Here is a 57671-nt window from a genome sequence, read left to right as displayed (position 1 = left end):
GCACGCCGGACACCACCAGGGTTTGCGCGGCGTGGTCGCGGCCAAAGCGGGCCATCTCCAGCGAATCGCTGACCAGACCGCCGGTTTCTTCGGCCAGATCTTGCAGGTCGGGGTGCACGTAGTAGTGCGACACCATCACCGCGTTGCGCTCTTTGAGCAGGCGGCGGATGCGGTCTTTTAGCGCCAGGCGTTCGCTCGGGCTGGGCTCTACCGGCACACGGGCCCAGATGTGGCGGGGGGCGCAGGTGGCACCTTCTATCGGCTGCTCGTATTCAACTTCCATCATGGTGGTGGTCATGGCTTTACAAATCCTGGAAACGCATGGAGTAATCGGTGGCTTTCACGTCCTTGGTCAGGCCGCCGATGGAGATGCGGTCCACGCCGGTGTCCGCCAGCGCACGCAGGCCTTGCAGCGTCACGCCGCCCGAGATTTCGAGAATGGCTTTCTTGTCACCCCGGGCGGTGTTGCGGCGCACGGCTTCATGCAGCGTGGGCAGGTCCATGTTGTCCAGCAGCACCATGCGGGCACCGGCATCCAGCGCCTCGTCCAGCTGGGCCAGGGTTTCGACTTCGATCTCGATAAAACTGGCTTGTTGGGCCAGGGCTTGGGCGCGTTGCAGCACTGCGGTCACGCCCCCGGCGGCGGCGATGTGGTTCTCTTTGATCAGCACCGCGTCATACAGGCCGATGCGGTGATTCGTGCCACCGCCCACGCGCACAGCATATTTCTGCGCCAAGCGCAGGCCGGGCAGGGTTTTGCGGGTGTCGACGATGTGGGTGCCGGTGCCTGCCACCGCCTGCACGTGCAGTGCCGTGCGGCTGGCCACGGCGCTGAGTAGTTGCAAAAAATTGAGGGCGGTGCGCTCGGCCGTCAGCAGGGCTTGGGCCGGGCCTTCTAGCTCCAGCACCACCTGGTCGGCGGCGCAGGTTGCGCCTTCAGCCACCAGCCACTGCCAGGTGGCGGTCGGCGCTATTTGGCGCAGTGTCGCTTCCACCCAGGGCGTGCCGCACAGCACGGCCGCTTCGCGGGCCAGAATGCGGGCCCGCGTGTGGCGGGCGGGGTCGATCAGCGCGGCGGTCAGGTCGCCGGGGCCGACATCCTCGGCCAGGGCACGGGCCACATCGGCGGCGGCCAGCGCGGTGATGCTGGCGGGGGAAAAGTCAAAAAACGGGGTCGTCATTTCTGGTCTCTCAGGCGGGGGCATGAAGTGTGTCACATCTGTGGCAACGTATTTTCCCAGCAGCCGGGGTGTGCTGGCACTATGCAGGGCTATGCAAGCCTCCGAATCCGACCTCCCCCGCCTGCTGGCCCTGCAACGCCAAGCCCACGCCGCCGACCCCGCGCCCAGCGAGGCCATCCGCCGGGACCGCCTGCGCCGCCTGGGCGCGTTGCTCGACCAGCACGCGCAAGCCTTCATCGCCCAGATCGCCCAAGACTTCGGCACCCGCGCAGCCACCGAGATCACCCTGACCGAAATCGTGCCCTTGCGCCACGCCCTGCGCCACGCGCGCCAGCACCTGCGGGCGTGGATGCGGCCCCGGCGTGCCGCTACCGGGTGGTTGTTTTGGCCTGGCCGCAGCTTGCTGCTGCGCCAGCCGCTGGGCGTGGTGGGCATCGTCAGCCCCTGGAACTACCCGCTGCTTCTGGCCTTGTCGCCGCTGGTGGATGTGTTGGCGGCGGGCAACCGGGCGCTGCTGAAGCCGTCGGAACTCACCCCGCGCTTTTCGCAGGGGCTGCGGCTGGCGGTGGCCGAATTCTTCCAGCCCGACGAAGTGGCGGTGCTCACCGGCGATGCCGCCCTGGGCCAGGCGTTTTGCGCCCAGCCGTTCGACCACCTGGTGTTCACCGGCTCCACCGCCGTGGGCCGCCTGGTGGCGCAGGCAGCTGCCAAGAACCTGACCCCGGTGACGCTGGAGCTGGGCGGCAAATCGCCCGTGGTGGTGGACACCTCGTGCGATCTGGGTAAAACGCTGGACCGCCTCGCCTGGGGCAAGCTGATCAACGCGGGCCAGACCTGCATTGCCCCCGATTACGCCCTGGTGCCGCGCCCCCTGGTCGATGCTTTCGCGCAAGCCCTGCGTGCCAGCATGCTGCGGCTGTACCCCCGCTTCCAGGGCAACCCCGACTACACCAGCATCGCCAGCGACCGGCACTGGCAGCGTCTACAGGCCCTGGTGGCAGATGCGCGGGCGCAGGGCGCGACGGTTGTGGAACTGGAGCCCTCAGCGGGGGGCCGCCAGATGCCCCCCGTGCTGCTGCTGAACACACACAGCGGCATGCGCGTGATGCAAGAAGAAATCTTCGGCCCGGTGCTGCCCATCGTGCCCTACGACACGCTGGAAGAAGCCATTGCCTACATCAACGCCCGCGACAAGCCGCTGGCCCTGTACTGGTTTGGCCGCCACACCGCCCACCGCGACCAGGTGCTGGCCCACACCCAGTCCGGTGGGGTCAGCATCAACGACACCCTGGTGCATCTGGCGCAAGACGGCCTGCCGTTTGGCGGCGTGGGGCCGTCGGGCCAAGGGCATTACCACGGCGAATGGGGCTTTCGCCGGTTCAGCCATGAGAAGCCGGTGTTCGTGCAGTCGCGCTGGTCGGGCGGCGGGTTGGTGTATCCGCCGTACACGCCGCGCATCCAGCGGCTGCTGGGGTGGCTGGAGCGGCGGTGATGAGTGCTATTTAAATGATAGCTTTTTGTGCGGGTTATATATGCGCTAGAGGCCGATTTGGCTAATTTTTTAGTCCCCCATCTGCTGCATGGACAATGCCTGCATGCGTTTCTTCAAAGACATCAATCTCTCCGCCGTCACCGCCGGTTTCGTGGCCGTTTTAGTCGGCTTCACCAGCTCGGTGGCCATCGTTTTCCAGGCCGCGCAGGCCTTGCACGCCACGCCGGAGCAGCTCACCTCGTGGATGTGGGCGCTGGGCCTGGGCATGGGGCTGTGCACGCTGCTGCCTTCGCTGTGGTTGCGCCAGCCGGTGATGGTGGCCTGGTCCACGCCCGGCGCGGCGGTGGTGGCCACAGCGGCGCTGGCGGGCGGGTTCGGCATGGCCGAGGCGGTGGGCGCGTTCATGGTCAGCGCGGCCTTGATCGTGCTGTGTGGCGTGACCGGGCTGTTTGAAAAAGTGATGGACCGCATCCCGGTAGCGGTGGCCGCTGCGCTGCTGGCCGGGGTGCTGGCACGCTTTGGGCTGAATGGCTTTGCGGCGGCGCAAACCGCGCTGCCCCTGGTGCTGCTGATGCTGGGCAGCTACCTGCTAGCCCGGCGTTGGCTACCGCGCTTTGCGGTGGTGCTGACCTTACTGGTTGCTATTGTTTACGTAGCTTCCCGTGGAGAGCTGGTAAGCGCTGGCATCGTATTTTCTTTGGCTAAACCGGTGCTGGTGGTGCCCACGTTCAGCTGGGCCGCCACGGTCAGCATGGCGCTGCCGCTGTTTGTGGTGACCATGGCCTCGCAAAACCTGCCCGGCGTGGCCGCCATCCGCGCGGCGGGCTATGCCATGCCGATCTCCAAGCTCATCACCATCACCGGGCTGGCCACGCTGGTGCTGGCCCCGTTCGGCGCGTTTGCGCTGTGCCTGAGCTCGATCACCGCCGCCATTTGCCTGGGCCCCGAGGCGCATGCGGACAAGGCCAAGCGCTACACGGCGGCAGCGGCCTGCGGCATCTTTTATGTGCTGATCGGCCTGTTTGGCGCGGCCATCACCGGCGTGCTGACCGCCTTTCCGAGCGAGCTGATCGCGGCGATTGCCGGGCTGGCGCTGCTAGGCACGATTGGCGGCGCGCTGTCTACTGCCCTGCACGACCCACAGCACCGCGAGGCCGCTACCATCACTTTCCTGGTCACGCTCAGCGGCGTGGTGATAGCCGGAGTGGGTTCGGCGTTTTGGGGTGTGGTGGCGGGTGCCATCGCCCTGTGTGTGCAACAGTACCGCCGTCCTTCTGTTTGAAAGCCCCCATGAACATCCTCTTCGTCGCCGATCCGCTTGAGTCTTTCAAAATCCACAAAGACACCACCTTTGTGATGATGCGCGAGGCCCAGCGGCGCGGCCACACCATTTCGGCCTGCGAGCCGCAGGACTTGCAGTGGCAAACCGGCGGGCTGGTCACGGCGCAGGTGCGGGACATCGTTCTGACCGGTGACAAGGCCGCCTGGTTCAGCGTGGCCCAGCCGTTGTTTGCCGGTAGCCCGCGTGCCGTGCGCGACTTTGGCGCGGTCATCATGCGCAAAGACCCGCCGTTTGACTCCGAATTCTTCTACGCCACCCACCTGCTGGAGCAGGCCGAGCGCGAGGGTGCGCGGGTGTTCAACAAGCCGCGTGCCCTGCGCGACCACCCGGAAAAGCTGGCCATCATGGAGTTCCCGCAGTTCAGCGGCCCCACGCTGGTGACGCGCAGCGCGGCGGCCATCAAGGCCTTCCACGCCGAGCACCGCGACATCATCTTGAAGCCGCTGGACGGCATGGGCGGCATGGGCATCTTCCGGGTGAAAGACGACGGCTTGAACCTGGGCGGCATCATCGAGACGCTCAATAAGGACGGCGCCCAGAGCGTGATGGTGCAAAAGTTTCTGCCCGAGATCGCCCTGGGCGACAAGCGCGTGCTGGTGATCGGCGGCAAGCCGGTGCCGTTTTGCCTGGCCCGCATTCCGCAGGGCGGCGAGGTGCGCGGCAACCTGGCGGTGGGCGGCAAGGGCGTGGCGCAGCCGCTGTCGGCCCGTGACCGCGAGATCGGCGAAACCCTGGGGCCCATCCTGGCCGCGCGCGGCCTGCTGCTGGTGGGTGTGGACGTGATCGGCGACTGTGTGACCGAGATCAACGTGACCAGCCCCACCTGCTTCCAGGAAATCTTCGACCAGACCGGCTGCGACGTGGCGGCGCTGTTTATCGACGCGCTGGAAGCGGCGCTGGAGATTTAAGCCAAATCGGTCTCTAGCGCATATTTTACCTGCGCTGGTAGCTATTTAATTTATAGCATTTGGTTTCACGCTGGACAGTTGTCCGACATGTATGTCGCCTATCTGGGATAATAAGAATAATTCTTATTACTATCCATGCCGTGCTTGAGCGTTACCACCGCGAACTGCTGAACTTCCTGACCCGCCAGGTCCGCGACCGCGACGCTGCGGCCGACCTGGCGCAGGAGAGCTATGTGCGGGTGTTGTCCGCCCAGTCGGCGGGCCAGTTGGTGCGCGACATGCGGGCCTTGCTGTACCGCACCGCGCGCAACCTGGTGATTGACCAGCACCGCCGCACGGCGGTACGTCGGCACGATGACCTGGACAGCCTGCCGAATGACCAGCACCCCGTGGCCCCGCACTACCTGCAACCCGAAGAAGCCTTGGCATCGCAGCAGGTGGTGCGGGCCTACATGGCCGCCATCGAAGCGCTGCCGCCGCGCTGCCGGGAGGCTTTTGTGCTGAACGTCTTCGACGAACGCAGCCACGCCCAGATCGCCCAGCACATGGGCATCTCGGTCAGCATGGTGGAAAAGCACGTGGTGCGGGGCATGCTGGCCTGCAAGCTGTGCGAGCGCAGGCTGCGGGCCGGGTAATCCCTACTGGATTCCGCCAGGGCAGGGGTGAGGAATTGCCCACCCTGGCACGTCTACACACATAAGAGCACTCTTTTGCCGCCCCGCATGCCCATGAATTCGCCCCCGCCACACCGGCTGTACACGCCCGCCGCCCACGAGGACGAGGCAGAGTTCGAGGACTTTGCCCTGGCACATAACCCGCTGGACATAGAAGCCGCCACCTGGTCCGTCCGCCGTCGCAACGGACTGGATGCCGCCGGGGCCGCTGGGCTGCAGGCCTGGCTGGACCTGGACCCGCGCCACGCTGCGGCGTTGGACGACATGGATGCCACGGTAGGCGAGGTGCAGCAACTGCCCGACGGCGCAGTGGACGCATTGAAGGCCGGTCTGGCGCAAGCCTCTCAACCAGCACCCGTTGCGGCCTGGCCCGCCAACCCAGGCCGCCGCCAGTGGCTGCGGGATTGGGGGCCGTTATTTCCGCAGGCCGCTGCCGCCGCCACCGCCTTTTCGGTCGTCGGCGGGGGCTGGATGGGGTGGGACTACTGGCAGCAGCAGCCCACTTTTGAACAAGCCTTTGCCACAGTGCGGGGCCAGCGGCGCATGGTCCATTTGCCCGATGCCCCAGGCATCGGCAGCCGCTTGCAGCTGGACACGGCCACCCGGTTAGAGGCCCGCCTGTACCGCGACCGCCGCGAGGTGCGGCTGCAAGACGGGCAGGCCATGTTCACGGTGCAGCCCGATAGCGACCGGCCCTTCCATGTCTGGGTGGGCGCGCTGCGCATTACCGTGGTGGGCACCCGGTTCTCGGTGCGGCACACGGCATCCGGCCTGGATGCGGGCCAGACCGTTATCTCGGTAGAAGAGGGCCATGTTCGGGTGGCCCGCAGTGATGCCATCGTGGGCGCGGTAGACCTTACCGCCGGTGACATGGTGGTGGCCAACGGCGTGGGCCACCTCAGCCCGGTGGCCCACGTGCCCGCTGCGGCCATCGCCCCGTGGCGCAGTGGCCGCATCAGCTTTGACCAAACCCCACTGGCCCAGGCGATTGCAGAGTTCGAGCGCTACGGCCCCACCGGCCTGGTGGTACGCGACCCTACCGTGGCCGCTCTGCCCGTGGGCGGCAGCTACAGCGTGCAGCAGTGGCAGCGCTTTGCCGCCACGTTGCCCCAGGTGCTGCCCGTGCGCCTGGAGCCACGCGGCGACACCACGCTGATCGTGGCGCGGTAGCGGTAAAAAAAGTTTGAAGAATTCTCATTTAGATAGTGAGGATTTGTAAAAGTGGTGCGTCTCCATCGGTGGGAGTGGGCTGCGCGCTGGTGTGCAGCCCCGGCAATCCATCACCTACCGAGGAGTTTTTACCCATGCGATCCACACCGCTGCACAAGCGCCCGCCCCTGAGTCCCCTGGCCCTGGCGGTTGCCATGACCATCGCATTAGCGGCCGGCCATGCCCCCCTGGCGCAGGCCCAAAACAGCGCCTCCGCCACGGCCGCGCCCGTGGCCGTCAACATCCCGGCCCAGCCGCTGGGCGCGGCACTGAACGCGCTGGCGCAGCAGGCGGGTCTGCAAATGGGCTTTCCTGCCGCGTTGGTGGCGGGCAAGTCGGCACCCGCCGTGAACGGGCAAATGACGGCGCGCCAGGCGCTGGACCGCCTGCTGGTGGGCAGCGATCTGGAGGCCAGTGTGGACGGCAGCGCCGTATTGGTGAAAAAAGCCGCGCCCGCGCCCGAAGCCTCGGCCAGCGAGAAAACCTTGTCGGCCGTGGTGGTGAGCAGCCTGCGCGCCAACCGCGTGTCCAGCGGGGCCACCGGCCTGGCGATGGACATCAAGGAAACCCCGCAAAGCATCAGCACGCTGGACACCCAGGCGCTGCGCGATTTCGGCGTGGTCGATGGCAACCGCGCCCTGGAGCTGGTGACCGGCCTGAACGTCGACCAGTACGAAACCAACCGCGCCACCTACAACGCGCGCGGTTTCGAGATCCAGTCCACCCAGATCGACGGCCTGGGCATGACCAACAGCTGGGGCACGGTGACGGGCCAGCAAGACACCTTTTTGTTCGACAAGATCGAGGTGATTCGCGGCGCCAACGGCTTGCTCACCGGGGTGGGCAACGCATCCGGCACCATCAACTACGTGCGCAAGCGCCCCACCAACAAGGACGAGGGCGAGATCAACCTGAAGGTCGGCGCCCACGGCATGAAGCGTGTGGCGCTGGACTACAACAAGCTGCTGACCGAAGACGGCACGCTGGCCGGGCGGGTAGTGCTGGTCCACCAGGACAAAGACTCCCACACCCGGAGCCTGAACGACCAAAACACCAGCCTCTACGGCGTGATCGACAGCCAGATCGGCAGCAACGGCGTGCTGACCCTGGGCATCACGCACCTGGACAACAAGCAGAAGTCCCCCATGTGGGGTTCGCTGGTCCTCAATTACCTGAGCGGCGGCCAGGCCGAGTTCGATACCTCTTCTTCCACCTCGCAAGACTGGACCTACTGGAACACCAAATCCACCACGGTATTTGCGGAATACAGCCACTACATCAACGACGACTGGACGGCCAAGCTCACCCTGAATAACCGCCACGCAGTAGAGCAAACTCGATTGCTGTATGGCTACGCGCTTGCTGGTGGCCTGAATGACGACAACACCGGCCTGTACGGCTGGCCTTACCGCAGCCACCTCACCACCGACAACCACATGGTGGATGCCAACCTCAGCGGAAAATTTGACCTGCTGGGGCGCAAGCATGAGCTGATCGCGGGCTTCAGCCACTCGGTGGAAAAGACCGCCACCGATACCTACAGCTTCGATGATGCATTCCTGCTCCAGCCGCTGCCCGCCTTTCCGTATGGGGGTAATGTTTATACAGAGCCGGTCTGGGGTGAGCGCACCCCCACCTCCAGCGGCAGCCAGACCCTGACCCGGTTCTATGCCGCAACCCGCCTGTCGCTCACCGACAAGCTGCGTGCCATCTTCGGCCTGAACGCCGTCAAGCTGGCGCGTGAAGGCAGCTCGATCTACGGCTCGGTAAGCACCCCCACCGACTACCCGGACACCAGCAAGGTCAGCCCCTACGGCGGGCTCACCTACGACTTCACGCCCAACGTGCTGGGCTATGTGTCCTACTCGACAATCTTCCAGAACCAGGACCAAAAAGACTTCTTTGATAAGTACCTGGACCCCATGAAGGGCGTGAACCATGAGGTGGGCGTCAAGGCCGACTGGCTGGACAAGCGCCTGTTGACCACCTTTGCGGTGTTCGGTGCCATGCAAAAGGGCCTGGCCACCTATGCGGGCATGAACGGAGGTCTGTATGTCTATGAGCCCAAAGACGTGAAGTCCCGAGGCTTCGAGTTCGAAGCCACCGGCAAGGTGAGTGACGACACCCGCATGGTGCTGGGCCTGACCAAGCTCAAGCTGACCGGCCCGGACGGCCTGGACATTTACGAATGGGTGCCCCGCACCACCGTCAAGCTGCGCCTGGACACCCGCGTACCGGCACTGCCCGATCTGCGCCTGGGCGTGACCACGCGCTGGCAGTCCGATGTGTACAAAGTTAGCGGAGCCCGCCAGGACTCGTACATGGTGTCGGATGCATTCGCCAGCTACCAGATCAACAAAGATCTGTCCGCGCGGCTCAATGTCAACAACCTGTTCAACAAGAAGTATGTGAACGGCATCAACTACGGCGCGATCTACGGCGAGCCCCGCAGCGCCTTCATCTCGCTGGAACACAAGCTGTAAATCCCGTTGATGTTGTCTCCGGGCCCGCCACGGGCCCGGAATTCCCCCCCCCCCATAAAAAGATGAAATGACATGGCAAGCTCTCTTTCTACCGGCCCCAGAGCCGGTCTCATGCTCCGCACACTGCTGAGAATCACCGCCGCCATTCTGGGCGGCTGGCTGTTCACCTGGGGCTTTGTGGCTGCTGGCACCGCCGCTCTGGTAGGCCTGGGCGTGGCGTTCCACGATGCCGAACAGTCCCTGCTGATGCTGGGCCTGTTGCTGTTTCTGGGTGTTTTTATGTGGGCCTTTGCGGCGCGCAGCGTGGGGCGCGTGTGCGCTGTCTTGGTGGGCGGCGCGGTTGTCTTCAACACCGCTGCTTGGCTGCTGCAACGCGCCATCCTGTCCTGAAAGGCCCGTCCATGTTTCCTAACTTTCGCCAATCTATGGCCTGGCTGCACACCTGGTTCGGCCTGGTGCTGGGCTATGTGCTGATGGTGTGTTTCTTTTTCGGTTCGGTGTCGGTGTTCGACCGCGAGATTGACCGCTGGGCGCTGCCCACCACCCGGTTTGCGCCGCAGCCCATGCCCTCGTTTGACACCGTGTTGGCCCCCGCCTTTGCCCGCATCGCGCCCGACCCGGCCGACTATGCCGCCAACATGCCCGTGCTGCACGACCCGGCCAAGGGCCCGCAGACCCCGCGCCTGGCGCTGGCTGCCGACGAATACTGGGCCTACACCACCCACCGCGACCCGGTGCTGGCCACTGGTGTCGGCTTTCGCGTGCCGCTGCCCCAGGACCCGACGGCCGAAAACCACATCGAAGGCAGCGCCACCATCGACCCGCGTACGGGAGCCGCTGTGCCTTCAGACCAGCTCAAAATTGGCAGCCAATGGTTCTACCCCATGCACTACAGCCTGAACTGGGACTGGAAGAATTTAGGCATCTTTAGCGTCGGCCTGGCGGGGCTGGTGATGCTGTCGGCGCTGGTCACGGGGGTGGTCATGCACCGCAAGTTTTTCCGCGAATTTTTTACCTTCCGGCCCAAGAAGTCCACCCAGCGCAGCCTGCTGGATATGCACAACCTCACCGGTGTGGTGGCCTTGCCGTTCCACTTTTTCTTTGCGTTTACCGGGCTGCTGATCTTTGCGGGCTCGTACTACTTTCCGGTCTCACAGTTTCAGCTCAAGGGCTTGCACGACCAGCACGAGGTGGTGGACGCCCGAGAAACCGGCCTGCCGCAGGGGCGTGCGGGCGTTCCGGCACCGCTGGCCTCGGTGGATGCGATGGTGGCCGAGGCCCAACGCCGCTGGGCTGCGCGCGACATGGCGGGCCAGGTGGGCCTTCTCATGGTGCGCCACCTGGGGGATGCCAACAGCTATGTGAGCATTTACCGCGCGGGCAGCGACCGTGTGGCCCTGGTAGGCGAGGGCATCCACTTCCAGGCCAGCACCGGCACCGTGCTGCACGAAGACCCGGCGCGCACGCCCGTGTCGGCGGTGAATGAATTCCTCACCGGCCTGCACCTCCAGCATTTTGAGCATTGGTTGCTGCGCTGGCTGTACGTGCTGGGCGGCCTGCTGGGCTGCGTGTGCATTGCCACCGGCTTCATCTTTTATGTGGAAAAGCGCAAACACAAGCATGCCCAAGCCGCCAGCCAGGGCAGCCGCGTGGTGGATGGGCTGGCGGTTTCCGCCGTCACCGGCATGGTGCTGGCGGCCATCGGCATGCTGGTGGTCAACCGGCTGTTGCCCGCCGATCTGGTTGGCAAGGGCGACTGGGAAAAGCAGGCCTTCTGGGGCTGCTGGCTGTTGGCGATGGGACACGCCTTTTGGCGCAGTGCCCCGGTGGCGCAGGCCCGCATGAACCCCGCCTGGCGCGAGCAGTGCTGGGCGATTGCCGTGCTGGCGGTGGCTGCGGTGCTGCTGAACGGCATCACCACCGGGGACCACCTGGTGCGCACGCTGTTCATCCAACCCTACTGGCCGGTGGCGGGGGTAGACCTGAGCCTGCTGGTCAGTGCGGGCCTGGCGGTGGTGGCTGCGCGCAAGCTGGCGCGGCGCGAACAGCGCGGCCCCCAAGGCCGGGTGGCCGGGGCGACAGGAGCGGAGGTAGCCCATGTCTGAGGCTCTGTGGCTGCTGGTGGCTGCGGCCACCAACCTGGCGGGCATGGTCTGGTTGGCGCTGGCGATGGAGGTGCACTGGGACCAGGTGATGCCCCGCCCCGCCCACGCGGTGCCCGCCACCCGACGGCAGTTGCGCAGGCTGGGGGCCGCCGCGCTGCCGCTGTCGCTGCTGGCCTGTCTGATGGCCGACCGGCCCTCGATGGCGGTGTTGGTGTGGGTGATGCTGCTGGCCGGCAGCGCGGTGCTGGTCGCCTGGGTGCTGGCGCACCGGCCTCGGCTGTTAGCCCTGGTGTGGCCAAGATAACGACTCACCCCCAGGCTACAGCGCAAGCGCTTTTCGCCAACCCCCTTGCAGGGGGCAACACCAGCAGCCTGGCGGAGCCAGTTCTGCGGTGTTTCTGGAAGGTTTATTCACCCCGCTGCGTTGGACCTGGATCGTTGCGGGGTTTAAGTTAAATCGGCCTGTAGCGCATATGCTACCTGCGCTAGTAGCTATTTAATTAATAGCAAGCTGCCGTCTACAAACACTTTCAGCTCCCCTGGCGCAAACGCGGTCCAGGCCTCGTTGGTGGTCAGTGGCGCGGTGGCCACCATCGCCGCGCGGTCTTGGGCGCTGGTGTGTTCGGCAAAGTTGATGCTGAGGTCGTCGTCTTTCAAGGTGGCGTGGGCAAACGGGTGCTGGCGCTCGATGTAGTACAGGCTGGTGCTGGCGTGCGCCCACAGCGCTTCGCCGTTGCTGAGCAAAAAGTTGAAGGTGCCGTGGCGGGCGATGCGTTGGCTTAGCTCGCGCAGGGTCAGCGTTAATTCGGCCACGCTGGGCACCCCGGCGTGGGATTTGGCCAGCTCTTGCATCACCCAGCAAAAGGCGCGTTCGCTGTCGGTGTTGCCCACCGGCTGGAAGTTGGCGTGCAGGCGGGGGTGGAAGTCTTTCAAATCGCCGTTGTGGGCAAACACCCAGTAGCGGCCCCACAGCTCGCGCACAAACGGGTGGCAGTTCTCTAGCGCCACCACGCCCTGGGTGGCTTTGCGGATGTGGGCGATGACGTTGCGGCTTTGGATCGGGTAGTTGCGGATCAGCGCCGCCACCGGCGACGTGCAGGCGGGCTGGTGGTCGACAAAATGGCGCAGGCCCCGGCCTTCAAAAAACGCAATCCCCCAGCCGTCGCTGTGGTGGTCGGTGCGGCCGCCGCGCTCGGCAAAGCCGCTAAAGCTGAACACCACGTCGGTCGGGGTGTTGCAGTTCATTCCTAAAAGTTGGCACATGGGGCAGGGCGATGGTGTGGTGGTGGAGAAGGATGTTCAGTCGCCCGTTTTCATGCCGAAGAAGGCTTGCATCCGTGCCAGCAAATCTTTGCTGCGCACCGGGGCGCTGGGGGCGGCCGACGGCTGCATGCGGGCGGTGAATTCGGCGCGGCGCTGGGCCAGCAGGGTGGCGATGTCTTCGGCCAGTTCGGGGCGGGCGGCCAGCACCAGGCCAAAGCCCTCCTTGTCGAGCCGGTAGCACTCCACGTCGGTTACGGCCTGCACGGTGGCACTGCGCGGCTCGCCGGTGAGCAGGCCCATTTCGCCAAAAAATTCGCCGTCGTGCAGTTGGGCCACGGTGGTGCGGCCCGCGCTGTTGTCCACCACCACCTCGGCCTCGCCGTGCAGGATGAGGTACAGCCAGTGCGCCACCGCACCCTGCCGGGTGATGGCGCTGCCCGCTACAAACGGCGCGTACACCAGGTGCGCGGCCAGGGTCTGCTGCTCGGCATCGGGCAGGTTGGCAAACAGCGCAATGCTGCGGATGGCGCGGATGCGGCGGGCCTGCTCGCGCTGGGCGTGCAGGTTGCGGGTGTGTTCGTCTTTGCTGGCCACCAGCCGCTCGGCCTGCGGCAGGCCCATGCGGATGCCCTCGCGGGCCAGCGCCGTGAGGGCGTGGACCCGCACGGCGGAATCGGTGGGGTCGTCAAACTGCGGGTCGGTCAGCCAGTAGCGCAGGGTGTAGTGGTTGTAGCCCGCACACACCTCCATCAGTACCGCGCTGGGCGGGGGCTGCACGGCAACGTGGGCGATGCTGGCGTCCGTCACCGACAGCGCCAGCGTGCGCAGCACCGTGCCGGGCAGGGCGCTGTGGTCGATGTTGAAGTGCAGCATGCGCCGCCACAGCAGGGGCTCGCCGGGGCGCTTGCGCAGCACCTTGAAGCGGTTTTTCATCAACCAGCTGTTAGGCACCACCACCGTCTCGCGGTTGCGGGTGACGATCTCGGTGAAGCGCCAACGCACGTCCACTACCTGGCCGCTCAGGTCGTCAATCTGCACCCATTCGCCCACCCGCAGCGAGTTGTCGAGTTGCAGCGCCACGCCGCCCATCACGTTGCCCAGCGTGTCCTGCATGGCAAACGCCACCACCGCCGTCATGATGGCCGAGGTGGCAAACAGCTGCGACGGGTCTACCCCCGCCAGCCGCAGCCACAAGAGCCCCCAGGCCAGCGACAGGGCGGTCAGCGTCAGGTCTTGCGCAATCTGCGGCAGCGGCACCCGCAGGGCGGGCAGCAGCACCCGGAACACCAGCAGCGTGCCGATCTGGATGGCCGCCCACACGGTCAGCACATGCGCGCTGTTGCGGAAGATGCTCAACAGCAGCGGGTGTTCTTGGCTGGCCGCCAGCAGCGCCACCAGTTGGGCAAACCAGGCCAGGTTCAGCAAAGCCCAGGTGGCCCGCAGCCCGCGCTGGTGTGCCGGGCGCAGCAGACGCAGTGCCCCGGCCAGCAGGGCTATCAGCAGCGCCAGTGCCAGCAGTTCGGGGCGGAGCAGGCCGGTGGTCCAGGGCGACATGGGGCGCGGTCAATGGTTTAGGCAGAGGGGGGCGCCGAGGCCGCGCAGGCGGCGCAGATGCAGACCCGGCCCACCGCCTGCGCGGGCAGGCGTGCCAGCGTGGCGGGGGCGATCTTGGCCGCCAGGCACCAGCACGGTGGCTGCGGCAGCCCGGTGCGCAGTGCCATCTCCATCGCGCACCCGTTGGGCTGGTGGCACAGGGGGCAGTTGCGGGGGGCTGGCAGGGGGGCGGCGGGCATCCGGCATGGTAATGGGGTTTTGGGCGCGTCCTTGGCTTTCCTGCATCGGCGCGGGGTTTCTGGGGTTTAAGTGGAAAAGGCATTTTGCGCAGGTTATATAAGCGGCTATAGCTATTAAATATGTAGCATTAAAAGACCTGTGTGTGCGGGTATTGCCGGACCCGGGTGGGGCTCTTGTATTGGTTTAATTCCAATAAAATCAATGGATTGGTTCCGCACAGACGCAGCGTGAGCCGGATTTTTGGCGTTGGAGACTGGCTATGGACTTGTGGGGTGCAAAGATGCAGCGGACGGTGTTGCGCGGGCTGTGCGGTGTGGTGGTGCTGGGCTGGGGCCTGTCGGCGTGGGCGGCTCCGCTGGCCAGCCTGCCATCGGCCCCCGTAACCGAGGCTTCGGATGCGGCCGATCTGGCCGATGCCAGTGTCGATTCGCCGGTGCTCCGGGCCTTGTCTGCCGCCGCGCAGCGCAATGCGGCCGGCACTGCGCCCCCTTCCGATTCCCGTGCCGAGCCCGCGTCCAAGCCCGCAGTGCCTGCTTCGGGCCGCGCCGCCGAGCTGCCCATGTCCACCCGCGAAGCCCTGCACCTGACCGCCAAAGAGCTGGCGGTTCGCACCGGGGTGGTCGATGCCAAGCAGCACCTCAGTGCCGAACTGGGCCTGGACCAGCCCACGGAAGACGCGGCCGACACCCCCAATGTGCTGCGCCGCCGTGCGATGGGGGGCGCAGGGGATGAGGATGGCAGCATCGGCCAGATGCCCCCGCGTTCGGCGGAACAACTCAAGCTGGATGGAGAGCAGGCCTCGTTCCTGGCCTCGGCGCTGGTCCAAGAGGTTATGCCCTGGGCCATCGGTGCGGCGGCACTGTTGGCGGGTATCAAGGGGCTGCGTCTGTTTTTGGCATTTAGCCGCAAGCAGACCGCGCGCAAACGCAAGACCCGGCGCGCCAGCAGCCGGTCCCATCCCCACAGCGCAAGGTTTTAAACGGGTGCGGCCGATGCAGGCATGGGCACGCGGTTAGAATTCAGATGCAATTAATTCTTATTTGCGCTGTTTGTTTTGCGGTCCGGAAGGATTTCCCCCGGCACCCGCCCACTCTCCATCCGAAGTGTTCTTATGAAACTGTCCATTCCTTTCCTGGCCCGCGCAGTGGCGTTGGCATCGGGCCTGCTGGCCGTCTCCATCGGGGCCTTGGCGCAAGATGCCGCACCGTTGGTGGTCTACAACGCCCAACACGTCAGCCTGACCCAGGCCTGGGCCAAGGGCTTCACTGCGGAAACCGGCATCCAGGTGGTGCTGCGCAATGGCGGCGACAGCGAGCTGGGCAACCAGCTGGTGCAAGAAGGCAAGGCCTCGCCCGCCGATGTGTTCCTGACCGAAAACTCCCCCGCCATGGCGCTGGTGGAATCGGCCGGCCTGTTCGCACAGTTGGACCCCGCCACGCTGGCCCAGGTGCCTGCCAACTTCCGCCCCGCCACCGGCCACTGGATGGGCGTGGCCGCGCGCAGCACGGTGTTTGTCTACAACAAGAAGAAGTTCACCCCCGAGCAGCTGCCTAAGTCGATGATGGACCTGGCCAACCCTGCCTGGAAAGGCCGCTGGGCCGCATCGCAGGCCGGTGCCGACTTCCAGGCCATCGTCAGCGCCATGCTGGAGATGAAGGGTGAACCCGCCACCGCCGCCTGGCTCAAGGGCATGAAGGACACCTTCACCGCCTACAAGGGCAACAGCACGGTGATGAAGGCCGTCAACGCAGGCCAGATCGACGGCGGCGTGATCTACCACTATTACTACTTCGGCGACCAGGCCAAGACGGCCGAAAACAGCAACAACACCGCGCTGCACTACTTCCGCAACGAAGACCCGGGCGCGTTTGTCAGCATCTCCGGTGGCGGCGTGCTGGCCACCAGCAAGCAGCCCACCCAGGCCCAGGCTTTCCTGAAGTGGATTACCGGCAAGGGTGGTCAGACCATTCTGCGCACCGGCGACTCGTATGAGTACGCCGTGGGCGTGGGCGCTGCGTCCAACCCCAAGCTGGTGCCGCTGGCCGACTTGCAGTCGCCCAAGGTCGAGCCCTCCAAACTCAATAGCAGAAAAGTCTCGGATCTGATGACCCAGGCTGGCCTGCTGTAAACACCGGGTGTCGGCTGTTCCGTCTGCTTTGCACGGCGCGCCTACTGCGGTAAGCGCGCCGCTGCTGCCTTTGCGCAACACACGGGCCTTTAGCCTGTCGTGGGTGGGTGTGGCGGCGGTGCTGGTGTCGCTGTTCGCCCTGTTGCCGCTGGGCTTTGTAGTTTGGGTGGCCTGGCAAACCGGCTGGGACACCGCCGCACCGCTGATTTTTCGCGCCCGCGTGGGCGAGTTGCTGGTCAATACCGCCCTGCTGGAACTGGTCACCGTGCCCATCTGCGGCGTACTGGCCTTGGCGCTGGCCTGGCTTACCGAACGCAGCGACCTGCCCGGGGCCCGCACCTGGGCGGCGCTGGCCGTGGCCCCGCTGGCCGTGCCCGCGTTTGTCCACAGCTATGCGTGGATGACGGTCACCCCCAGCCTGCACGGCCTGGGGGGCGCGGTGCTGGTGTCCACCATCGCCTATTTCCCGTTCATGTATTTGCCCTTGTCGGCGGCCCTGCGGCGGCTGGACCCGGGTATGGAGGATGCTGCCTCATCGCTGGGCCTGGGGCCGTGGGCGGTGTTTTTCCGGGTGGTGCTGCCGCAGTTGCGCCTAGCCCTGTGCGGCGGCGGGCTGCTGGTGGGCCTGCACCTGCTGGCCGAGTACGGCCTGTACGTGATGATCCGCTACGACACATTTACCACGGCCATCGTGGACCAGTTCCAGTCCACCTACAACGGCCCGGCGGCCAATATGCTGGCGGGTGTGCTGGTGCTCTGCTGCTTCGGCCTGCTGGGGCTGGAAGCCCGCCTGCGCGGCAACGAGCGCTATGCCCGCGTTGGCACCGGTGCCGCCCGCATGCCGGTGCGCAGCCGTCTGGGCCGCTGGACCGCGCTGGCCTGGTTGCTGCCTTGTGTCACCAGCCTGCTGGCGCTGGGCGTGCCGCTGGTCACCCTGGCACGCTGGCTGGTGGCCGGTGGCGCAGGCGTGTGGCAGCTGGACGTGATCGGCGCGGCGCTGGGCCAGACCCTGGTGTGGGCGCTGCTGGGCGGGGTGCTGACCACCCTGGTGTCGGTGCCTATGGCCTGGCTGTCCATCCGCAAACCTGGCAAGTTGCAGCGCGTGGTGGAGGCCTGCAACTACATGGTCGGCTCGCTCCCCGGCGTGGTGGTGGCGCTGGCCCTGGTCACTATCACCGTGCGGGTGGCGTTGCCGCTGTACCAAACCGCTGCCACCATTTTGCTGGCCTATATGTTGATGTTTTTGCCGCGCGCGCTGGTCAGCCTGCGTGCCGGCATCTCCCAGGCCCCGGTAGAGCTGGAATACGCCGCCCGCAGCCTGGGCCGCACGCCCACGCAGGCGCTGTGGTCGGTCACGCTGCGGCTGGCGGCCCCCGGAGCGGCGGCGGGCATGGCAATGGTGGCGCTGGGCATCACCAACGAGCTCACCGCCACCCTGCTGCTGGCCCCCACCGGCACGCAAACCCTGGCCACCGCGTTCTGGGCCTTCAGCAGCGAGATCGACTACGCCGCCGCCGCCCCCTACGCGCTGATGATGGTGCTGCTGTCCATGCCCATGACCTGGCTTCTCTACGTGCAATCTAAACGAACTGCTGGACGGTAATTGGCAATGGGTTTTCTCGAATTACATGCCGTGCGCAAAAGCTACGGCCCCCAGGTTGCTCTGGCCGGTGTGGATCTGCGCGTGGCCGCAGGTAGCCGCACCGCCATCGTCGGCCCGTCGGGCTCGGGCAAAACCACGCTGCTGCGCATCATTGCGGGCTTTGAAGCCCCGGATGTGGGCCGCGTCACCCTGGGCGGCCAGGCGCTGGCCGATGGCCCCAACGCCGTGCCCGCCCACCGGCGCGGCATTGGCTTTGTGCCGCAAGAAGGCGCGCTGTTCCCGCACCTTAGCGTGGCCGACAACGTCGGCTTCGGCCTGGCCCGCCACGCTCCCGACCGCGTCCAGCGCATCACCGAGCTAATGCAGATGGTGGCGCTCGACCCCGCCATGCTCGCCCGCCGCCCGCACGAACTCTCTGGCGGGCAGCAGCAGCGCGTGGCCCTGGCCCGCGCCCTGGCCCAAAGGCCGCGCCTGATGCTGCTGGACGAGCCCTTTTCGGCGCTAGACACCGGCCTGCGGGCTAGCACCCGCAAAGCCGTAGCCCAGCTGCTGGGTGCAGCCGGTATCACGACCATTTTGGTCACCCATGACCAGGCCGAAGCCCTGTCGTTTGCCGACCAGGTGGCCGTCATGCGTGCCGGTCAGTTGGCCCAGGTCGGCCCGCCGCATGCGCTGTACCTGTGCCCCACGGATGCCGCCACCGCCCAGTTTCTGGGTGAAACCATCGTTTTGCCTGCCCAGCTGTCGCAAGGCTGGGCTAGCTGCGCCCTGGGCGTGATCGCCGCCAACGACCGCCAACGCAGCGGCCCGGCGCAGATCATGCTGCGCCCCGAGCAGTTGCAATTGACCACCGTGCCCGCCATGCCGATGGACCCGATGGACACCGATGCCGAAGCCTGCCTCGGCGTGGTGGAAGACATAGACTTCGGCGGCGCACTCTGCGGCCTGACTGTGCGTTTGTGCGGCGAGGCGCATACCCATACCGCCCCCTTGCTGGTGCGCAGCCCGGCCACCCACATCCCGCCGCTGGGCGCTACTGTGCAAATCACGGTCATGGGTCAGGCCCATGTGTTCGTCTTGTAACTATGTAAGTATTTGTGTAAAAAACCGAAAAATCCTGTCAACCAGGGGCGCGGTTACTTCGTTGAATGTCCACAAGGAGATTCCCGATGACCACCATGCACCGCACCACCGAATACAACTGGCCCTCCGACGACCGCGACCGTCGCCGCATGCCAAGCCGGTAAGTCCCCCACGGGGCTTGTTCCCGACGGCCCGGACCCCCCGGCGCGACGAACCCCCCGTACAACGGCAGCTTAGGCTGCCGTTTTGCGTTGTGGGATGGAATTGGCATGTGGCGTAACGCTCTTGCACCACAAAAAATGGCACCCGCAGGTGCCATTTTTATATGCCAAATTGGACTCTACCGCATACGCTATTTGTGCAAGTAGCTACCAATTCAGTAGCATTTACCTCAAGCCGTACCCGCCTTCACCTTCAAGCGCCAGGCGTGCAGCAGCGGCTCGGTGTAGCCGCTGGGTTGCTCCAGGCCCTTGAATACCAAATCACACGCCGCCTTGTACGCCGCCGACGTGCCAAAGTGGCTCGCCATGGGCTGGTAGGCCGCGTCACCCGCGTTCTGGCCGTCTACCACCGCCGCCATGCGCTCGAAGGTTTCGGTGATCTGGGCGGAGGTCACCACGCCGTGCAGCAACCAGTTGGCCATGTGCTGGCTGCTGATGCGCAGGGTGGCGCGGTCTTCCATCAGGCCGACGTTGTGGATGTCGGGCACCTTGGAGCAGCCCACGCCCTGGTCGACCCAGCGCACCACGTAACCCAGAATGCCCTGGGCGTTGTTGTCCAGCTCTTGCTGCTTCTCGGTGGCGCTCCAGTTCGGCGTGGCGGTGACGGGGATTTGCAGCAGGGCATTCAGGATGTTGTCGCGCTCGCCGTTTGCGTCGATTTTTTCCAGCGCGATCTGGATGTCCGACACCTTGACCTGGTGGTAGTGCAGGGCGTGCAGCGTCGCGCCGGTGGGGCTGGGCACCCAGGCGGTGTTGGCACCGGCCTTGGGATGGGCAATTTTCTGCTCCAGCATGGCGGCCATCAGGTCGGGCATGGCCCACATGCCTTTGCCGATCTGGGCCTTGCCGCGCAGGCCGCAGCTTAAGCCCACCAGCACATTGTTTTTCTCGTACGCGGCGATCCAGGCGCTGGATTTCATGTCGCCCTTGCGGATCATGGGGCCGGCGTGCATGGCGGTGTGCATCTCGTCGCCGGTGCGGTCCAGAAAGCCGGTGTTGATGAAGGCCACGCGGGCGCTGGCGGCGGCAATACAGGCTTTCAGGTTGACGCTGGTGCGGCGCTCTTCGTCCATGATGCCCAGCTTGACGGTGTTTTCCGCCAGGCCCAACACGGCTTCCACGCGGCCAAACAGCTCGCAGGCAAAGGCTACTTCGGCCGGGCCGTGCATCTTGGGCTTGACGATGTAGACCGAGCCAGTACGCGAGTTGCCCTTGCGCTTGAGGTCGTGCAGGGCGATGGTGACGGTGACCATCGCGTCCAGAATGCCTTCTGGGATTTCCTGCCCGTTACCGTACAAAATGGCCGGGTTGGTCATCAAATGGCCGACGTTGCGCACAAACATGAGCGAGCGGCCATGCAGGGTGACCGTGCCGCCGTTGGCTGCGGTGTACACCCGGTCGGGGTTCAGGCGGCGGGTGAAGCTGCCGCTGCCTTTTTGCACTTCTTCGGTCAGCGTGCCGAGCTGGATGCCCAGCCAGTTGCTGTAGGCCAGCACCTTGTCGTCGGCATCCACCACCGCCACCGAATCCTCCAGATCTAGGATGGTGGACAGCGCAGCTTCCAGCACCAGGTCGCTGATGCCCGCTGCGTCGGTCTTGCCAATTGCCGTGCTGCGGTCGATCTGGATGTCGATGTGCAGGCCGTTGTGTTGCAAAAGGATGGATGTAGGGGCGGCGGCATCGCCCTGGTAGCCGATGAAGGCTTCGGGGTCGGCCAAGCCGGTGCTGCCAGCATCTCGCGTGACGACCAGTGCGCCGTTGGCGACGCTGTAGCCGGTGGCGTCGAAGTGCGAGCCGATGTCTAGCGGCACGGCCTGGTCCAGCACATTGCGGGCGAAGGCGATCACCTTGGCACCACGCACCGGGTTGTAGCCCTTGCCCTTTTCCGCGCCGTCGGTCTCCGGAATCACGTCTGTGCCGTACAGCGCGTCGTACAGGCTGCCCCAGCGGGCATTGGCGGCGTTCAGGGCGTAGCGGGCATTTAGCACTGGCACCACCAGCTGTGGCCCGGCTTGCAGGGCCAGCTCGGCATCCACATTGGCCGTGGTGGCAGCCACGTCCAGGGGCATAGGCACCAGGTAGCCGATGGATTCCAGAAACGCGCGGTAGGCAGGCATGTCGGCGATGGGGCCGGGGTGGGCCTTGTGCCAGGCATCCATTTCCCGTTGCAGGCGGTCGCGCTCGGCCAGCAGGGCGATATTCTTGGGGGCCAGGTCGGCCACGATGGCATCAAAACCACTCCAGAATCGGGCGCTGTCCACGCCGGTGCCGGGCAGCACTTTTTCTTCAATGAAACGATGCAGAACAGTGGCTACCTGGAGTTGGTGGCAGGGGGTGCGTGCGGTCATGGTGGTGCGCCTTGGGAAGGGTGTGGAAAAGAGATTAAAGCAAATGGTGGGGGCTACTGTATTGCAACCTTTAAGGCATATTAAGAGGATTAAATTGCATTTATACGTGACAAAATTGATGGTAATTGCCTGCGGGCCGTGCAAAGAAAGCTGCGTCTATGTCTACTGTTAACCCGCCGCCGCTGGGCGTTTTGATCAGCGAAGTCGGCCCCCGCGACGGCCTGCAATCGGTGGCCGCCACCATGCCCACACCGCACAAGCTGCGCTGGCTGGAGGCACTGCACGCCAGCGGCATCCGCGAGGTGGAGGTGGGTTCTTTCGTGCCCGCCAAATTACTGCCGCAAATGGCCGATGTGGCCGAAGTGGTGCGCCATGCGCTGGCCCTGCCCGGCTGGACGGTGATGGCCCTGGTGCCCAACCTGCGCGGGGCCGAGGCGGCGCTGGCAGCGGGCGTGCACAAGCTGACCATTCCCGTCTCCGCCAGCGCCGCCCATTCGCTGGCCAATGTGCGCAAAACCCGCGAGGCGATGGTGGCCGAGGTGGCCCGCATCGTCGCCCTGCGCAACGCCACCGCGCCCGCCGTGCCCATCGAGGTCGGCATGTCCACCGCCTTTGGCTGCACCCTGCAAGGCGCGGTGCCCGATGCCGATGTGCTCTGGCTGGCCACCGAGCTGGTGCGGGTGGGCGTGGACGAAGTGGGCTTGTCGGACACCACCGGCATGGCCAACCCGGCGCAGGTGCGGCGCTTGTTCCTGGCGCTGCGGGCCGAGATCGGCAGCAAGGCCGGGGCCGCCCACATGCACAACACGCGCGGCCTGGGCCTGGCCAACTGTCTGGCTGCGTATGAGGCCGGTGTGCGCACTTTTGATGCGTCGCTGGGTGGTCTGGGCGGCTGTCCGTATGCGCCCGGTGCGTCGGGCAATGTGGTCACCGAAGACCTGGTCTTCATGTTCGAGGCGATGGGCATTGCCACCGGGATTGATCTCGAAAAACTATTCAAAGCCCGCGCCCCTTTGCAAGCCGGTCTGCCCGGCGAAGCAATCTACGGCATGACCCCCGAGGCCGGGTTGCCCAAAAATTTCACCCAAGGATTCCCGAATGTCTGAGACCAACACCTTGCCCTACGCCCACATCCGCGTGGTCGAATTTACCCACATGGTGATGGGCCCCACCTGCGGCCTGGTGCTGGGCGACCTGGGGGCCGAGGTGATCAAGGTCGAACCCATCGGCCACGGCCGCGAGGGCGACAGCACCCGGCAACTGCTGGGCTCGGGTGCGGGATTCTTCGCCCTGTTCAACCGCAACAAAAAAAGCCTGGCGCTGGACCTGCAAACCCCCGAGGGCAAAGAGGCGGTGTTGCGCCTCATCGCCACCGCCGACATCGTCAGCGAGAACTTCAAGCCCGGCACGATGGCCAAGCTGGGTCTGGACTACGCCACGCTCAAAAAGCTAAACCCGCGCCTCATCTACGTCAGCCACAAAGGCTTTTTGCCCGGCCCCTACGACCACCGCACCGCGCTGGACGAGGTGGTGCAGATGATGGGCGGCCTGGCCTATATGACCGGCCGCCCCGGCGACCCGCTGCGCGCGGGCACCAGCGTGAACGACATCATGGGCGGCATGTTCGGCGCGATTGGCGCGATGGCGGCACTCGCCCAGCGCGAGAAAACTGGCCTGGGTCAGGAGGTGCAAAGCGCCTTGTTCGAGAACAACGCCTTTCTGGTGGCCCAGCACATGCTGCAATACGCCGTAACCGGCCAGCCCGCCGCGCCCATGCCCGCCCGTATTTCGCCCTGGGGCATTTACGACGTGTTCAGCGTGCAAGACGGGGTACAGATCTTTCTGGCCGTGGTCAGCAACACGGCGTGGAAGGTGTTTTGCGAAGCCTTTGCCCTGGCTGATTTGCAACACGACGTGCGTCTGGCTAGCAACAACGACCGGGTGCGCGCCCGCGAATGGATGATGCCGCTGCTGCGCGAGCGCATGGCCGCCTTCAGCGCCGCCCATATCGCCGAGGTGTTCGAGCGCCACGCGCTGCCCTTTGCCCCCATCACCCGCCCGCACGACCTGCTGGACGACCCGCACCTGCAAGCCACCGGCGGCCTAGCCCCCATGACCCTGCCCGACGGTCGCGCCACCCACACCGTGCTGCTGCCGCTGACGCTGGACGGCCAGCGCCCCGGCCTGCGGCTAGACCCGCCGCGCCTGGGCGAGCACAGCGCCGAGCTGCTGGGCGAGCTGGGCTATGGCGAGGCCGAGATTGCGCAGCTGATGCTATTGAATGGGTAGCCTGGTGGGGTCAGATCCCCATTGCGCACACGGATCGTGAAAGTCGCAAAAGTGCTCGTGCCCGCAATGGGGATCTGACCCCTCCGGGCGGTTTTCCGTGACGGGTGGTTGTGCTTTAGCGTGCTATAAAATATATAGCTATTGCTGTTTGTACAGCATGCGCTAGAGCCGTATTTTTTATAAATTTTCAACCGATGGCCCAACTCAAGCAACTGGAAACTTTTGTCGCCGTGGCCGCCCGGGGCAGTCTGACCGCCGCAGCCCTAGCCGAGGGCGTTGCCCCGGCCATCATCGGGCGGCGGCTGGACGCGTTGGAGCAGCGGCTGGGCGTGAAGCTGTTGCTGCGCACCACCCGGCGCATCAGCCTCACAAACGAGGGCAGCGCGTTTCTGGACGACTGCCAGCGCGTGCTGGCCGACCTGGCGAATGCCGAGGCCAGCGTGTCGGCGGGGGGCGTGCAGGCCAGCGGCCACCTGCGTATCACCGCGCCTGCTGGCTTTGGCCGCCGCCACGTGGCCCCGCTGGTGCCGTGGTTTCGCGAGCAGCACCCGGATGTCAGCGTGACCCTGAACCTGAGCGACCGGGTGGTGGACCTGGGCGGCGAGGGCTTTGACTGCGCGGTGCGGGTGGGGGATTTGCCCGATTCGTCCCTGGTCAGCGTGCGGCTGGCCGACAACCGCCGTCTGTGCGTGGCCACCCCGGCTTTTTTAAAGCGGCATGGCACGCCGCAGCAGCCCGGCGATTTGGTCAAATTTGACTGTCTGGCCCTGTCCAGCGAGGCCTCGCAAACCCGGGGCTGGGCGTTTACCGTGCCGGGCGGCCCCGAGGTGTTCTACGCCAAGCCCAGCGGCCCGCTGAACTGCTCCGACGGCCAGGTGCTGCACGACTGGTGTCTGGCGGGCTACGGCATTGCCTGGCGCAGCACCTGGGAGGTAGAGGCCGAGATCGCCAGCGGCCAACTGGTGTCGGTGCTGGACGCGTTTGCCGCGCCGCCCAACGGCATCTACGCGGTGTTCCCGCAGCGCAAACACCTGCCACTGCGGCTGCGGCTGTGGATTGATTTTTTGAAGCAGCACTACGGTCGGGCGGGGTTCTGGGCCGCAGCGGACGTAAAAAAACCCGGCTAACCGGGTTTTTTAGAGCGGGCAGGGGCTTAGCCCTTCAGGCATTCGCTCATGAACTTCTTGCGTTCGTCGCCTTTTTTGCCGGTAGCGTCTTTGTTGCAGGTGGTCATCTTGCTTTGCTGGGCGGTCTTGCCGTCGGCAGCTGCTGGGGCTTCGGCCTTGGCGCTCAGGCAGGTTTTCATGAAGGCCTTGCGCTCGTCGCCTTTTTGGCCTTTGGCTTCGGCGTTGCAGGTGGCCATTTTGGACTGCTGGGCGGTTTTGGGCTTGTCTTCGGCGTGGGCCATGCCCAGCGAGAAAGCCATGCCCAGGGCAGCGATCAGAGGTAAGAGACGTTTCATGCAAGCTCCAAAAGAAGGATGGGGGGTTGTAATCCTGTGTACAGCGTCCTGCTGCACCGAAGGATTGCACCCTATAACGGCGCATCCCGCAAGCCGGATGACGGCCCCCGTAAAATCGCCGAATGCTCTCAGTCAAACATGAATTGCTCGCGGCGCTGGCCGTCGGGCTGGAAAAAATAGCCCCCGGCGCCGCTGCCAAAGCCGCGTTCGAGTCCCCCAAAGTGGCGGCCCACGGCGATTTCGCCTGCACCGCCGCCATGCAGCTGGCCAAGCCGCTCAAGCTGAACCCGCGCCAACTGGGTGAAAACCTGCGCGCGGCCCTGCTGGAGCAGCCCGCCTTTGAGAAGTGGGTTGAGGCCATCGACATCGCCGGACCGGGCTTCATCAACATCAAACTCAAACCCGCTGCCAAGCAGGAAATCGTGCGCGAAGTGCTGGCCGCCGGGGCCCGCTTCGGCGTGCAGCCCAGCAACGGCCAGCGCATCCTGGTGGAGTTTGTTTCGGCCAACCCCACCGGCCCGCTGCACGTAGGCCACGGCCGCCAGGCGGCTTTGGGCGACGCGATCTGCAACCTGTACGCCACCCAGGGCTGGGACGTGTACCGCGAGTTTTATTACAACGACGCAGGCGTGCAGATCGGCACCCTGGCCACCAGCACGCAACTGCGCGCCCAAGGTTTTAAGCCGGGCGATACCTGCTGGCCCACCGATCCCGACAACCCGGTTAGCAAGAATTTCTACAACGGTGAGTACATCGCCGACATTGCCAACGACTTCTTGGCCCAAAAGTCTGTCAAAGCCGACGACCGTGAAGTCACCGCCTCCGGGGACATAGCTGACTTGAACTCGATCCGTGAATTTGCCGTGGCCTATCTGCGCCGCGAGCAGGATCTGGATTTGCAGGCCTTCCAGGTGAAGTTCGACAATTTCTACCTCGAAACCAGTCTGTACACCAGCGGACGGGTCGATGCCACCGTGCAGTTGCTGCAAGACGCAGGCAAGACCTATGAGCAAGACGGCGCGCTGTGGCTGCAGTCCACCGACTACGGTGACGACAAAAACCGTGTGATGCGCAAGACCGACGGCAGCTACACCTACTTTGTGCCGGATGTGGCCTACCACATCGCCAAATGGCAGCGCGGCTTCACCAAGGTGGTCAACATCCAGGGCACCGACCACCACGGCACCATCGCCCGCGTGCGCGCCGGTTTGCAGGCCGCCAACGTGGGCATTCCACTGGGCTACCCCGACTACGTGCTGCACACGATGGTGCGGGTGGTCAAGGGCGGTGAAGAGGTCAAGATCAGCAAGCGCGCTGGCAGCTACGTCACCCTGCGTGACGTGATCGACTGGACCAGCAAAGATGCCGTGCGCTTTTTCCTGCTGAGCCGCAAGCCCGATACCGAATACACCTTCGACATCGACCTGGCGCTGGCCAAGAACAACGACAACCCGGTCTACTACGTGCAGTACGCCCATGCCCGCATCTGCAAAATGCTGCGCGACTGGGCTGGCGATGTGGCCAGCCTGCAAGGCGTGGACCTGTCCAGCCTGCTGGTGCCGCAGGCCCAAACCCTGATGCTGCAACTGGCCAAGTATCCCGAAATGTTGACCAGTGCGACCGAAACCTTCGCCCCGCACGACGTGACCTTCTACCTGCGCGAACTGGCCGCCAACCTGCATAGCTACTACGACGCAGAGCGCGTGCTGGTGGACGACGAAGTGCTCAAACGGGCCCGCCTGGCCCTGGTCGCCGCATGCGCCCAGGTACTACACAATGGTTTGGCGGTGCTCGGGGTGAGTGCCCCTGAAAAAATGTAATTGAGCGTATGAAAAAACAAAAGCAAACCGGCGGCACCATCATCGGCTTCATCGTCGGGGTGGTGGTGGGCCTGGGGTCGGCGCTGGCGGTGGCGGTGTACGTCACCAAAGTGCCGGTGCCCTTCATGAACGGAAAAACCCAGGCCAACAGCGCCGACCACGACGCGGCCGAAAGCCAGAAGAACAAAGACTGGGACCCCAATACCCCGCTGCATGGCAAAAACCCGGTGCGCCCCGTGGCCCCCGCGCCGATCGCCATGCCCGAGGCAGCGCCCGAGCCGGAACCCCTGGTGGTGGCCCCCGCGCCCCTGCCCGCGACCCCTCCGGCGTCGGCGGCCTCCAAGCCGCTCACCCCCAAACCCGAGCCCAAGCCCGCCACCAGCGCCGACCCCTTGGGCGATTTGGCCAAAGCCAAGGCCAAGGCCACCCCCACCACGGCCCCGGTGCTGGCCCCTACCGCCGAGCCTTTCGAGTACTTTGTGCAGGCCGGAGCCTTTCGCAGCACCGAAGACGCCGAAGCCCAGCGTGCCAAGCTGGCCATGATGGGTATGGAGGCACGGGTGACCGAGCGCGAACAGGCGGGCCGCACGGTCTACCGCGTCCGCATGGGGCCGTACGCCAAGCGTGACGATGCCGAGCGCGCCAAAGACAAGCTGGAAAACGCCGGAGGCGACACCACCCTGGTGCGCGTGCAGCGTTGATGCTGTGGTGCTGAACTTTTTGCCTCAAGCCCCCCTCTGACCCCCCACAAGGAGTGATTTGCAATGAAACGTCGTGAGTTTTCGCTGACCTCAGCCAGTGTGCTGACCGGATCGGCCCTGGCTATTTCGCCCATCGGCAGCGCATTCGCCCAGGGCAAACCGCCCGTGGCGGGCACCGACTACCTGGTGCTGGACAAGCCTGCGCCCACCGAAGCCCCGGCGGGCAAGGTGGAGGTGATCGAGTTCTTCTGGTATGCCTGCTCGCATTGCTTTGCGTTTGAGCCTGCGCTGTCCGCCTGGCTCAAGAAGCTGCCCAAGAACGTGGCTTTCCGTCGCGTGCCGGTGGTGTTCCAGGACAGTTTCATCCCGCCGCAAAAGCTCTACTACACGCTGGAGGCGATGGGCCAGCTAGAGGCGCTGCACAGCAAAGTGTTCAATGCCATCCATGTTGAGCGCCAAAAGCTCGACAAAGACAATCTGGTGATCGACTGGGCCGCCAAGCAGGGCCTGGACAAAGCCAAGTTCGTGGAAACCTACAACTCGTTCTCGGTGACCACCAAGGTGCGTAAAGCCGCGCAATTGCAGCAGGCCTACAACGTGGCCGGTGTGCCGGCAATGGGTGTGGCCGGACGTTTCTACACCGACGGCACGCAAGCCCAGTCGATGGAGCGCGGCCTGACGATCGTGGACTACTTGGTGGCACAGCAGAAAACCTGAAGTCGCCGGTTGCTGCTGAACCGAGGCCCGCTTTTGCGGGCTTTTTTCTGGGCGAATCAAATCGACCACGGCACGACCGGTACAATCATTTGCAAGATTCGTGCCTCTATGAAAAAAGCCTACCCCACCCTCCTATTCTTGCTGCTGTGCGCCTGTGCGGGCGGTTCTGCCTGGGCTGAAAAAGCCGATCGCCTCAAGCCCATGAACATCGAATCCGATGCCATGCGCTACGACGATCTGAAGCAAACCAATGTGTTCACCGGCCGCGTGGTGATGAGCAAGGGCAGTATCGTCATCCGGGGCGGGCGGGTGGATGTGCGCCAGGATGCCGAGGGCAACCAGACCGGCATCGTGACCGCCGAGCCCGGCAAGCTGGCCTACTTCAAGCAAAAGCGCGACGGTGTGGATGAATACATCGAAGGCGAGGGCGAAACCATCCTCTACAACAGCAAGCTGGACAACGTGCGTTTCATCAAGCGTGCCGTGATGCGCCGCTTGCTGGGTAGCAAGGTCAACGACGAAGTCACCGGCGGGGTCATCGTGTATGACAACACCACCGACGTATTTACCGTAGACAACGGCAACTCCGCCAACGACCCTGGCGGCCAGAACGGCCGGGTTCGTGCCATGTTGACCCCCAAGGTGACGGCCCCAGCCGCTGCTGCCAGCGCCACCAGCCCCGCGCTGCGCTCCAGTACCACGCTAGAGGGCGCGCAGAAGTGAGCGGCCCGGTTGCCGTGGCAGAAAGCCGCCTGGAAGCCCGCCATCTGCAAAAAGCCTACGGCAGCCGTAAAGTCGTCAAAGACGTGACCCTGGCGGTCAAAAAAGGCGAAGTGGTCGGGCTGCTGGGCCCCAACGGCGCAGGTAAAACCACCTCGTTCTACATGATTGTGGGCCTGGTGCGGGCCGATGGCGGCAGCATTTCCATCGACGGCCAGCCGGTTGAGCACATGCCGATCCACCGCCGTTCGCGCCTGGGCCTGAGCTATTTGCCGCAAGAGGCCTCGATTTTCCGCAAGCTCACGGTGGAAGAAAACGTGCGCGCCGTGCTGGAGCTGCAACACGACGAGCAGGGCAAGTCGCTGACCAAACCGGTGATCGAAGCCCGCCTCACCGCCTTGCTGGAAGACCTGCGGGTCGAACACCTGCGCGACTCCTCGGCGATGGCCCTGTCCGGGGGCGAGCGCCGCCGGGTCGAGATTGCCCGCGCCCTGGCCACCCAGCCGCGCTTCATCCTGCTGGACGAACCGTTTGCCGGTATCGACCCGATTGCGGTGATCGAGATCCAGCGCATCATCGGCTTCCTGAAGTCGCGCGGCATTGGTGTGTTGATCACCGACCACAACGTGCGCGAAACCCTGGGTATTTGCGACCACGCCTACATCATCAGCGACGGCAACGTGCTGGCCGAAGGTACGCCGTCCGAGATCGTCGACAACGCCGATGTGCGGCGCGTCTACCTCGGCGAGCACTTCCGTATGTGATCGCACGATGAAGCAAGGCCTCTCCCTACGCGTTTCCCAGCACCTGGCGCTCACGCCCCAGTTACAACAGTCCATCCGTCTTTTGCAGCTGTCCACCCTGGAACTCAGCCAGGAAGTGGACCAGATGCTGGACGATAACCCGTTTCTGGAGCGCAACCTGGACGACGCGCCGCGCGAAGAGTTTGGTTTGGCCCAGTCCGACACCCCCGTCAGCGCGGGTGACCGCGAAACCGAGTCTGCTCCTACTTCTGTAGCTGAATACGCAGGTGAATCCAGCGCTGAAGCCTCAAATGACTCTGAAACCCCACTCACCGGTGGCGACGACACCAGCTGGGACGGCGACGGCAGCTCTGAGATCAGGCCCGACGACAGCGAGTGGGGCGGCGACGCACCCGCCCGCCACAACAACCTGGGCGAAGAAGGCGAGGCCGATGCCACCGAGCTGGCCCGCAACCAGGAGTCGCTGACCAGCTTTCTGCACCGCCAGGCCTTGGCGTTGCGCCTGGGCGAGGTGGACCAGGCGGCGCTGCGCTTTTTGATCGAATCGCTGAACGACGACGGCTACCTGGAAGACGACCTGGCCACCCTGGCCCAAGGCCTGTCGGGTGGCGACTCGGAAGCGCAGGAGGAACTGGTACACCGCTTCACCGTCGCTCTGGGCCTGTTGCAAAGCCTGGAACCGCCGGGGGTGGGGGCAACCCATCTGGGCGAATGCCTGCTGCTGCAACTCAAGGCTTTGAAGGCCACCCTGGGCGACGACCCGGTGCGCAAAACCGCGCTGCGCATCTGCCGCCAGCCGATGGACCTGCTGGCCCGGCGCGATGTGAAGCGCCTGTGCCAGCTGTGCCACGCCAGTGATGCCGACATCAAAGCCGCGATTGCCATGATTGCCCGGCTGGAGCCCAAGCCCGGCCGCCGCTTTGTGGACGTGGAGCGCAACATCGTGGTGCCCGACGTGATTGTTGCCAAAGTGGGGCGTGGCGCCAATACCAAGTTTCGGGTGGCGCTGAACCCCGAGGTGATGCCGCGCTTGCGGGTGCACGACATCTATGCCAACGCGCTGCGCCTGCACAAGGGCGGTGGTAAGGACTCCTCGAACAACGCCGCACTCCAGCAGCGCCTGCAAGAAGCCCGCTGGTTCATCAAGAACATCCAGCAGCGCTTCGACACCATCCTGCGGGTCAGCAACGCCATCGTGGAGCGGCAAAAGAACTTCTTCAGCCACGGTGCGCTGGCCATGCGCCCGCTGGTGCTGCGCGAGATTGCCGACGAGCTGGGCCTGCACGAATCCACCATCAGCCGCGTCACCACCGCCAAGTACATGGCCACGCCGTACGGCACGTTTGAGCTGAAATACTTCTTCGGCTCGTCGCTCGGCACCGAGACCGGCGGCAACGCCTCCAGTACGGCGGTGCGCGCTCTGATCAAGCAGTTCGTCGCCTCCGAAGATCTGAAAAAACCGTTGAGCGACAGCCAGTTGTCGGACATGCTGAAAGAGCAAGGCATTGAATGCGCCCGCCGCACGGTCGCCAAATACCGCGAAGCCCTGCGGATTGCGCCGACGAATTTGCGCAAGGCGCTGTAACGGGCATCCGATCGGCGTGTGCTGTGCCAGCGCCAAAGCGCTCCTGGCGCCCCCTATGGGATACTCCACGCCTCCCAGCGGACCCGCTCCGCGTCCCACTTTGGCACCGATCCCATGAACCAACTCCAATTATTTTTACCCTGCGCCGCTGGCGTGGAAGAGCTGCTGGCCGAAGAGGTACACGCAATTACGGGCTTGCAGGGCGAGGATTTGCGCTCGCACCGGGGTGGCGTGCTGGTGCGCTCGTCGTGGCGCGACGCGATGCGGCTCAATTTGCACAGCCGCCTGGCGCAGCGGGTGCTGATCGAACTGTCCAGCACGCCCTACCGCACGGAGCAAGACCTGTACGAGGCGGCGAGCAACGTGGCCTGGGAGATTTGGTTCACGCCCAGCCAGAGCTTCAAGGTGGAAGTCACTGCGCAGCACAGCCCGCTGACCTCGCTGAACTTTGCTGCCCTGAAGGTCAAGGACGCGGTGGCCGACCGCTTCCGTTTTAAGACCGGCGTACGCCCCGATGTGAACGTGCAGTGGCCCGATGCCCGCATCTACCTGCACCTGACCACCGAGCACGCCACCATCTACATCGACACCTCGGGCGACGCGCTGTTCAAACGCGGCTGGCGCGAAGACAAGGGCGATGCCCCGCTGAAAGAAACCCTGGCCGCCGCCATGATTGCCGCCAGCGGCTGGGACGGCACCACGCCCTTCTACGACCCCTGCTGCGGCAGCGGCACCATTGCCATCGAGGCCGCGCAGATCGCCTGCAACATCGCCCCGGGCAGCCTGCGCCGCTTTGGTTTCGAGAAACTGCTGCCGTTCCAGCCCCATGTGTGGTCGGCCATCCAAGACCAGGCGGCCGAGGCCGAGCACGAGCCGGAGACGCAGATTTTTGGCAGCGATGTGGCCCACCGCATGGTCGATTTCGCCACCCGCAACGCCGAGCGCGCGGGGGTCACGGGCGTGGTCGAATTCCGGGGTGGCGATGCCTTGCAGCGTATGCCCCCAGCGCCATCCGGCGTGATGCTGCTGAACCCACCCTACGGCGAGCGGATCGAAGTGGCCGGTGTGGCCGGGCGGCGTGAGGCGGCGCAGACCGAAGACGGCGGCAGCGATTTCTTTCCCCAGTTGGCCACCCACTGGAAGCGCAACTACGCTGGCTGGACGGGCTGGGTGCTCACCCCCGACCTGAAGCTGCCCAACAAAATGCGCCTGAAAGAATCGCGCCGCGTACCGATGTGGAACGGCCCCATTGAGTGCCGCCTGTTCCGCTTCGACATGGTTGCTGGATCAGCCCGACGCGGTGCCGATGCCACATAAACCCTTGGAGCTGGGCGCGGGTCCGCACACGGTGGTGATCGACACCAACATCGTGCTGGATATTTTTATCTTCGACGACAAGGTCTCCAAGCCGCTGCAGCCCGCGCTGGCCAGCGGCCAATTGCGCTGGCTGGCCACCCAGCACATGCGCAACGAGCTGGAGCGGGTGCTGGACTACGCCCACCTCATTCCCAAACTTGCCTTCTACAACACCAGCAAGGCCGACGTGCTGGCCCAGTTCGACCGCTACGCCACGCTGGTAGAGGTGGCCCCGCGCATTACCGCCATCTGCAAAGACCCGGACGACCAATGCTTCCTCGACCTCGCTGTGGCCCACCAGGCGCTGTTGTTGAGCAAAGACAAGGCCGTCATTTCTATGAAAAAAAGGCTGCTAGCGCTAGGGGTATCTGCACAGACAGCTATTTTATTGATAGCTTGAAGTCGTCGGCACTGGCGATTTAAAAAGCGCCAAACCAACGCGCAGACATCCCTTCCAGAAACACCGTGGAACTGGCTTTGCCAGGCCAAAGGTGTTGCCCCCTGCAAGGGGGTGGGCGAAGCGAAGCGCAGCCTGGGGGTGTTACTCGACTTGTAGCGTAAAGCTGTCTGCGCTGGCACGCGGCCAGTAGAACTTGAAGACGTTGGGCAGGGCGCTGATGTCCTGGTCCAACAGCGCATCCAGCGGCAGTGGCGGCATGATGCTGACCAGCAGCTTGACCCCGGTTTCATTCACCCGGCGCACGATGTGGTGGGCGGTGATGTCGCCCGGGTGCATCAGCCCGGCGGCCTGCACCATCTCTTTCAGCGCCTTGAGTGTGTTCTGGTGGAAGTTGAACACCCGTACCGCCTTGTCCGGCACGATCAGCGCCTGCTGGCGCACCGGGTCTTGGGTGGTCACCCCCGTGGGGCAGTGGCCGGTGTGGCAGGCCTGGGCTTGCAGGCAGCCCAGCGCAAACATGAAGCCGCGTGCGGAATTGCACCAGTCGGCCCCCAGCGCCATCATCCGCGCAATATCAAAAGCACTGACCACCTTACCCGCGCAGCCGAGCTTAATGCGGCTGCGCAAGCCCACGCCGCGCAACGTGTTGTGTACCAGTTGCAGGCCTTCTTGCAGCGGTGCGCCCACGTGGTCGGTAAATTCGAGCGGGGCTGCGCCGGTGCCGCCCTCGGCCCCGTCCACCACGATGAAGTCGGGCGTGATGCCGGTCACCTGCATGGCCTTGACCATCGCAAACCATTCCCAAGGGTGGCCGATGCACAGCTTGAAGCCGGTGGGTTTGCCGCCCGACAGTTCCCGCAGTCGGGCGATGAACAGCATCATCTCGACGGGCGTGTTGAAGGCGCTGTGCGAGGCGGGCGAGACGCAGTCCACGCCCTCGGGCACGCCACGCGCCTCGGCAATCTCGGCGCTGACCTTGGGGCCGGGCAGCACACCGCCGTGGCCGGGCTTGGCTCCCTGGCTGAGCTTCAACTCAATCATCTTCACCTGTGGGTTGGCGGCGTTGGTGGCAAAGCGCTCGGGGTTGAATGTGCCGTCGTCGTTGCGGCAGCCGAAGTAGCCGGAGCCAATCTCCCACACCAGATCGCCGCCGTGGGTTTTGTGGTGTACCGAGATCGAGCCCTCGCCCGTGTCGTGCGCAAAGTGGCCCTGTTTGGCCCCCTGGTTCAGCGCCAGGATGGCGTTGGCCGATAGCGCGCCAAAGCTCATCGCCGAGATGCTGAAGATGCTGGCGCTGTAGGGCTGGGTGCAGCTGGAGCTGGTGGCTTGCAGCCCGGTGTGGCTGTCGAGCCCAATCGTGGTCCGAAAATCGTGCGTAGGCGTCACCGTGGGGGCTACCGAATGGTTGAGCCATTCATAGCCTTCGGCATGGACATCCAGCTGGGTGCCAAATGGGCGTTTGTCGATGTCGCTTTTGGCGCGCTGGTACACCAAAGAGCGCTGGGCCCGCGAGAACGGGTTGGCATCGTTGTCGGCCTCCATGAAGTACTGGCGAATCTCGGGGCGCACAAACTCCAGCATGTAGCGCATGTGGCCAATTACGGGGTAGTTGCGCAGCACCGATTTTTTGGTTTGCCGCAGGTCGTAAATGCCGACCCCGACCAGCCCCCCAAATACCAGCAGCGGCAGCACGCCGGTTTGGAAGGCCACCAGGCTGAACAGGCTCAACAGCAGACCCATCACGCACAGGCCCATGACGGTGTAGCGGATGGGATAAATGGAATTTAGATAGTTCAGCATCGGGGTTTTCTCCTGGGCGGGATGCTACTGGCTAAACTTGGGGTTTGCTATCCGTGAATGACTATGAATACAGCCCTTATTTCCCCCCTCCAGCCCGACGACTTTGATGCCCTGGATGCGATCCTGGACAACCTGCGCGAGCGCTATGACGAAACCCCGCAGTGGGAGTTTTGTGAAGGCTTTATGGCCGCCGTGATTTGTGGCCGCAAGCCCATCGCGCCCGGCGAATATTTCTCGGTACTGCTCGACATTGGTGAAGACGGCGAAGGCAGCTTTGCCGACGAAGCCCAAAAAGAAGCCTTCATGGCACTGTGGACCCGCCGCGTGGTGGAAGTGACGGCCGCGCTGGACGAAGAAAATGTGCGCAACCTGTCGGACGAAAAAGCCTACACCCCCGAGGTGCTGGACGTGCGCGCCATGATGCTGTCGCTCAGCCCCGAAGAGCGTGCCGAGGCCCTGGCGGCAGACGAAGAAGACGGCCCGCTGCCCGCATTCGGCCAGGTGTGGGCGCTGGGCTTCATGTTTGCGGTCGAATCCTGGCCTGAAGAGTGGATCGCCCCGGCCAAAGACAAGAATGCGGTGAGCGCGCTGAATTCTGCACTAGAGGCCATCGTGGCCCTGACCGAAGACGACACCGGCCCGGCCGAAGTGTCGGCTTTTGCCCCGGACGAAGAGAGCGGCGAAGAGCCCGCCCCCAGCATGTCGATGGCCCGCATGGACGCCTTTGGCGAGGCCATGTGGGCGGTGTACGACCTGCGTGAACTCTGGCGCAGCATTGGCCCGCGCGTGGAAACCGTGCGTGTCGAAGCCACGCCGGGCCGTAACGATGCCTGCCCCTGTGGCAGCGGCAAAAAATACAAAAAGTGCCACGGCATGACTTGAATGGGTCTGCGCCAATGCCGTGAATCCGTGGAGTTTTATTGGCCTATTTCAGGCTCACGGTTTGGCCAGAAATTTTTGTAGGTTGGCGGCGGCTTGGCTACGCACCTTGCTGCGTAAAAACGGTGTCCAGCCCAGCAGCAGCCCCGGCGTACCTAAGGCCTGGCGCGACCAGAGCCAAAAGTCAAACCGGTCTACGTGGCGCGCGATCAGCCCCTCGGGGTTGAAGCTGAACGTGCCGTCGATGCGGTTGTGCACCAGCCGGCCGGTGGCGCTGAAACGGTAGTGCGCCTCCCAGTGGGCTTTGCCGGTGGTGGCATCGGCTTGCAGCCCACTGAATTCCAGCTTCCACGCATCCCTGCCGTGGGTCCGGGTGGCGGCGCACAACATGCGCCACATGCCGCCCACCTCGCGCTGGCCGCGCAAGGAAAACACCGCGTCGTCAAACTCCGCATCGGGCGCATAGCAGGCCGCCATCGTGTCGGCATCGAGCGCCGCGAAGGCGCTGTAGAAGCGCTGCAAGGTGTGTTGATTGGGGTGCATGCTGGCCTTGGGTTGTTGCAAAAAATTTCACGCTGGCTAAAAGATGGGTGTGGGCATGAAAGTTAAGTTGCAAGCAACTCGGTTAAGCGCCGCAGCGCGTGCTGCACCGTGGCGGCCCGCACCGCCGCACGGTCGCCGGGGAAGTGCTGGCATTCCGCATGCACCTGGTCGGCCAATGCAAAGCCAAACCACACCGTGCCCACCGGCTTGTCGGCACTGCCGCCGCCCGGCCCGGCCACCCCGGTGACGGCCACCGCCACCTGCGCCGATGCGTGGGCCAGCGCCCCGGCGGCCATCGCCCGCACCACCGCCTCGCTCACCGCGCCGTGCTGGGCAATCAGGGCAGGGGCCACCCCCAGCATCTCGGTTTTGGCCGCGTTGGAATAGGTCACAAAGCCCCGGTCAAACCAGGTGCTCGACCCCGCCAGATCGGTGCAGGCCGCAGCGATCATGCCGCCGGTGCAGCTTTCGGCCGTCGCTAGGAAGAGGCCATTTTTAAGCATCAAATCGGCCACTAGCGCAGGTAATGTGTGCATGGGTAGCTATTAAAAATATAGTGTCACCAGAATCGCCACAAGGCGATCACCAGCAGCGTACAAAACGCCGCCACCAGGTCGTCAAAAATAATTCCGAAGCCGCCGCGTGCATTCAAGCCCTTGAACGCCTGGTCGGCCCAGGCCACTGGCCCGGGCTTGGCCGCGTCAAAGTAGCGGAACAGCGCAAACGCCACCAGCTGCCCCATGAACCCGGTCGGCATCACCAGCCACAGCACCAGCCAAAACGCCAGCACTTCGTCCCACACAATCGCCCCCGGATCGGCCACGTTCATATTGCGTGCGCACACCGTGCAGGCCCACCAGCCGATGAAAAACGAGGCCGCCAGCAGCCAACCCATCTGCGCCTGCGTCAGCAGTGGCTGGATCACCAAAAACGCCAGCCAGGCCCACAGCGTGCCCGCCGTGCCCGGGGCCACCGGGCTCAGGCCCGAACCGAAACCCAGGGCGATAAAGTGGGCCGGGTGCGACAGCAAAAACCGCACGCTGGGGCGGCGGATCGAGGGGCGGGGAGATTGGGGTTCCATCGCTCAATTATCGGGCTGGCAAACCATAATTGCGGGCATGACAAACCTGCACATCTCCAGCCAATTCGACGCCGGCGCGATCGACGTGGTAAGCCTTGCCGACCCGCAAGACATCCAGCTCCGCATCCGCCCCGACAACGCCAGCCCCTTCGCCCAGTGGTTCTACTTCTGCCTGCACGGCGCGGCGGGCGTGCCGGTGGCGCTCAAGTTTTTGAATGCAGGCCAAAGCGCCTACCCACCTGGCTGGGACGGCTACCAGATGCTGGCCAGCACCGACCGCCGCCACTGGTTCCGCGTGCCCACCACGTTTGATGGCCAGGTGATGACTGCGCGCACCACCCCCAGCGCCAACCGCATCTACTTCGCCTACTTCGAGCCCTATTCCTACGAGCGGCACCTGGACTTGCTGGGCACGGCGGCGCAGTCCGACCTAGTGGACGTGCAGCATCTCGGTAGCACCCATGCAGGCCGCGACATCAGCCTGCTGCACATCCGTGATGCAGCGGCCACCGGCCCGAAAAAGAAAGTCTGGCTCATCGCCCGCCAACACCCCGGCGAGACGATGGCCGAGTGGTTTGCCGAGGGCTTCTTGCAGCGCCTGCTAGACCGCGACGACCCCACCAGCCGCCGCCTGCTGCACCACTGCGAATTCTTCGTGGTGCCGAATATGAACCCCGACGGCGCAGCCTTGGGCAACCTGCGCACCAATGCCGTCGGCACCAATCTGAACCGCGAGTGGCTAGCGCCCAGCGTGGAGAAATCGCCCGAAGTTTTTTATGTGCGCCAAAAAATGCAGCAGGTGGGCGTAGACCTGTTTTTAGACGCGCATGGTGATGAAAACCTGCCCTACAACTTCGTCGTCGGCACCGAGGCCACCCCCGGCTACAGCCCGCGTATTGAAGCCCTGCAAGACTGTTTCAAAGCCGCTTGGCTGGCGGCAAGTCCGGATTTCCAAACAGCAGTAGGCTACCCGCGTGTCGCGCCGGGGCAGGCTAATTTGAGTTTGGCTACCAACTGGGTGGGGCAGAACTTCAATTGCTTGGCGTTCACCATTGAGATGCCGTTTAAGGACAGCGCGAATTTGCCGGATGGGCTTGGGGGCTGGAGTGGCGCGCGGGCCCAGAAGCAGGGGGCGAGCGTATTGGCGGCGGTGCTGGCTATTTCTTTGGGGTGAAAATGAGGGCTAGCGCAGGTGGAGTATGCGCTGGATGCTATTTAAAGCGTAGCGGGTTCGGTTGAGCGAGGGCTTAGGCCCGCATCGCAACGACGTTTCTCCGCTCATAGGTAAGGAAGGCATCTTCGGTTGGAAATAGACGTTCAGATGGCTTCTTTCCTAATCGCCTTGATGGCTTGCCACGATGTCAAAGTCCTCTAGGTGGGCTTGGACATCGTGGCAAGCCATCAATCACCTTCGTAACGCAGTGGAGTTTTGACACGGGTGCCAGAAACTGCGCCAGAAAACAAAAAAGCAGCCTGTTTTATGGGCTGCTTTTTTGACTACTTCCTGCTAATCTTTTGATTAGTAAGGAGATTTTTTGGTGGCCCGGGGCGGAATCGAACCACCGACACAAGGATTTTCAATCCTCTGCTCTACCGACTGAGCTACCAGGCCAAGACTTAAATTATATACCGAAATTACCCACGCTTTCCTCTAGAGAGATCAACGCCGAGTTGTTTTAATTTGCGATAGAGGTGTGTACGCTCCAAACCGGTTTGTTCTGCGACACGGGTCATGGATCCACCTTCTTGTGCGAGATGAAATTCAAAGTAGGCCTTCTCAAAACCGTCTCGGGCTTCGCGTAAGGGTTTGTCTAATTCAAAGGTCTGCTGAGACGGTGGTGCATGAAGGATTGAGGCGGGCGGCGGACTGCTTGTCAATTCAACGGGAAGTGGTCGGCTCTCTGCTGCGATTTGCTGGACGGGTGTGGGACTGGTTTTGCTTGTTGTATTGCGTGCAAGCGCTTGTTCAACGGCTTTTAGTAATTTTTGTAAGGTGATCGGCTTTTCCAAGAAGGCGTAGGCGCCGATGCGCGTCGCTTCTACTGCAGTATCGATAGTGGCGTGCCCACTCATCATGATGACTGGCATGGTCAGTGCGCCCGTTGCAGCCCATTCTTTGAGAAGTGAAACACCGTCGGTGTCGGGCATCCATATATCTAAGAGTACCAAGTCAGGGCGTGATTGCAGCCGCGCAACGCGGGCCTCAGCTGCATTCTCTGCAAGTTCGACGTTATGCCCTTCATCGTTCAAAATTTCAGAAAGAAGGTCGCGGATACCCAGTTCATCGTCAACTACCAGAATATTTGCCATGATTGAAGCGCGCGTCTCCGGTATAAAAAGCGATATAGCTGTTGTTACGCAGCCACGTTATGGTAGATGGCGAATGATAACGATACTTGCGCGCCTTCCAGGATGCCGTGGACAAAGCGGTTAGATAAGTCGATACGCGCGCCGTGTTCGTCGGCAATTTTTTTGACTACAGCCAGTCCTAAACCGGTACCTCGGCTCTTGGTGGTCACATAGGGCTCAAAAGCGCGTTTGAGAATGTGTTCTGGGAAACCATTGCCGTGGTCCAGCACGACCAAGCGGACCCGCTGAGCGGATGCCACCCACTGCGTGCGTACGATGACACCGGGTGTCATCTCCGAGAGCGAGGCAAGCTCGGTTGCATCCTGCGCGTTTTGCAAGAGATTGTGGAGGACTTGGCGCAGCTGCTCAGCATCGCCTAGGATCATTGGGCAACCACTTTCTAGCTGGATTGTGGTTTTCGCAGATGCCGTATCGTGTTCATAGAGCTGTAAGACGTCTTGCACAAGTAGATTTAGATCGAGTGGCTTGAGATCGGCGGCGGGAAGGCGGGCATAGTCACGAAATTCGTTCACCAGTCGCTTCATTGCATCGACTTGGTCCACGATGGTTTTGACAGATTTTTTCAGTAACGCTTGTTCGGGTTCGCCGACTTTGTTCAGCAGTTTCATTTCCAAGCGTTCGGCGGATAGTTGAATCGGGGTGAGTGGATTCTTGATTTCGTGGGCCAGACGGCGCGCTACTTCACCCCATGCTTGCGCCCGCTGAGCAGACACTATTTCAGAAATATCATCAAAGACCAATAGCCGGTTACTGCCCGGTAGCTCTGCGCCTCTTGCTACTAAAGTAATAGCATTTTGTGGGAATGGAGACTGTGTGGCGTTGAGCTCAAAGGATTGCTGCCAGTGGTCCAGCCCATGGTGTATCTGTTCGCTTAAAAATGCCGAGAATTGTGCTTGCACGCCCTGGGCAAAAGTGTGCATGCCTTCTACATCGGCCAGTAGTTGCCCTTCGAGCGCCGCCAGGGGGACACGCAAGATGCGGGTGGCTCCGGGATTGCTGGATTGGATGGCGCCGGCCGCATCCAGCACGATCACACCGGAGGTTAGGTTGTCCAAAATGGTTTGCAGGTTGGCGCGTGCGGCGTTGACTTGCGACATACTTTGGTCCACGGCTGAGCGGGCATCGTAGAGCTGCTGTGTCATATCGGCAAACGAGCGTGTCAGGCCGCCCAATTCGTCACGGCCTTGCCATACGGCTTTGGGCGTCAAGTCCCCTGCTGCGACCTGGCGCACGCCTTCGGCCAAAAGCAGCAGGGGGCGAGCGAGCTGGTTGCCCAGCAATACGGCCAACAGTACCGCACCAAATACCGCCAGAAACAGGCTTAACGTCAGCGTGCCGATGTACATGCGTTTTAGACCTGTTCGGGCTAGCGCCCGCTCTTGGTATTCGCGGTTGGCGGTTTGCACGGCCATGGCATTGGCGACCAGGGGGACGGGCAGGCTTTGCACGATTTGTAGAAAACGCGGCTCGGCTAAAAGACCAACGCCTCTGCTGGTCACCAGAGCCAGGGCTTTGATGTGGGCGATGGGCGGTTCTGTGCCGGGCGCAAGTCCTACATCGTCCAGTCCTTCCACCATGGCCACGGCGCGCTGCGTTCGGACGTTGCGCAGTTGCTGTGGGCTGGGCCTTTCCGGGTTGAGCAGAAAGCGTGATTGGCCGACGCTGGCAATCAATTGGCCCCCCGCGCTCCACAGCATCACATCGCTCACGTCAAGTTGGTCACGAATGCGTTCCAGTGTGAGTCCGACTGCGGCATCCGGCACCCCTGACAATTGGTTACTGGCGCTACGGGCTCTGTCTGCTAAATCAGAAGCCAGGATGTCGAGTGTGGCCCGGCCAAGGTTCACGCCTGCATCCAAGGCTGTTTCTACCTTGACATCGAACCAGCTTTCGATCGAGCGTGAAACAAACTGGTACGACACCACATAAATCAGCAGGCCCGGCATTAAACCGACCAGTGCAAATATCGTGGCCAATTTCACCAGTAAGCGGCTGCCAAATTTGCCGCGCCGTAAGCGAAGCCAGAGTCGGATCGCCATCCAGGTAATGACTCCCAGCAGGACTCCGGCAACGACAACATTGACGGCAAATAGACGTGCGTAGTTGCGTTCGTACATTTCCCGGTTGTTGGTGGACTGCGTTAACAGCAGCAGCAGAATCAAGCCGATGGCCATGACAACCACTGCGCCAACCACCCAGGCCCAGCGCAATGCGCGCGGATTTTTCAGGGTGCGGTAGTGGGGGGGCGATGTGGCTGTGGGCGATGTCACTTGGCGTTTTCAGGGAGGAGGCGCAGATTGCGGCTGCCAGTGAGGTTCCATTCAGATTGGCCCATGGCTCCAATTTGAAACGGGCGCGGCAGTTGCGAAACATCGAGACGAAAGCTGAATTCAGCGTGGGTTTTTCCGTCAAAGTCGACATCTGTAGCATCTGCAATACGCCAACGCGCAAACCGTTGCATATGCGCCAAGGCATCGGAAAGGGATTCAAAGTTCTGGTTCAACACTACGCCCAAACCGCTATTGCCCATGGCGGTCGGTCCTACATTCAGGCGCCAGCGCCGCGTCAGCGGCTGGTAGGCGAGCCGCATATAACGGGCTTGGCTGGCGACTGCCTTGTCTGACCAGTACCAACGGTCCCGCAATACATCGATCTCCGCCACAAAAAACATCGGGATGCCTTTATGCAGCGCATCCTCCACGAGGTTGGGAAGTTCAAATTTCAAATTGGCGGAAAAAAAGACACCGGATTCGTTGCGCTCTATCTGCATTTGGTTGATTTCGACCAACGTACTTTGAGCCCGTGCTGAGGACATGTAGCTGAAAAGAAGACAGGCACAGAAAACCAGTACCGCCCATTTAGGGCGCATATTTCTCCAGCAGGGCGTAAAAAAATCCATCGTTATCACAGATGCGATTGTCCGGGACAGCTTCTTCTAAACCCCATGTACGGGGTAGTAAATGGCCAGGAGAGGGCAGTAAACGGGCATCTGTGTGGTGTGCAAGAAACATTTGTATCTGATCTTGCCCTTCGGCTTTGAATACCGAGCAAGTGCAGTAAAGCAAGCGACCTCCGGTCCGCACGAGAGGCCAGAGTTGCCGCAAGAGGCTCGCCTGGAGGCTGGCTAATTGTGCAATATCTGTTTCGCGGCGTAACCAGCGCACATCGGGGTGGCGGCGCACGATGCCCGATGCGGTACACGGTGCGTCCAGCAAGAGGGCATCGAATAGTCGTCCGTCCCACCAGCTTGCAGGTTGGTTGGCATCTGCTACCAGTATCGTGGCCTCTAGGCCTTGGCGCTCTAGGTTGTGTCGGATGCGCTCGCAGCGGGTGGGGTCGATGTCGAGTGCCGTGACTTCTGCCTGCACCAGTTCGAGCAGGTGGACAGTTTTGCCGCCCGGGGCGGCGCAGGCATCCAGAATGCGCATCGGCTGCGTAGTGTCCATTCCCGTGAGTAGCAGCGGTGCAGCCATTTGGGCGGCGGCATCCTGGACCGATACCGCGCCCTCCGCGAAGCCGGGTATCTCATGCACTGGCCGGGCACGGGCTAGCGCTACGCCTGATGTGCCTACTAATTTTGCTTCTGAATTGATAGCTTCTAGCGCAAGTAGCATATGCGCTGGAGTCGTTTTCCGTGCATTAACTCGCAAAGTCATCGGGGCATGCTGGTTATTTGCTGTCAAGATGTCTTTCCAGCGCTGCGGTTGCTCGTTTTTCAAGCGCTGTATCCACCACCGGGGATGGTTCCATACGGCGACCGGATCCCGATCGGTTGCGGTCACCAGTGCTTCGCGCTCGCGTAAAAATCTGCGCAGGCAGGCGTTGATGAAACTAGCTTGGGCACGGGCCGGACCCCGGTTCGCTGCTTCGACGGTTTGGTCTACCAGGGTGAATGCCTCATAGGGCGCATCGGCTTCCTGCCACACCAGGGCCAGCGCAGTACACAGTAAGGCATCCGCGGCATGCGGTGGGGGGCGCTTGGCTAACTGGGCACGCAAGGCTTCGGCGCGGCCCAGGTTGCGCAAACTGTGAAATACCAGGGATTGCACGCCGGGACGCAGCGTGCCGTCCACTGCCGCCAATGCGGGCGTGGCGGATGTGCCGTTGCGAATGGCGTGTAGAACCTCTGCTGCGGCCAGCAGTTGGCGCCAAAGCGGAATTTGTGTAGCTTGGCTTGGATGGAGCGGGTGCTCGGTGGTGTCGTGTCGGGGCATTTTCAAAAATCGTTAGGAAGTGATGTTGCTTTGCGAAAGCCGAAGAGCCAGGCGAGCAGTAGTGCCGGAAATTGGGCGATCGCCGTGTTGTAGCTTTGGATGGCTTCTGCGAAAGCCCGGGCGGCTGGGCTGATGTACTGGCGGGCTTCGCTCCATTGGGTGCGTGTGCTTTCAGACAACGCAGCGCCGAAGACATCGTTGCCTTCGGAAGTAGCCTGTAACCAAGCCATTTGCAAAACCGTATCCGCCGCAGCTAGGGCGTGCATGGCCGATGTATCCAGAGGTCTAGTGCGTGCCACCGCAAGTGAGGCTGAAAATTGGGCTTGTGCCCCATGCAGCGGCCCCCACGTCTGCGTGGGTGCCGCTGGTGTGAGGTCGTACGGGCAGGATTGAACAATATCGACATAGCGCTGCATGGGTACGGCCAGTGCCACAAAGCTCCGCAGGGCGCGAGACCGCAACCGGACCAGCCGGTTATAGGCACCCACGGACCAGAAAAGCCCCATAGCGGCCAGGCCCCACCACAGCAATGATTCGGAGATCACGGGAAGTCTTACTTGTTACGCTTTACCGCCGCAGACGCACATATAAAAAAACACCCCAAGTCCACCGGTGATGGACTTGGGGTGCCTGTGTTACGTCACGCGAAAACGCGGCTTGCGTTATTCGTGGGCCGAGCCTTCGTTGGCTTCCGACAAGGACGTGGCTTCTTGCGCATCCGCCAATTCCGCAGCTTCGGACTCGGCAATGGCACGGCGCTCGGCATCGTCCATCAAGTCCTTGGCCAGGCGGGCCTGGTGGTAAGCCATGCCGGTGCCGGCTGGAATCAGACGACCAACGATCACGTTCTCTTTCAGACCACGTAGTTCGTCGCGCTTGCCCATGATGGCCGCTTCGGTCAGCACGCGGGTCGTTTCCTGGAACGACGCGGCGCTGATGAAGCTGTCGGTGGACAGCGATGCCTTGGTGATACCCAGCAGCAAATTGGTGAACACGGCGGGGATCTTGCCTGCGGCGCGCAATGCGTCGTTGGTGTCAAGCATCTCACTGCGTTCGACCTGTTCGCCGTTGATGTAGCCAGAGTCCCCGGTACTTTCGACGACCACGCGGCGCAGCATCTGGCGAACAATCACTTCAATGTGCTTGTCGTTGATCTTCACGCCTTGCAAGCGGTACACGTCTTGTACTTCGTCCACGATGTAGCGGGCCAGCTCTTCCATGCCCAGCAAACGCAAGATGTCTTGTGGGTCGGCAGGGCCGTCCACAATGTTTTCGCCCTTGTTGACCACTTGGCCTTCGTGCACCAGGATGCTCTTTTCCTTGGGGATCAGTTCGTCCCAGACCGTACCTTCTGGATCGGTGATCTGCAAGCGGACCTTGCCCTTGGTTTCTTTGCCGAACGACACGGTACCGGTCATTTCGGCCAGCATGCCCTTGTCTTTCGGCGTACGGGCTTCAAACAACTCGGCCACACGTGGCAAACCACCGGTAATGTCGCGGGTTTTCTGGCCTTCGATAGGAATCCGTGCCAACACTTCGCCACGGCCCACGTCCTGGCCGTCGCGCACCTGGATCAGCGCACCGATAGGGAAGCCGATCGTCACCGAGTGGTCGGTGCCGGTGATCTTCACTTCGTTGCCGTTCGCGTCGATCAGCTTGACCTGCGGACGGATCACCTTGGCTGCACCACGGCGCTTGGGATCGATAACCACCATCGTCGACAAGCCGGTGACTTCGTCGACTTGACGGGCGACCGTCAGGCCTTCTTCCACATTCTCGAATTTGCTCATACCCGCAAACTCGGTAATGATGGGACGCGTCAGGGGGTCCCAGTTGGCCAAAATCGCGCCAGCCTTGACCACTTGGTCGGCGGTAACCGACAGGATTGCGCCGTAAGGCACTTTATGGCGTTCACGTTCGCGGCCATGCTCGGTGATGACGATTTCACCCGAGCGGGCAATCACGACCAGCTCGTTTTTGCTGTTGGACACATAGCGCATCGTGGCGTTGAAGCCGATGGTGCCGTTGGACTTGGCTTCCACGCTGGATGCGATGGCGGCACGGGATGCCGCACCACCGATGTGGAAGGTTCGCATGGTCAACTGCGTACCGGGCTCGCCGATGGATTGCGCAGCAATCACACCCACAGCCTCGCCACCGTTGATCAAGCCACCTCGGCCCAGATCGCGGCCGTAGCAACGTGCGCAAATACCGAAGCGGGTGGCGCAGGTGAGTGCCGTACGCACCTTGACTTCGTCCACACCTGCAACTTCGAGGATGTCGATGACATCTTCATCGAGCATCGCACCAGCCGTAGCCAGTACCGAGCGGTCTTCGGGGTGCAGCACATCTTCGGCTGCGGTACGCCCCAGAATACGGTCACGCAGCGATTCGATAACTTCACCGCCTTCGACGATGGCGCGCATCAGGTAGCCATTGGCGGTGCCGCAGTCTTGCTCGGTAACAACCAAGTCTTGCGTTACGTCCACCAGACGGCGGGTTAGGTAACCCGAGTTGGCCGTCTTCAAAGCCGTATCCGCGAGACCCTTACGGGCACCGTGGGTGGAAATGAAGTACTCCAACACGTTCAGACCTTCGCGGAAGTTGGCGGTAATGGGCGTTTCAATGATCGAGCCATCTGGCTTGGCCATCAAACCGCGCATGCCTGCCACCTGGCGAATCTGCGCTGCAGAGCCGCGCGCACCGGAATCGGCCATCATGTAGATGGAGTTGAACGACTCTTGCTCGACTTCCTTGCCATGGCGGTCGATGGTCTTCTCTTTCGAGAGTTGGGCCATCATCACCTTGGAGACTTCATCACCCGCCTTACCCCAGATGTCCACCACCTTGTTGTAACGCTCGCCGGAAGTCACCAGACCAGAGATGTACTGGTTACCGATTTCTTTGACTTCCTTTTCAGCGCGGGCAATGATGCCGTGCTTCTCTTGCGGCACCAGCATGTCGTCGATACAGATCGAGATACCGGCTTTGGTTGCCAGGCGGAAACCGTTTTGCAACAGCTTGTCGGCGAACACCACAGTCTCTTTCAAGCCGCACTTGCGGAACGAGACGTTGATGAGCTTGGAAATCTCTTTCTTCTTCAACGCTTTGTTTATATTGGAGAAAGGCAGGCCCTTGGGCAAGATTTCCGACAGCAGTGCACGGCCAGCGGTGGTTTCCCACAGCTTGGTCGATGGAATGAATTCGCCCGTGTCTTTGTCTTTGGTGTACTCGGTCAGGCGGACATTGATGCGGGCGGTCAGTTCGACCTCGCCCGCGTCAAATGCGCGCTGCACTTCACCGGTATCGGCAAAAATTAGACCTTCGCCCTTGCCGTTGATACGGTCGCGGGTCGTGTAGTACAGACCCAGCACCACGTCTTGCGACGGCACGATCGAGGGTTCACCGTTGGCCGGGAACAAAATGTTGTTCGATGCCAGCATCAAGGTGCGGGCTTCCATCTGCGCTTCAACCGACAGAGGCACGTGTACCGCCATTTGGTCACCGTCAAAGTCGGCATTGAATGCCGAGCAGACGAGAGGGTGCAACTGGATGGCCTTGCCTTCAATCAGGATCGGCTCAAAAGCCTGGATACCCAAACGGTGCAGCGTAGGCGCACGGTTCAGCATCACGGGGTGCTCTTTGATCACCTCTTCCAGGATGTCCCACACGACGGGCGTGCCGGACTCGACTTCTTTCTTAGCCGCCTTGATAGTGGTGGCGATGCCCATGGCTTCCAGGCGCGAGAAGATGAATGGCTTGAATAGCTCCAGCGCCATCAGTTTGGGCAAGCCGCACTGGTGCAGCTTGAGGGTCGGGCCCACCACAATGACCGAGCGGCCAGAGTAATCGACGCGCTTGCCCAGCAAATTCTGGCGGAAACGACCGCTCTTGCCCTTGATCATGTCGGCCAAAGACTTGAGTGCGCGCTTATTGGCACCGGTCATCGCTTTACCGCGACGGCCATTGTCCAGCAGCGAATCGACTGCTTCTTGCAGCATGCGCTTTTCATTGCGGGCAATGATTTCTGGAGCCTTCAACTCCAGCAAACGGCGCAGGCGGCTGTTACGGTTGATGACGCGACGGTACAGATCGTTCAAATCCGACGTGGCAAAACGGCCGCCGTCCAGCGGTACCAGCGGACGCAGGTCCGGCGGCAACACGGGCAGTACGTTCAGCACCATCCATTCGGGCTTGATGCCCGACTTCTTGAACGCTTCCAGGAGCTTGAGGCGCTTGGAGTTTTTCTTGATCTTGACTTCGGAACCCGTTAAGTCGCCGCGCAAGCGCTCGATGGATGCATCGATTTCGATGGCTTCCAGCAGGTCTTTGATGCCTTCCGCTCCCATCTTGGCCACGAACTCATCGCCATACTCTTTGGTTTTGGCATCAAAGTCATCTTCCGACATGATCGCGAATTTCTTCAGCGGGGTCATGCCAGGGTCGGTGACCACATAGGCTTCAAAGTACAGCACGCGTTCGATGTCGCGCAGCGTCATGTCTAGCACCAGGCCAAGACGCGATGGCAGCGATTTCAGGAACCAGATGTGGGCGCAAGGTGCGGCCAGATCGATGTGGCCCATGCGTTCGCGGCGCACTTTGGTTTGCGTGACTTCAACGCCACACTTTTCGCAGATGACACCGCGGTGCTTCAGGCGCTTGTACTTACCGCACAGGCATTCGTAGTCTTTGATAGGGCCAAAGATCTTGGCGCAAAACAGGCCATCACGCTCCGGTTTGAAGGTGCGGTAGTTGATGGTTTCTGGCTTTTTCACTTCGCCGAAAGACCACGACCGAATTTTTTCGGGGGAGGCCATGCCGATCCGAATCGCATCGAAATGCGAATCGGGCGTGAACTGCTTGAACAGGTCGAGTAATGATTTCATGTGTTAAATCCTTTTCTTGTCCGCAATTAGCTACGCTCGAGCTCGATGTCCAGGCCCAAGGAACGGATTTCCTTGACCAGCACGTTGAACGACTCGGGCATGCCCGCTTCGATGGCGTGCTCGCCCTTGACAATGCTTTCGTACACCTTGGTACGCCCCACCACGTCATCTGATTTGACCGTGAGCATTTCTTGCAGGGTGTACGACGCGCCATAAGCTTCGAGCGCCCACACTTCCATTTCACCGAAACGCTGTCCACCGAACTGTGCTTTACCGCCCAGTGGTTGTTGGGTCACCAAGCTGTAGGGGCCGGTAGAGCGGGCATGCATTTTGTCGTCCACCAAATGGTGCAACTTCAAGAAGTGCATATAACCAATCGTCGTTGGACGCTCAAACGGCTCACCTGAACGGCCGTCAAACAAATTGGCTTGGGTACGCGTTGCGTTCAATCCCTTGTGTTTGGCGATGTTCTCTGGATAGGCCAGTTGGAGCATGCCCCGGATCTCTTCTTCCGAAGCACCGTCAAACACGGGCGTTGCAAAAGTAACCCCTTGGGCCATATTGGCAGCCATGTTGAACACTTCGTCGTCGCTGAGGTGGCTCAGATCTTCCTTGCGGCCCGAGCCGTTATAGAACGAGTCCATGAAGCTGCGGACTTCGGCAACTTTTGCCTCGGCTTGCAGCATGTCGCCAATGCGCTGTCCAATGCCCTTGGCGGCCCAGCCCAGGTGGACTTCCAGCACCTGGCCCACGTTCATCCGCGAAGGCACGCCCAGCGGGTTCAGGCAGATGTCGCACGGAGTGCCGTCAGCCATGTAAGGCATGTCTTCGACCGGAACAATCTTGGACACCACACCCTTGTTACCGTGGCGGCCGGCCATCTTGTCACCAGGTTGCAGGCGACGCTTGACCGCCAAGTACACCTTGACCATCTTGAGCACGCCTGCTGGCAACTCATCGCCTTGGGTCAGTTTTTTGCGTTTTTCTTCAAAAGCCAGGTCGAAGCTGTGGCGTGTTTGTTCCAACGAATTCTTGATGGATTCCAGTTGGGTGGCAACTTCATCATCGGCAGGACGGATGTCAAACCAGTGGAATTTCTCCACTGATGACAGGTAGGCCTTATCGAGCTTTGTGCCCTTGGCCAGCTTCTGAGGACCGCCATTGGCGACCTTGCCGGTCAACAGCTTCTCGATACGGTCAAACGCATCGGCTTCCACAATCCGCAACTGGTCATTCAGGTCTAGGCGGAAGCGTTTGAGCTCATCGTCAATGATCTGCTGGGCACGCTTGTCCCGCACGATACCTTCGCGGGTGAACACTTGCACGTCAATCACGGTACCTTGCGAACCCTGGTCTACGCGCAGCGATGTATCTTTTACATCACTGGCTTTTTCACCAAAGATGGCGCGCAGCAGTTTTTCTTCTGGCGTTAACGTGGTTTCACCCTTGGGTGTTACCTTGCCAACTAGGGTATCGCCAGGTTGAACTTCTGCACCCACGTAGATGATGCCCGATTCGTCGAGGCGGTTCAGTTGCTGTTCGCTCAGATTCGGAATATCGCGGGTAATTTCTTCGGCACCCAGCTTCGTGTCACGGGCCATCACCACCAGTTCCTCGATGTGGATCGAGGTGTAGCGGTCATCCGCCACTACGCGTTCGGAGATCAAAATCGAATCTTCGAAGTTGTAGCCATTCCATGGCATGAAGGCGATGAGCATGTTCTGCCCGATCGCGATTTCACCGAAGTCGGTGGACGCACCATCGGCAATCACATCACCCTTGGCCAAACGATCGCCTTTTTTGACGATAGGACGCTGGTGGATATTGGTGTTTTGGTTGGAGCGCTGGTACTTGATCAGGTTGTAGATGTCTACACCGACCTCACCGGCTGCCGCTTCCGCGTCGTTAACTCGAATCACGATACGGGTGGCATCGACATAGTCCACCAAGCCGCCACGGGTGGCGGTCACCACGGTGCCTGAATCCACTGCGGCCACGCGTTCGATACCGGTACCGACGAATGGCTTTTCTGGACGCAAAACGGGCACGGCTTGGCGGGACATATTAGCGCCCATCAAGGCACGATTTGCATCATCGTGTTCCAGGAAAGGCACGAGCGAGGCTGCAACAGAAACAATCTGCGCGGGCGAGACATCCATGTACTGAACGCGTTCGGCTCCGACCAAGATGGATTCGCCTTTTTCGCGGGCTGAAACCAAATCACCAGTGAGTTTGCCGTCTTTATCCAAAGTAGCATTGGCCTGGGCAATTACGTATTTGCCTTCTTCAATAGCCGACAAATAGTCAATCTCTTTGGTGACTTTGCTATCTACCACTCGGCGGTACGGTGTTTCGATAAAACCGTATTCGTTCAAGCGGGCATACAAGGCCAAGGAATTGATAAGTCCGATATTCGGACCTTCTGGCGTTTCGATCGGGCACACACGGCCGTAGTGTGTTACGTGCACGTCGCGCACTTCAAAGCCAGCACGTTCGCGGGTCAAGCCGCCCGGGCCAAGTGCCGATACACGGCGCTTGTGGGTGATTTCGGCCAGGGGATTGGTCTGGTCCATGAACTGCGACAGCTGGGATGCACCGAAGAACTCTTTAAGTGCTGCGGAGATTGGCTTGCTGTTGATCAGGTCATGCGGCATGAGCGGCTCTTGCTCAGCCTGGCCCAAACGCTCTTTTACAGCCTTTTCAATACGTGCCAAACCAGCCCGGTATTGGTTTTCAGCCAGTTCGCCAACGCAACGAACGCGGCGATTACCCAGGTGGTCAATGTCATCGACTTCACCACGGCCATTGCGTAGATCGACAAGGATCTTGACTACCGACAAAATATCTTCATTGGTCAGCACCATAGGACCGGTAGATTCTTCACGGCCCATCTTCGCGTTGAACTTCATGCGGCCCACGCGCGATAGGTCGTACGTATCAGGGTTGTAGAACAGGCGTTGGAAAAGCGCCTGCACAGCATCTTCTGTCGGTGGTTCGCCAGGACGCATCATGCGGTAAATGGCGACGCGGGCGGCAAATTCATCTACGGTTTCATCGCTGCGCAGGGTTTGCGAGATATATGCGCCCTGGTCCAACTCATTGGTATAGATGCACTGCAAGTCTTGCACGCCAGAGGTACGCAATTTCTTGAGTAATAGTTCCGTCAGCTCTTCGTTTGCCTTTGCGATGATTTCACCGGTATCGCTATCCACGATATTTTTTGCCACTACGCGGCCAACCAAGAAATCTTCTGGAACGCTAATGTGAGTCGTACCGGATTGCTCAAGGTCTCGGGTATGGCGAGCGGTAATCCGCTTGTCTTTGGCAACTGCCACTTTGCCAGTTTTGTCTGTAATGTCGAAACGGGCAACCTCGCCGCGCAGACGCTCAGCCACAAACTCCATTTGTGCGCCACTGTCCATCAGACGGAAGTTGTCGTTGACGAAGAAGTTCGCCAGGATAGATTCTGGCGTCAGACCAATGGCCTTGAGCAAAATGGTCACCGGCATTTTGCGCCGACGGTCCACACGGAAATACAATACATCTTTAGGGTCAAACTCGAAGTCCAGCCACGAACCACGGTAAGGAATCACGCGCGCAGAAAACAGTAACTTGCCTGAGCTATGGGTCTTGCCCTTGTCATGCTCAAAAAATACGCCTGGGGAGCGGTGTAACTGCGAAACGATTACGCGTTCGGTACCATTAATGATGAAAGAGCCTTTTTCTGTCATGAGCGGTACTTCGCCCATATAGACTTCCTGCTCTTTTACTTCTTTGACAACCTTGGACTGCGATGTCGAAGACTCACGGTCATAAATAATGAGCTGAACCTTGGCCCGTACGGCCGAGGCAAATGTCAGGCCCCGAGTCTGGCACTCGCGCACATCAAAAGCAGGCTTGGCAAGGTTGTACTCGACGTACTTCATCTCGACAAAACCATTGTGTGAAACTATCGGGAAAGCTGCATCAAATGCTGCTTGCAAGCCTTCCACAGTGCGTTTTTGAGGCGCGAGATCTGCCTGCAAAAATGCGGTGTAAGCATCTTTTTGCATTTGCAGAAGGTAAGGAACTTCTAGCACGCTGTCGCGGCTACCAAAATTTTTACGAATGCGTTTGCGTTCGGTGTACGTATAAGCCATGAGATCTCCGGGGGCAAGGACTTGGGAATCCTGGGGGGCCTGTCAACTGTCGTGTTGCACATCATGCGCAACGAACTTGGCGGTTGGCCACTACCAACCATGGCGGACGATTGCGCATTGCACGCAATCCGAACCAAGGCATCTTCTGCAGTCGGGGCCAGAAGACACTGAAAAGAAGGTGTTGGTACCTTCTTTTCAGTGTGTTCTAACTTTCATAGTTGGTGGCGCGATCCTCCGGATATGAAAATTATTTCACTTTCGACAAGCACGAAAGGCTGGGGGCTCCTTTGGGAGCACCCAGCCCTCGTTTGCGAGTGAATTACTTCAGTTCGACTTTAGCGCCAGCATCAACCAGCTTCTTCATAGCAGCTTCAGCATCAACCTTGGAGATGCCTTCTTTAACTGCCTTAGGTGCGCCATCGACCAAGTCCTTCGCTTCTTTCAAGCCCAGGCCGGTGATTTCGCGAACAGCCTTAATGACCGACACTTTTTGAGCGCCAGCTTCGAGCAGAACGACGTTGAATTCGGTCTTCTCTTCAGCGGCAGCAGCAGGGCCAGCAGCGGCTGCAGGGCCAGCCATCGCTGCGGCGCTTACACCAAACTTCTCTTCGATGGCTTTCACCAAATCGTTGAGTTCCAGGACCGTCATGCTATCAAGCGCGGTCAAAAATGCGTCTTTATCGAATGCCATTTTGATTTCCAGTTTTTTTAGTTGGGGACACGCTGTGCATATGCAAGCGAATGTCCAACAAAGTTTTTGTCAATACCGACAGTAACCTGTGGGTTATGCCGGAGCAATCTCGTCAGCCGCTTCTGGGGCCGCTTCGACTGCTGGTTCGGTAGAACCTGCGCCTTTTTGTTCCGCCAACGCTGCCAGCACACGTGCCGTACGCGAAATGGGGGATTGCATCAAGCCCAACAACTGCGCCAACAAAACTTCCTTGGAAGGGATGCTTGCCAGTTGCTTAACGCCGTTCACGTCCAGAACTTTTCCGCCGAAAGCACCACCACGAATCACCAACTTGTCGTTGGTCTTCGAGAATTCAGCTACTACTTTTGCAGCAGCTACGGCGTCAACAGAAAAGCCATAGATCAGCGGACCGGTCATCTGGTCGGACACGACTTCAAAAGCACTGCCTGCGACAGCACGACGGGCCAAGGTGTTTTTCAACACGCTTAAGGTCACGCCATTGCTACGCGCTGCTGAGCGCAATTTGGTCATGTCAGCGACCGTGATACCACGGTACTCCGCCATCACGAGCGTTTGAGCTTTAGCGGCGAGGCTGGTCACATCGGTAATGACCGCTTCTTTCTCACTGCGATTAAGACTCAAGGTCTACTCCTTAAAATGTATTGTCCGGCTGATTGCCATTCAACACGCCACTCTGCAGCGACCAACTGTTTCGGAAAACTTATTCCATCTGCAGCGGGATCGCCATCTGCGTTGGTTTTCACTGATTAAGCACAGACAAGCTGCACACCAACGGTCTTGGATGGCTCGATAAAACCTTGCGGTTTCAACGACCCACCACCTTGAAGCCTTTTGTAGAGGCTTCAAATTTTGCAATTACGCTGCGATGGTTTGCGTGTCAACGCGAACACCCACACCCATCGTGCTCGAAACCGCGACTTTACGTAAATACAAACCCTTGCTCGCTGCCGGCTTGGCTTTTGTCAAGGCGTCGATCAGCGCGGCCAAATTGCCTTGCAACTTGTCAGAGTCAAATGAACGACGGCCAATTGTGCTGTGCACAATACCGGCTTTGTCAACGCGAAACTGGACTTGGCCAGCTTTAGCATTCTTAACGGCGGTCGCGACATCTGGTGTAACCGTACCGACCTTCGGGTTGGGCATGAGTCCACGTGGGCCCAGAATCTGACCGAGAGTGCCCACAACACGCATAGCGTCAGGTGCTGCAATCACAATGTCAAAGGGCATGTTGCCAGCCTTGATCATTGCTGCAAGGTCATCCATGCCGACGATATCTGCGCCAGCAGCCTTAGCTTCTTCAGCTTTGGCCCCTTGGGCGAACACCGCAACACGCTTGGTCTTGCCGGTACCGTTAGGCAACACGACAGCGCCACGGACCACTTGGTCGGACTTCTTGGCATCAATACCGAGCTGTACGGCCACGTCGATGGACTCATCAAACTTGGCGGTAGCGCAATCTTTGATAATCACCAACGCGTCACTCAGCGAGTAGAGTTTGTTGCTATCAATCTTGCCGGTAGATGCTTTTTGTTTTTTGGTCAGCTTAGACATTTACACGCCCTCCACATTCACGCCCATAGACCGGGCGGTACCAGCGATAGTACGGACTGCAGCATCTAGATCAGCGGCCGTAATATCTTTCATTTTGATCTTTGCAATTTCTTCGAGCTGGGCACGGGTAATCTTGCCCACTTTCGCGCTGTGCGGTGTGGCGGAGCCCTTATCTAGCTTGATAGCTTTCTTGATCAAGACAGTCGCCGGAGGCGTCTTGATGATGAATGTGAAACTTTTGTCTGCAAAAGCAGTGATCACTACTGGCAGTGGTAGACCTGGCTCTACACCTTGGGTCTGCGCATTGAATGCCTTGCAGAACTCCATGATGTTCAAACCACGTTGACCCAGTGCGGGACCGATGGGGGGGGATGGGTTAGCTTTACCTGCTGGTACTTGCAGCTTGATAAAACCGACGATTTTTTTCGCCATTTTTTACTCCTTACGGGTTTTAACGCTGTTGTCTACCGAAACTGGCGGACATCTGCTCCCCGGGGTTGCGACTCACTAACTACATCCACGCTGAGTCGAAAAGCGTGGAATCCATTAATTACAGTATTTAGGTCTTTTCGATCTGGCTAAATTCCAGCTCGACTGGTGTGGCGCGGCCGAAAATAGTGACCGAAACACGCACTTTGCTTTTTTCGTAGTTCACTTCTTCTACAGAGCCATTGAAGTCTGTAAAAGGACCTTCTTTTACCCGGACAAACTCACCCACCAAAAATTCGACTTTGTGGCGTGGTTTGTCAGTGCCCTCTTGCATTTGACTTACTATTTTCTGAACTTCTGCTTCAGAAATAGGTGCGGGACGGTTTTTTGCTCCGCCTACAAAACCAGTTACTTTATTGGTGTGCTTGACTAAATGCCATGATTCATCATCCATCACCATTTCAACAAACACATAACCCGGGAAAAGGCGCCGTTCAGTCGTTTTACGCTGGCCATTTTTGATTTCGACCACTTCTTCAGTTGGCACTAGGATGCGAGCAAATTTTTGCTGCATACCTGATTGAAGAATTCGTTCCGTAATATTTCGTTCGACCGCTTTTTCCATTCCGGAATAAGCATGCACGATGTACCAACGAAGGTCTGGATTCACGGGAGTCGCACTCGGTTCCGCAGCGCTCATTTCTACAACATCAGTCATTACTTTTTCCAGCCCAGAATCAAGTCATAAAAAACCCATTCCAGCGTCTTGTCAGTGAGCCACAGGAATAGGGCCATAAGCACCACAAAGCCGAAGACATACAAGGTCATCTGCGTTGTTTCTTTTCGTGTAGGCCAGACAACCTTCTTGACTTCACGCCAAGCATCGCGGCCAAATCCGACCAGTTGTTTGCCTGGTTCAGATATTAAAAATATCAGGACTGAAGCTGTTAAGCCCGTAATCAACGCCGACCATTGGGCGATCTGCCCTTGCTTGCTCAGGAGATAAAAGGCGGCTAAGGCACATACCACCAAAATAGCAGACAAGGCCAGTTTGGCTTTGTCTGCATTGGTGTTGATCGTTTCAACTTGCGAAGTGGCCATTTTTGGCATTATCCTGCTTCAAATTTATGATGCCTCTTGAGACACTGAAGCCCGTCAGGTCATGACGGGCTTATTGAGACTAACTATTTGCCACCTTGAACTTATCAGGTGGCAGGGGCGGAAGGAATCGAACCATCAACCTTCGGTTTTGGAGACCGACGCTCTGCCAATTGAGCTACGCCCCTAAAAAATTAAGCAATAATCTTGGCAACCACACCGGCGCCGACGGTCTTGCCGCCTTCGCGGATAGCGAAGCGCAGACCTTCTTCCATGGCGATGGGGTTGATCAGCTTGACGGTGATCGACACGTTATCGCCC

General features: G+C 61.4%; 51 protein-coding genes and 2 tRNA genes (1 of these 53 running past the window's edge). 26 read left to right on the top strand and 27 right to left on the bottom strand.

Translation table 11 applies throughout. From position 1 onward, the window contains the following. Window positions 1–298, bottom strand: partial view of a quinolinate synthase NadA gene (gene nadA, locus AC0969_RS09180; RefSeq protein WP_479623836.1) — the 5' portion only. The gene continues 815 nt to the left of window position 1, outside the view; 298 of the gene's 1113 nt are visible here — the first part of the coding sequence; its start codon is at window positions 296–298; its stop codon lies beyond the left edge, outside the window. A gap of 4 nt (window positions 299–302) precedes the next feature. After that, a complete protein-coding gene (gene nadC / locus AC0969_RS09175) occupies window positions 303–1181 on the bottom strand; it encodes a carboxylating nicotinate-nucleotide diphosphorylase (protein WP_479623835.1) in 879 nt (292 codons plus the stop codon). Between the two features lie 91 nt (window positions 1182–1272). Between nadC and AC0969_RS09170 the strand changes: the two genes are divergently transcribed. The 9 genes from AC0969_RS09170 (at window position 1273) to AC0969_RS09130 (ending at window position 11698) form a co-directional block, all read left to right on the top strand. Next, window positions 1273–2673 carry a coniferyl aldehyde dehydrogenase gene (locus AC0969_RS09170; RefSeq protein ID WP_479623834.1) on the top strand — a complete coding sequence of 467 codons (1401 nt, stop codon included), beginning with the start codon at window positions 1273–1275 and terminating at the stop codon, window positions 2671–2673. Between the two features lie 103 nt (window positions 2674–2776). After that, window positions 2777–3955, top strand: coding sequence for a benzoate/H(+) symporter BenE family transporter (locus AC0969_RS09165; protein WP_479623833.1), 1179 nt, complete (start codon window positions 2777–2779; stop codon window positions 3953–3955). A gap of 8 nt (window positions 3956–3963) precedes the next feature. Continuing rightward, window positions 3964–4923 (top strand): glutathione synthase, encoded by a 960-nt coding sequence (gshB, locus tag AC0969_RS09160; protein ID WP_479623832.1) that lies wholly within the window; start codon window positions 3964–3966, stop codon window positions 4921–4923. A gap of 140 nt (window positions 4924–5063) precedes the next feature. Next, entirely contained in the window at window positions 5064–5558 is a 495-nt protein-coding gene (locus tag AC0969_RS09155; RefSeq protein ID WP_479623831.1) for a sigma-70 family RNA polymerase sigma factor, read from the top strand. An 87-nt stretch (window positions 5559–5645) separates the two neighbouring features. Next, window positions 5646–6767 carry a FecR family protein gene (locus AC0969_RS09150; RefSeq protein WP_479623830.1) on the top strand — a complete coding sequence of 374 codons (1122 nt, stop codon included), beginning with the start codon at window positions 5646–5648 and terminating at the stop codon, window positions 6765–6767. 134 nt (window positions 6768–6901) lie between these two features. Then, entirely contained in the window at window positions 6902–9289 is a 2388-nt protein-coding gene (locus tag AC0969_RS09145) for a TonB-dependent siderophore receptor (protein ID WP_479623829.1), read from the top strand. A 111-nt stretch (window positions 9290–9400) separates the two neighbouring features. Beyond that, window positions 9401–9679 (top strand): iron uptake protein, encoded by a 279-nt coding sequence (locus AC0969_RS09140; protein WP_479623828.1) that lies wholly within the window; start codon window positions 9401–9403, stop codon window positions 9677–9679. A gap of 11 nt (window positions 9680–9690) precedes the next feature. Continuing rightward, the gene (locus tag AC0969_RS09135) at window positions 9691–11394 is read left to right on the top strand and encodes a PepSY-associated TM helix domain-containing protein (protein WP_479623827.1); all 1704 of its coding nucleotides are present in this window, start codon (window positions 9691–9693) and stop codon (window positions 11392–11394) included. Next, on the top strand, window positions 11387–11698 hold the full coding sequence (locus AC0969_RS09130; protein WP_479623826.1) for a DUF3325 domain-containing protein: 312 nt from the start codon (window positions 11387–11389) through the stop codon (window positions 11696–11698). The genes AC0969_RS09135 and AC0969_RS09130 overlap by 8 nt, the downstream gene beginning before the upstream one ends. Window positions 11699–11886: 188 nt before the next feature. Here the strand turns inward: AC0969_RS09130 and AC0969_RS09125 are convergent, their stop codons facing one another. From AC0969_RS09125 to AC0969_RS09115, 3 genes are read right to left on the bottom strand one after another with little or no spacing between them, the layout of a single operon-like run. Next, window positions 11887–12657 carry a class II glutamine amidotransferase gene (locus AC0969_RS09125; RefSeq protein ID WP_479623825.1) on the bottom strand — a complete coding sequence of 257 codons (771 nt, stop codon included), beginning with the start codon at window positions 12655–12657 and terminating at the stop codon, window positions 11887–11889. Between the two features lie 36 nt (window positions 12658–12693). Then, complete coding sequence (locus AC0969_RS09120; protein WP_479623824.1) at window positions 12694–14211, bottom strand: cyclic nucleotide-binding domain-containing protein; 1518 nt, start codon at window positions 14209–14211, stop codon at window positions 12694–12696. 17 nt (window positions 14212–14228) lie between these two features. Then, window positions 14229–14450: a cysteine-rich CWC family protein gene (locus AC0969_RS09115; protein ID WP_479623823.1), complete on the bottom strand. Its 222-nt coding sequence runs from the start codon at window positions 14448–14450 to the stop codon at window positions 14229–14231. Window positions 14451–14710: 260 nt separating this feature from the next. On the opposite strand from AC0969_RS09115, the gene AC0969_RS09110 reads away from it, so the two are divergent. The 4 genes from AC0969_RS09110 (at window position 14711) to AC0969_RS09095 (ending at window position 19265) form a co-directional block, all read left to right on the top strand. Next, window positions 14711–15430 carry a hypothetical protein gene (locus AC0969_RS09110; protein ID WP_479623822.1) on the top strand — a complete coding sequence of 240 codons (720 nt, stop codon included), beginning with the start codon at window positions 14711–14713 and terminating at the stop codon, window positions 15428–15430. Window positions 15431–15562: 132 nt separating this feature from the next. Continuing rightward, a complete protein-coding gene (locus AC0969_RS09105) occupies window positions 15563–16579 on the top strand; it encodes an iron ABC transporter substrate-binding protein (protein ID WP_479623821.1) in 1017 nt (338 codons plus the stop codon). 7 nt (window positions 16580–16586) lie between these two features. Further along, on the top strand, window positions 16587–18182 hold the full coding sequence (locus AC0969_RS09100) for an ABC transporter permease (RefSeq protein WP_479623820.1): 1596 nt from the start codon (window positions 16587–16589) through the stop codon (window positions 18180–18182). 6 nt (window positions 18183–18188) lie between these two features. Continuing rightward, on the top strand, window positions 18189–19265 hold the full coding sequence (locus tag AC0969_RS09095) for an ABC transporter ATP-binding protein (RefSeq protein WP_479623819.1): 1077 nt from the start codon (window positions 18189–18191) through the stop codon (window positions 19263–19265). A gap of 391 nt (window positions 19266–19656) precedes the next feature. Here the strand turns inward: AC0969_RS09095 and AC0969_RS09090 are convergent, their stop codons facing one another. Then, window positions 19657–21834 carry a malate synthase G gene (locus tag AC0969_RS09090; protein WP_479623818.1) on the bottom strand — a complete coding sequence of 726 codons (2178 nt, stop codon included), beginning with the start codon at window positions 21832–21834 and terminating at the stop codon, window positions 19657–19659. A gap of 158 nt (window positions 21835–21992) precedes the next feature. Between AC0969_RS09090 and AC0969_RS09085 the strand changes: the two genes are divergently transcribed. The 3 genes from AC0969_RS09085 (at window position 21993) to AC0969_RS09075 (ending at window position 25250) form a co-directional block, all read left to right on the top strand. Beyond that, window positions 21993–22940, top strand: a complete 948-nt coding sequence (locus AC0969_RS09085; protein WP_479623817.1) for a hydroxymethylglutaryl-CoA lyase — start codon at window positions 21993–21995, stop codon at window positions 22938–22940. After that, on the top strand, window positions 22933–24123 hold the full coding sequence (locus tag AC0969_RS09080) for a CaiB/BaiF CoA transferase family protein (RefSeq protein WP_479623816.1): 1191 nt from the start codon (window positions 22933–22935) through the stop codon (window positions 24121–24123). The genes AC0969_RS09085 and AC0969_RS09080 overlap by 8 nt, the downstream gene beginning before the upstream one ends. Window positions 24124–24317: 194 nt before the next feature. Beyond that, window positions 24318–25250: a LysR family transcriptional regulator gene (locus tag AC0969_RS09075; RefSeq protein WP_479623815.1), complete on the top strand. Its 933-nt coding sequence runs from the start codon at window positions 24318–24320 to the stop codon at window positions 25248–25250. A 26-nt stretch (window positions 25251–25276) separates the two neighbouring features. On the opposite strand, the gene AC0969_RS09070 is transcribed toward AC0969_RS09075, so the two are convergent. Beyond that, entirely contained in the window at window positions 25277–25585 is a 309-nt protein-coding gene (locus AC0969_RS09070) for a PsiF family protein (protein WP_479623814.1), read from the bottom strand. A gap of 122 nt (window positions 25586–25707) precedes the next feature. Here AC0969_RS09070 and argS point away from each other — a divergent pair, with 122 nt between their 5' ends. The 8 genes from argS to AC0969_RS09030 all read left to right on the top strand — a co-directional run bounded on the left by argS (window position 25708) and on the right by AC0969_RS09030 (window position 33648). Further along, a complete protein-coding gene (gene argS / locus AC0969_RS09065) occupies window positions 25708–27405 on the top strand; it encodes an arginine--tRNA ligase (RefSeq protein ID WP_479623813.1) in 1698 nt (565 codons plus the stop codon). Window positions 27406–27413: 8 nt separating this feature from the next. Next, window positions 27414–28106: an SPOR domain-containing protein gene (locus tag AC0969_RS09060; protein ID WP_479623812.1), complete on the top strand. Its 693-nt coding sequence runs from the start codon at window positions 27414–27416 to the stop codon at window positions 28104–28106. 63 nt (window positions 28107–28169) lie between these two features. Continuing rightward, window positions 28170–28823, top strand: a complete 654-nt coding sequence (locus AC0969_RS09055) for a thiol:disulfide interchange protein DsbA/DsbL (RefSeq protein ID WP_479623811.1) — start codon at window positions 28170–28172, stop codon at window positions 28821–28823. 108 nt (window positions 28824–28931) lie between these two features. Continuing rightward, window positions 28932–29546, top strand: coding sequence for a lipopolysaccharide transport periplasmic protein LptA (lptA, locus tag AC0969_RS09050; RefSeq protein ID WP_479623810.1), 615 nt, complete (start codon window positions 28932–28934; stop codon window positions 29544–29546). After that, entirely contained in the window at window positions 29543–30307 is a 765-nt protein-coding gene (gene lptB / locus AC0969_RS09045; protein WP_479623809.1) for an LPS export ABC transporter ATP-binding protein, read from the top strand. Before lptA ends, lptB begins: the two co-directional genes overlap by 4 nt. Before the next feature lie 7 nt (window positions 30308–30314). Beyond that, window positions 30315–31892, top strand: a complete 1578-nt coding sequence (locus tag AC0969_RS09040) for an RNA polymerase factor sigma-54 (RefSeq protein ID WP_479623808.1) — start codon at window positions 30315–30317, stop codon at window positions 31890–31892. A gap of 114 nt (window positions 31893–32006) precedes the next feature. Beyond that, window positions 32007–33209 (top strand): THUMP domain-containing class I SAM-dependent RNA methyltransferase, encoded by a 1203-nt coding sequence (locus tag AC0969_RS09035; protein WP_479623807.1) that lies wholly within the window; start codon window positions 32007–32009, stop codon window positions 33207–33209. Then, window positions 33199–33648 (top strand): putative toxin-antitoxin system toxin component, PIN family, encoded by a 450-nt coding sequence (locus AC0969_RS09030; RefSeq protein WP_479623806.1) that lies wholly within the window; start codon window positions 33199–33201, stop codon window positions 33646–33648. The genes AC0969_RS09035 and AC0969_RS09030 overlap by 11 nt, the downstream gene beginning before the upstream one ends. Before the next feature lie 141 nt (window positions 33649–33789). Here the strand turns inward: AC0969_RS09030 and AC0969_RS09025 are convergent, their stop codons facing one another. Further along, window positions 33790–35448, bottom strand: a complete 1659-nt coding sequence (locus tag AC0969_RS09025; protein ID WP_479623805.1) for an FMN-binding glutamate synthase family protein — start codon at window positions 35446–35448, stop codon at window positions 33790–33792. A 63-nt stretch (window positions 35449–35511) separates the two neighbouring features. On the opposite strand from AC0969_RS09025, the gene AC0969_RS09020 reads away from it, so the two are divergent. Further along, window positions 35512–36330: a YecA/YgfB family protein gene (locus AC0969_RS09020; RefSeq protein ID WP_479623804.1), complete on the top strand. Its 819-nt coding sequence runs from the start codon at window positions 35512–35514 to the stop codon at window positions 36328–36330. A 54-nt stretch (window positions 36331–36384) separates the two neighbouring features. On the opposite strand, the gene AC0969_RS09015 is transcribed toward AC0969_RS09020, so the two are convergent. The 3 genes from AC0969_RS09015 to AC0969_RS09005 all read right to left on the bottom strand — a co-directional run bounded on the left by AC0969_RS09015 (window position 36385) and on the right by AC0969_RS09005 (window position 37951). Further along, entirely contained in the window at window positions 36385–36870 is a 486-nt protein-coding gene (locus AC0969_RS09015; protein WP_479623803.1) for a nuclear transport factor 2 family protein, read from the bottom strand. 62 nt (window positions 36871–36932) lie between these two features. Continuing rightward, a complete protein-coding gene (locus AC0969_RS09010) occupies window positions 36933–37406 on the bottom strand; it encodes a CinA family protein (protein WP_479623802.1) in 474 nt (157 codons plus the stop codon). Between the two features lie 23 nt (window positions 37407–37429). After that, window positions 37430–37951: a phosphatidylglycerophosphatase A family protein gene (locus tag AC0969_RS09005; protein ID WP_479623801.1), complete on the bottom strand. Its 522-nt coding sequence runs from the start codon at window positions 37949–37951 to the stop codon at window positions 37430–37432. Between the two features lie 37 nt (window positions 37952–37988). Here AC0969_RS09005 and AC0969_RS09000 point away from each other — a divergent pair, with 37 nt between their 5' ends. Further along, window positions 37989–39125: a M14 family metallopeptidase gene (locus tag AC0969_RS09000; protein WP_479623800.1), complete on the top strand. Its 1137-nt coding sequence runs from the start codon at window positions 37989–37991 to the stop codon at window positions 39123–39125. A 362-nt stretch (window positions 39126–39487) separates the two neighbouring features. Here the strand turns inward: AC0969_RS09000 and AC0969_RS08995 are convergent. The 16 genes from AC0969_RS08995 to AC0969_RS08920 form a co-directional block, all read right to left on the bottom strand. Beyond that, window positions 39488–39563 (bottom strand) — tRNA-Phe (locus AC0969_RS08995). Between the two features lie 23 nt (window positions 39564–39586). After that, window positions 39587–40261, bottom strand: a complete 675-nt coding sequence (locus AC0969_RS08990; RefSeq protein ID WP_479623799.1) for a response regulator — start codon at window positions 40259–40261, stop codon at window positions 39587–39589. A gap of 44 nt (window positions 40262–40305) precedes the next feature. Further along, window positions 40306–42495, bottom strand: coding sequence for a sensor histidine kinase (locus AC0969_RS08985; protein ID WP_479623798.1), 2190 nt, complete (start codon window positions 42493–42495; stop codon window positions 40306–40308). Window positions 42496–42587: 92 nt separating this feature from the next. Further along, window positions 42588–43190: a DUF4390 domain-containing protein gene (locus tag AC0969_RS08980; protein ID WP_479623797.1), complete on the bottom strand. Its 603-nt coding sequence runs from the start codon at window positions 43188–43190 to the stop codon at window positions 42588–42590. After that, a complete protein-coding gene (gene rsmB, locus AC0969_RS08975; RefSeq protein ID WP_479623953.1) occupies window positions 43180–44535 on the bottom strand; it encodes a 16S rRNA (cytosine(967)-C(5))-methyltransferase RsmB in 1356 nt (451 codons plus the stop codon). Before rsmB ends, AC0969_RS08980 begins: the two co-directional genes overlap by 11 nt. 2 nt (window positions 44536–44537) lie before the next feature. Next, window positions 44538–45080: a LemA family protein gene (locus AC0969_RS08970; RefSeq protein ID WP_479623796.1), complete on the bottom strand. Its 543-nt coding sequence runs from the start codon at window positions 45078–45080 to the stop codon at window positions 44538–44540. A gap of 117 nt (window positions 45081–45197) precedes the next feature. Then, the gene (gene rpoC / locus AC0969_RS08965; RefSeq protein ID WP_479623795.1) at window positions 45198–49421 is read right to left on the bottom strand and encodes a DNA-directed RNA polymerase subunit beta'; all 4224 of its coding nucleotides are present in this window, start codon (window positions 49419–49421) and stop codon (window positions 45198–45200) included. Between the two features lie 26 nt (window positions 49422–49447). Beyond that, window positions 49448–53560, bottom strand: a complete 4113-nt coding sequence (gene rpoB / locus AC0969_RS08960) for a DNA-directed RNA polymerase subunit beta (protein ID WP_479623794.1) — start codon at window positions 53558–53560, stop codon at window positions 49448–49450. 319 nt (window positions 53561–53879) lie between these two features. Beyond that, on the bottom strand, window positions 53880–54251 hold the full coding sequence (gene rplL, locus AC0969_RS08955; protein WP_479623793.1) for a 50S ribosomal protein L7/L12: 372 nt from the start codon (window positions 54249–54251) through the stop codon (window positions 53880–53882). A 93-nt stretch (window positions 54252–54344) separates the two neighbouring features. After that, window positions 54345–54893, bottom strand: coding sequence for a 50S ribosomal protein L10 (rplJ, locus tag AC0969_RS08950; protein ID WP_479623792.1), 549 nt, complete (start codon window positions 54891–54893; stop codon window positions 54345–54347). 234 nt (window positions 54894–55127) lie between these two features. Continuing rightward, complete coding sequence (gene rplA / locus AC0969_RS08945; protein ID WP_479623791.1) at window positions 55128–55823, bottom strand: 50S ribosomal protein L1; 696 nt, start codon at window positions 55821–55823, stop codon at window positions 55128–55130. Next, the gene (gene rplK, locus AC0969_RS08940; protein WP_479623790.1) at window positions 55824–56255 is read right to left on the bottom strand and encodes a 50S ribosomal protein L11; all 432 of its coding nucleotides are present in this window, start codon (window positions 56253–56255) and stop codon (window positions 55824–55826) included. Window positions 56256–56382: 127 nt separating this feature from the next. Further along, a complete protein-coding gene (nusG, locus tag AC0969_RS08935) occupies window positions 56383–56970 on the bottom strand; it encodes a transcription termination/antitermination protein NusG (protein WP_295960174.1) in 588 nt (195 codons plus the stop codon). After that, the gene (gene secE / locus AC0969_RS08930) at window positions 56970–57353 is read right to left on the bottom strand and encodes a preprotein translocase subunit SecE (protein ID WP_479623789.1); all 384 of its coding nucleotides are present in this window, start codon (window positions 57351–57353) and stop codon (window positions 56970–56972) included. Before secE ends, nusG begins: the two co-directional genes overlap by 1 nt. A gap of 109 nt (window positions 57354–57462) precedes the next feature. Then, window positions 57463–57538: transfer RNA gene (locus AC0969_RS08925), tRNA-Trp, on the bottom strand. A gap of 6 nt (window positions 57539–57544) precedes the next feature. Beyond that, window positions 57545–57671, bottom strand: a 127-nt coding sequence (locus tag AC0969_RS08920; RefSeq protein ID WP_479623952.1) for an EF-Tu C-terminal domain-related protein, incomplete at its 5' end; no start/stop codon positions are given.

It is taken from the genome of Rhodoferax sp. LB1P47, from assembly GCF_056521445.1.
This window is presented reverse-complemented; position numbering and strand designations above follow the sequence as displayed.

Excerpts from the sequence above, each read along its gene's own strand:
- AC0969_RS09115 (WP_479623823.1), bottom strand. The coding sequence starts at position 14,450 with ATGCCCGCCGCCCCCCTGCCAGCCCCCCGCAACTGCCCCCTGTGCCAC.
- AC0969_RS09020 (WP_479623804.1), top strand. The coding sequence starts at position 35,512 with ATGAATACAGCCCTTATTTCCCCCCTCCAGCCCGACGACTTTGATGCC.
- AC0969_RS09095 (WP_479623819.1), top strand. The coding sequence starts at position 18,189 with ATGGGTTTTCTCGAATTACATGCCGTGCGCAAAAGCTACGGCCCCCAG.
- AC0969_RS09140 (WP_479623828.1), top strand. The coding sequence starts at position 9,401 with ATGCTCCGCACACTGCTGAGAATCACCGCCGCCATTCTGGGCGGCTGG.
- AC0969_RS09010 (WP_479623802.1), bottom strand. The coding sequence starts at position 37,406 with ATGCACACATTACCTGCGCTAGTGGCCGATTTGATGCTTAAAAATGGC.
- nusG (WP_295960174.1), bottom strand. The coding sequence starts at position 56,970 with ATGACTGATGTTGTAGAAATGAGCGCTGCGGAACCGAGTGCGACTCCC.
- AC0969_RS09005 (WP_479623801.1), bottom strand. The coding sequence starts at position 37,951 with ATGGAACCCCAATCTCCCCGCCCCTCGATCCGCCGCCCCAGCGTGCGG.
- AC0969_RS09130 (WP_479623826.1), top strand. The coding sequence starts at position 11,387 with ATGTCTGAGGCTCTGTGGCTGCTGGTGGCTGCGGCCACCAACCTGGCG.
- secE (WP_479623789.1), bottom strand. The coding sequence starts at position 57,353 with ATGGCCACTTCGCAAGTTGAAACGATCAACACCAATGCAGACAAAGCC.
- AC0969_RS09025 (WP_479623805.1), bottom strand. The coding sequence starts at position 35,448 with ATGCTGAACTATCTAAATTCCATTTATCCCATCCGCTACACCGTCATG.
- AC0969_RS09035 (WP_479623807.1), top strand. The coding sequence starts at position 32,007 with ATGAACCAACTCCAATTATTTTTACCCTGCGCCGCTGGCGTGGAAGAG.
- rpoB (WP_479623794.1), bottom strand. The coding sequence starts at position 53,560 with ATGGCTTATACGTACACCGAACGCAAACGCATTCGTAAAAATTTTGGT.
- AC0969_RS09085 (WP_479623817.1), top strand. The coding sequence starts at position 21,993 with ATGTCTACTGTTAACCCGCCGCCGCTGGGCGTTTTGATCAGCGAAGTC.
- AC0969_RS09040 (WP_479623808.1), top strand. The coding sequence starts at position 30,315 with ATGAAGCAAGGCCTCTCCCTACGCGTTTCCCAGCACCTGGCGCTCACG.
- AC0969_RS09055 (WP_479623811.1), top strand. The coding sequence starts at position 28,170 with ATGAAACGTCGTGAGTTTTCGCTGACCTCAGCCAGTGTGCTGACCGGA.
- rplL (WP_479623793.1), bottom strand. The coding sequence starts at position 54,251 with ATGGCATTCGATAAAGACGCATTTTTGACCGCGCTTGATAGCATGACG.
- AC0969_RS09105 (WP_479623821.1), top strand. The coding sequence starts at position 15,563 with ATGAAACTGTCCATTCCTTTCCTGGCCCGCGCAGTGGCGTTGGCATCG.
- AC0969_RS09060 (WP_479623812.1), top strand. The coding sequence starts at position 27,414 with ATGAAAAAACAAAAGCAAACCGGCGGCACCATCATCGGCTTCATCGTC.
- argS (WP_479623813.1), top strand. The coding sequence starts at position 25,708 with ATGCTCTCAGTCAAACATGAATTGCTCGCGGCGCTGGCCGTCGGGCTG.
- rsmB (WP_479623953.1), bottom strand. The coding sequence starts at position 44,535 with ATGCCCCGACACGACACCACCGAGCACCCGCTCCATCCAAGCCAAGCT.
- AC0969_RS09075 (WP_479623815.1), top strand. The coding sequence starts at position 24,318 with ATGGCCCAACTCAAGCAACTGGAAACTTTTGTCGCCGTGGCCGCCCGG.
- AC0969_RS08990 (WP_479623799.1), bottom strand. The coding sequence starts at position 40,261 with ATGGCAAATATTCTGGTAGTTGACGATGAACTGGGTATCCGCGACCTT.
- AC0969_RS09170 (WP_479623834.1), top strand. The coding sequence starts at position 1,273 with ATGCAAGCCTCCGAATCCGACCTCCCCCGCCTGCTGGCCCTGCAACGC.
- AC0969_RS09080 (WP_479623816.1), top strand. The coding sequence starts at position 22,933 with ATGTCTGAGACCAACACCTTGCCCTACGCCCACATCCGCGTGGTCGAA.
- AC0969_RS09015 (WP_479623803.1), bottom strand. The coding sequence starts at position 36,870 with ATGCACCCCAATCAACACACCTTGCAGCGCTTCTACAGCGCCTTCGCG.
- gshB (WP_479623832.1), top strand. The coding sequence starts at position 3,964 with ATGAACATCCTCTTCGTCGCCGATCCGCTTGAGTCTTTCAAAATCCAC.
- rplA (WP_479623791.1), bottom strand. The coding sequence starts at position 55,823 with ATGTCTAAGCTGACCAAAAAACAAAAAGCATCTACCGGCAAGATTGAT.
- AC0969_RS09090 (WP_479623818.1), bottom strand. The coding sequence starts at position 21,834 with ATGACCGCACGCACCCCCTGCCACCAACTCCAGGTAGCCACTGTTCTG.
- nadC (WP_479623835.1), bottom strand. The coding sequence starts at position 1,181 with ATGACGACCCCGTTTTTTGACTTTTCCCCCGCCAGCATCACCGCGCTG.
- AC0969_RS09120 (WP_479623824.1), bottom strand. The coding sequence starts at position 14,211 with ATGTCGCCCTGGACCACCGGCCTGCTCCGCCCCGAACTGCTGGCACTG.
- rpoC (WP_479623795.1), bottom strand. The coding sequence starts at position 49,421 with ATGAAATCATTACTCGACCTGTTCAAGCAGTTCACGCCCGATTCGCAT.
- AC0969_RS09030 (WP_479623806.1), top strand. The coding sequence starts at position 33,199 with ATGCCACATAAACCCTTGGAGCTGGGCGCGGGTCCGCACACGGTGGTG.
- AC0969_RS09165 (WP_479623833.1), top strand. The coding sequence starts at position 2,777 with ATGCGTTTCTTCAAAGACATCAATCTCTCCGCCGTCACCGCCGGTTTC.
- AC0969_RS08980 (WP_479623797.1), bottom strand. The coding sequence starts at position 43,190 with ATGCGCCCTAAATGGGCGGTACTGGTTTTCTGTGCCTGTCTTCTTTTC.
- AC0969_RS08985 (WP_479623798.1), bottom strand. The coding sequence starts at position 42,495 with ATGGCCATCGGCTTGATTCTGCTGCTGCTGTTAACGCAGTCCACCAAC.
- AC0969_RS09145 (WP_479623829.1), top strand. The coding sequence starts at position 6,902 with ATGCGATCCACACCGCTGCACAAGCGCCCGCCCCTGAGTCCCCTGGCC.
- AC0969_RS09135 (WP_479623827.1), top strand. The coding sequence starts at position 9,691 with ATGTTTCCTAACTTTCGCCAATCTATGGCCTGGCTGCACACCTGGTTC.
- lptA (WP_479623810.1), top strand. The coding sequence starts at position 28,932 with ATGAAAAAAGCCTACCCCACCCTCCTATTCTTGCTGCTGTGCGCCTGT.
- AC0969_RS09110 (WP_479623822.1), top strand. The coding sequence starts at position 14,711 with ATGGACTTGTGGGGTGCAAAGATGCAGCGGACGGTGTTGCGCGGGCTG.
- AC0969_RS09000 (WP_479623800.1), top strand. The coding sequence starts at position 37,989 with ATGACAAACCTGCACATCTCCAGCCAATTCGACGCCGGCGCGATCGAC.
- AC0969_RS09070 (WP_479623814.1), bottom strand. The coding sequence starts at position 25,585 with ATGAAACGTCTCTTACCTCTGATCGCTGCCCTGGGCATGGCTTTCTCG.
- rplK (WP_479623790.1), bottom strand. The coding sequence starts at position 56,255 with ATGGCGAAAAAAATCGTCGGTTTTATCAAGCTGCAAGTACCAGCAGGT.
- AC0969_RS09125 (WP_479623825.1), bottom strand. The coding sequence starts at position 12,657 with ATGTGCCAACTTTTAGGAATGAACTGCAACACCCCGACCGACGTGGTG.
- AC0969_RS09150 (WP_479623830.1), top strand. The coding sequence starts at position 5,646 with ATGCCCATGAATTCGCCCCCGCCACACCGGCTGTACACGCCCGCCGCC.